General features: G+C 72.3%; 54 protein-coding genes, 1 tRNA gene and 1 pseudogene (2 of these 56 only partly in view). 31 read left to right on the plus strand and 25 right to left on the minus strand.

Annotation, left to right across the window (positions count from 1 at the left end; translation table 11 throughout):
* The 4 genes from HNQ01_RS15690 to HNQ01_RS15705 form a co-directional block, all read right to left on the minus strand.
* The coding region (locus tag HNQ01_RS15690) for a coiled-coil domain-containing protein (RefSeq protein WP_173806363.1) at positions 1-2,389 on the minus strand (2,389 nt) is incomplete at its 3' end.
* A 92-nt stretch (positions 2,390-2,481) separates the two neighbouring features.
* The gene (locus HNQ01_RS15695; RefSeq protein ID WP_173806364.1) at positions 2,482-3,279 is read right to left on the minus strand and encodes an OmpA family protein; all 798 of its coding nucleotides are present in this window, start codon (positions 3,277-3,279) and stop codon (positions 2,482-2,484) included.
* A gap of 117 nt (positions 3,280-3,396) precedes the next feature.
* On the minus strand, positions 3,397-5,316 hold the full coding sequence (locus tag HNQ01_RS15700; protein WP_353621718.1) for a bifunctional chorismate-binding protein/class IV aminotransferase: 1,920 nt from the start codon (positions 5,314-5,316) through the stop codon (positions 3,397-3,399).
* A 165-nt stretch (positions 5,317-5,481) separates the two neighbouring features.
* Positions 5,482-8,349 carry an Rne/Rng family ribonuclease gene (locus HNQ01_RS15705; protein WP_217427576.1) on the minus strand — a complete coding sequence of 956 codons (2,868 nt, stop codon included), beginning with the start codon at positions 8,347-8,349 and terminating at the stop codon, positions 5,482-5,484.
* A 769-nt stretch (positions 8,350-9,118) separates the two neighbouring features.
* On the opposite strand from HNQ01_RS15705, the gene HNQ01_RS15710 reads away from it, so the two are divergent.
* From HNQ01_RS15710 to HNQ01_RS15725, 4 genes are read left to right on the plus strand one after another with little or no spacing between them, the layout of a single operon-like run.
* Positions 9,119-10,102: an RluA family pseudouridine synthase gene (locus HNQ01_RS15710; RefSeq protein ID WP_173806366.1), complete on the plus strand. Its 984-nt coding sequence runs from the start codon at positions 9,119-9,121 to the stop codon at positions 10,100-10,102.
* Positions 10,099-10,773, plus strand: coding sequence for an HAD family hydrolase (locus HNQ01_RS15715; RefSeq protein ID WP_173806367.1), 675 nt, complete (start codon positions 10,099-10,101; stop codon positions 10,771-10,773). Before HNQ01_RS15710 ends, HNQ01_RS15715 begins: the two co-directional genes overlap by 4 nt.
* Complete coding sequence (locus tag HNQ01_RS15720) at positions 10,766-11,143, plus strand: Rieske (2Fe-2S) protein (RefSeq protein ID WP_173806368.1); 378 nt, start codon at positions 10,766-10,768, stop codon at positions 11,141-11,143. Before HNQ01_RS15715 ends, HNQ01_RS15720 begins: the two co-directional genes overlap by 8 nt.
* A complete protein-coding gene (locus tag HNQ01_RS15725; protein ID WP_173806369.1) occupies positions 11,140-12,159 on the plus strand; it encodes a S49 family peptidase in 1,020 nt (339 codons plus the stop codon). Before HNQ01_RS15720 ends, HNQ01_RS15725 begins: the two co-directional genes overlap by 4 nt.
* A gap of 1 nt (position 12,160) precedes the next feature.
* On the opposite strand, the gene lysA is transcribed toward HNQ01_RS15725, so the two are convergent.
* A complete protein-coding gene (lysA, locus tag HNQ01_RS15730) occupies positions 12,161-13,399 on the minus strand; it encodes a diaminopimelate decarboxylase (protein ID WP_173806370.1) in 1,239 nt (412 codons plus the stop codon).
* A gap of 137 nt (positions 13,400-13,536) precedes the next feature.
* Here lysA and HNQ01_RS15735 point away from each other — a divergent pair, with 137 nt between their 5' ends.
* From HNQ01_RS15735 to HNQ01_RS15745, 3 genes are all read left to right on the plus strand, one after another.
* Positions 13,537-14,514 (plus strand): LysR family transcriptional regulator, encoded by a 978-nt coding sequence (locus HNQ01_RS15735; RefSeq protein ID WP_173806371.1) that lies wholly within the window; start codon positions 13,537-13,539, stop codon positions 14,512-14,514.
* Positions 14,515-14,547: 33 nt separating this feature from the next.
* On the plus strand, positions 14,548-15,024 hold the full coding sequence (gene bfr, locus HNQ01_RS15740; RefSeq protein ID WP_173806372.1) for a bacterioferritin: 477 nt from the start codon (positions 14,548-14,550) through the stop codon (positions 15,022-15,024).
* Between the two features lie 83 nt (positions 15,025-15,107).
* Positions 15,108-15,341: a (2Fe-2S)-binding protein gene (locus tag HNQ01_RS15745; protein WP_173806373.1), complete on the plus strand. Its 234-nt coding sequence runs from the start codon at positions 15,108-15,110 to the stop codon at positions 15,339-15,341.
* Here HNQ01_RS15745 and ureG read toward each other — a convergent pair.
* Positions 15,310-15,957 (minus strand): urease accessory protein UreG, encoded by a 648-nt coding sequence (gene ureG / locus HNQ01_RS15750; protein WP_173806374.1) that lies wholly within the window; start codon positions 15,955-15,957, stop codon positions 15,310-15,312. The genes HNQ01_RS15745 and ureG overlap by 32 nt on opposite strands.
* 176 nt (positions 15,958-16,133) lie before the next feature.
* Here ureG and HNQ01_RS15755 point away from each other — a divergent pair.
* Both HNQ01_RS15755 and HNQ01_RS15760 read left to right on the plus strand, forming a co-directional pair.
* Positions 16,134-16,210, plus strand: a tRNA-Met gene (locus HNQ01_RS15755).
* A 181-nt stretch (positions 16,211-16,391) separates the two neighbouring features.
* Complete coding sequence (locus HNQ01_RS15760) at positions 16,392-17,789, plus strand: methyl-accepting chemotaxis protein (protein WP_286180876.1); 1,398 nt, start codon at positions 16,392-16,394, stop codon at positions 17,787-17,789.
* A 17-nt stretch (positions 17,790-17,806) separates the two neighbouring features.
* On the opposite strand, the gene HNQ01_RS15765 is transcribed toward HNQ01_RS15760, so the two are convergent.
* Positions 17,807-18,493 (minus strand): glutathione S-transferase family protein, encoded by a 687-nt coding sequence (locus HNQ01_RS15765; protein WP_173806376.1) that lies wholly within the window; start codon positions 18,491-18,493, stop codon positions 17,807-17,809.
* A gap of 141 nt (positions 18,494-18,634) precedes the next feature.
* Entirely contained in the window at positions 18,635-19,627 is a 993-nt protein-coding gene (locus HNQ01_RS15770) for a LysR family transcriptional regulator (protein ID WP_173806377.1), read from the minus strand.
* A 121-nt stretch (positions 19,628-19,748) separates the two neighbouring features.
* On the opposite strand from HNQ01_RS15770, the gene HNQ01_RS15775 reads away from it, so the two are divergent.
* From HNQ01_RS15775 to HNQ01_RS15810, 8 genes are all read left to right on the plus strand, one after another.
* Positions 19,749-20,114: a DUF2917 domain-containing protein gene (locus HNQ01_RS15775; RefSeq protein WP_173806378.1), complete on the plus strand. Its 366-nt coding sequence runs from the start codon at positions 19,749-19,751 to the stop codon at positions 20,112-20,114.
* A gap of 138 nt (positions 20,115-20,252) precedes the next feature.
* A complete protein-coding gene (locus tag HNQ01_RS15780) occupies positions 20,253-22,586 on the plus strand; it encodes an O-linked N-acetylglucosamine transferase family protein (protein ID WP_173806379.1) in 2,334 nt (777 codons plus the stop codon).
* Between the two features lie 16 nt (positions 22,587-22,602).
* Positions 22,603-23,679 carry a glycosyltransferase family 2 protein gene (locus HNQ01_RS15785; protein WP_173806380.1) on the plus strand — a complete coding sequence of 359 codons (1,077 nt, stop codon included), beginning with the start codon at positions 22,603-22,605 and terminating at the stop codon, positions 23,677-23,679.
* A gap of 101 nt (positions 23,680-23,780) precedes the next feature.
* Positions 23,781-25,292 (plus strand): hypothetical protein, encoded by a 1,512-nt coding sequence (locus HNQ01_RS15790; protein WP_173806381.1) that lies wholly within the window; start codon positions 23,781-23,783, stop codon positions 25,290-25,292.
* Positions 25,293-25,398: 106 nt separating this feature from the next.
* Positions 25,399-26,268 carry a prepilin peptidase gene (locus HNQ01_RS15795; protein ID WP_173806382.1) on the plus strand — a complete coding sequence of 290 codons (870 nt, stop codon included), beginning with the start codon at positions 25,399-25,401 and terminating at the stop codon, positions 26,266-26,268.
* Positions 26,265-26,870 (plus strand): dephospho-CoA kinase, encoded by a 606-nt coding sequence (coaE, locus tag HNQ01_RS15800; RefSeq protein WP_286180879.1) that lies wholly within the window; start codon positions 26,265-26,267, stop codon positions 26,868-26,870. Before HNQ01_RS15795 ends, coaE begins: the two co-directional genes overlap by 4 nt.
* A gap of 49 nt (positions 26,871-26,919) precedes the next feature.
* Positions 26,920-27,675, plus strand: a complete 756-nt coding sequence (zapD, locus tag HNQ01_RS15805; RefSeq protein WP_173806383.1) for a cell division protein ZapD — start codon at positions 26,920-26,922, stop codon at positions 27,673-27,675.
* A 155-nt stretch (positions 27,676-27,830) separates the two neighbouring features.
* Complete coding sequence (locus HNQ01_RS15810; RefSeq protein WP_173806384.1) at positions 27,831-28,049, plus strand: DNA gyrase inhibitor YacG; 219 nt, start codon at positions 27,831-27,833, stop codon at positions 28,047-28,049.
* Positions 28,050-28,076: 27 nt separating this feature from the next.
* Here HNQ01_RS15810 and HNQ01_RS15815 read toward each other — a convergent pair whose 3' ends face one another.
* From HNQ01_RS15815 to argB, 5 genes are read right to left on the minus strand one after another with little or no spacing between them, the layout of a single operon-like run.
* On the minus strand, positions 28,077-28,565 hold the full coding sequence (locus HNQ01_RS15815; RefSeq protein ID WP_173806385.1) for an NUDIX domain-containing protein: 489 nt from the start codon (positions 28,563-28,565) through the stop codon (positions 28,077-28,079).
* Positions 28,558-29,484, minus strand: a complete 927-nt coding sequence (locus tag HNQ01_RS15820) for an ATP-binding protein (protein WP_173806386.1) — start codon at positions 29,482-29,484, stop codon at positions 28,558-28,560. The genes HNQ01_RS15815 and HNQ01_RS15820 overlap by 8 nt, the downstream gene beginning before the upstream one ends.
* Before the next feature lie 13 nt (positions 29,485-29,497).
* Positions 29,498-30,160: a nucleoid occlusion factor SlmA gene (slmA, locus tag HNQ01_RS15825; protein WP_173806387.1), complete on the minus strand. Its 663-nt coding sequence runs from the start codon at positions 30,158-30,160 to the stop codon at positions 29,498-29,500.
* 60 nt (positions 30,161-30,220) lie between these two features.
* Positions 30,221-30,928: an HAD-IA family hydrolase gene (locus tag HNQ01_RS15830; protein WP_173806388.1), complete on the minus strand. Its 708-nt coding sequence runs from the start codon at positions 30,926-30,928 to the stop codon at positions 30,221-30,223.
* A gap of 14 nt (positions 30,929-30,942) precedes the next feature.
* Positions 30,943-31,845 carry an acetylglutamate kinase gene (gene argB / locus HNQ01_RS15835; RefSeq protein ID WP_173806389.1) on the minus strand — a complete coding sequence of 301 codons (903 nt, stop codon included), beginning with the start codon at positions 31,843-31,845 and terminating at the stop codon, positions 30,943-30,945.
* Between the two features lie 181 nt (positions 31,846-32,026).
* Here argB and hppD point away from each other — a divergent pair.
* From hppD to HNQ01_RS15890, 11 genes and pseudogenes are all read left to right on the plus strand, one after another.
* Positions 32,027-33,112 (plus strand): annotated as a pseudogene (hppD, locus tag HNQ01_RS15840) (4-hydroxyphenylpyruvate dioxygenase).
* Positions 33,113-33,203: 91 nt separating this feature from the next.
* Positions 33,204-34,193: a helix-turn-helix domain-containing protein gene (locus HNQ01_RS15845; RefSeq protein ID WP_173806390.1), complete on the plus strand. Its 990-nt coding sequence runs from the start codon at positions 33,204-33,206 to the stop codon at positions 34,191-34,193.
* A 129-nt stretch (positions 34,194-34,322) separates the two neighbouring features.
* Positions 34,323-34,829, plus strand: coding sequence for a hypothetical protein (locus HNQ01_RS15850; protein WP_173806391.1), 507 nt, complete (start codon positions 34,323-34,325; stop codon positions 34,827-34,829).
* 21 nt (positions 34,830-34,850) lie between these two features.
* Entirely contained in the window at positions 34,851-35,279 is a 429-nt protein-coding gene (locus HNQ01_RS15855; protein ID WP_173806392.1) for an ester cyclase, read from the plus strand.
* A 23-nt stretch (positions 35,280-35,302) separates the two neighbouring features.
* Positions 35,303-35,599 carry an antibiotic biosynthesis monooxygenase family protein gene (locus HNQ01_RS15860; RefSeq protein WP_173806393.1) on the plus strand — a complete coding sequence of 99 codons (297 nt, stop codon included), beginning with the start codon at positions 35,303-35,305 and terminating at the stop codon, positions 35,597-35,599.
* Between the two features lie 46 nt (positions 35,600-35,645).
* The gene (locus HNQ01_RS15865) at positions 35,646-36,002 is read left to right on the plus strand and encodes a hypothetical protein (protein WP_173806394.1); all 357 of its coding nucleotides are present in this window, start codon (positions 35,646-35,648) and stop codon (positions 36,000-36,002) included.
* A gap of 94 nt (positions 36,003-36,096) precedes the next feature.
* Positions 36,097-36,384: a hypothetical protein gene (locus HNQ01_RS15870; RefSeq protein WP_173806395.1), complete on the plus strand. Its 288-nt coding sequence runs from the start codon at positions 36,097-36,099 to the stop codon at positions 36,382-36,384.
* A complete protein-coding gene (locus HNQ01_RS15875) occupies positions 36,381-37,793 on the plus strand; it encodes a TolC family protein (RefSeq protein ID WP_173806396.1) in 1,413 nt (470 codons plus the stop codon). The genes HNQ01_RS15870 and HNQ01_RS15875 overlap by 4 nt, the downstream gene beginning before the upstream one ends.
* A 29-nt stretch (positions 37,794-37,822) precedes the next feature.
* Complete coding sequence (locus tag HNQ01_RS15880; protein ID WP_173806397.1) at positions 37,823-39,199, plus strand: multicopper oxidase family protein; 1,377 nt, start codon at positions 37,823-37,825, stop codon at positions 39,197-39,199.
* Entirely contained in the window at positions 39,186-39,698 is a 513-nt protein-coding gene (locus HNQ01_RS15885) for a cupredoxin domain-containing protein (protein ID WP_173806398.1), read from the plus strand. Before HNQ01_RS15880 ends, HNQ01_RS15885 begins: the two co-directional genes overlap by 14 nt.
* Positions 39,699-39,728: 30 nt before the next feature.
* Positions 39,729-40,019, plus strand: a complete 291-nt coding sequence (locus HNQ01_RS15890) for a copper-binding protein (protein WP_173806399.1) — start codon at positions 39,729-39,731, stop codon at positions 40,017-40,019.
* Between the two features lie 145 nt (positions 40,020-40,164).
* On the opposite strand, the gene HNQ01_RS15895 is transcribed toward HNQ01_RS15890, so the two are convergent.
* From HNQ01_RS15895 to HNQ01_RS15950, 12 genes are all read right to left on the minus strand, one after another.
* The gene (locus tag HNQ01_RS15895; RefSeq protein WP_434801518.1) at positions 40,165-41,856 is read right to left on the minus strand and encodes a cation acetate symporter; all 1,692 of its coding nucleotides are present in this window, start codon (positions 41,854-41,856) and stop codon (positions 40,165-40,167) included.
* A complete protein-coding gene (locus HNQ01_RS15900; protein ID WP_173806400.1) occupies positions 41,853-42,179 on the minus strand; it encodes a DUF485 domain-containing protein in 327 nt (108 codons plus the stop codon). Before HNQ01_RS15900 ends, HNQ01_RS15895 begins: the two co-directional genes overlap by 4 nt.
* Positions 42,180-42,436: 257 nt before the next feature.
* Complete coding sequence (locus HNQ01_RS15905) at positions 42,437-43,951, minus strand: carboxypeptidase M32 (protein ID WP_173806401.1); 1,515 nt, start codon at positions 43,949-43,951, stop codon at positions 42,437-42,439.
* A 64-nt stretch (positions 43,952-44,015) separates the two neighbouring features.
* Positions 44,016-46,007, minus strand: a complete 1,992-nt coding sequence (locus tag HNQ01_RS15910; RefSeq protein WP_353621719.1) for a sensor histidine kinase — start codon at positions 46,005-46,007, stop codon at positions 44,016-44,018.
* Positions 46,004-47,425 carry a sigma-54-dependent transcriptional regulator gene (locus HNQ01_RS15915; protein ID WP_173806403.1) on the minus strand — a complete coding sequence of 474 codons (1,422 nt, stop codon included), beginning with the start codon at positions 47,423-47,425 and terminating at the stop codon, positions 46,004-46,006. Before HNQ01_RS15915 ends, HNQ01_RS15910 begins: the two co-directional genes overlap by 4 nt.
* A 59-nt stretch (positions 47,426-47,484) precedes the next feature.
* Entirely contained in the window at positions 47,485-48,411 is a 927-nt protein-coding gene (locus tag HNQ01_RS15920) for a formate dehydrogenase accessory sulfurtransferase FdhD (RefSeq protein ID WP_173806404.1), read from the minus strand.
* 33 nt (positions 48,412-48,444) lie between these two features.
* Positions 48,445-48,834: a hypothetical protein gene (locus HNQ01_RS15925; RefSeq protein ID WP_353621720.1), complete on the minus strand. Its 390-nt coding sequence runs from the start codon at positions 48,832-48,834 to the stop codon at positions 48,445-48,447.
* Positions 48,831-49,970 (minus strand): formate dehydrogenase subunit gamma, encoded by a 1,140-nt coding sequence (locus HNQ01_RS15930; protein WP_173806405.1) that lies wholly within the window; start codon positions 49,968-49,970, stop codon positions 48,831-48,833. The genes HNQ01_RS15925 and HNQ01_RS15930 overlap by 4 nt, the downstream gene beginning before the upstream one ends.
* A gap of 25 nt (positions 49,971-49,995) precedes the next feature.
* Positions 49,996-50,355, minus strand: a complete 360-nt coding sequence (locus HNQ01_RS15935; protein ID WP_173806406.1) for a hypothetical protein — start codon at positions 50,353-50,355, stop codon at positions 49,996-49,998.
* On the minus strand, positions 50,352-50,957 hold the full coding sequence (gene fdh3B, locus HNQ01_RS15940) for a formate dehydrogenase FDH3 subunit beta (protein WP_173806407.1): 606 nt from the start codon (positions 50,955-50,957) through the stop codon (positions 50,352-50,354). Before fdh3B ends, HNQ01_RS15935 begins: the two co-directional genes overlap by 4 nt.
* A gap of 9 nt (positions 50,958-50,966) precedes the next feature.
* Positions 50,967-53,978, minus strand: coding sequence for a formate dehydrogenase subunit alpha (locus HNQ01_RS15945; RefSeq protein WP_173806408.1), 3,012 nt, complete (start codon positions 53,976-53,978; stop codon positions 50,967-50,969).
* Positions 53,979-53,997: 19 nt separating this feature from the next.
* Positions 53,998-54,210 (minus strand): formate dehydrogenase, encoded by a 213-nt coding sequence (locus tag HNQ01_RS15950; RefSeq protein WP_173806409.1) that lies wholly within the window; start codon positions 54,208-54,210, stop codon positions 53,998-54,000.
* Positions 54,211-54,629: 419 nt separating this feature from the next.
* Here HNQ01_RS15950 and HNQ01_RS15955 point away from each other — a divergent pair, with 419 nt between their 5' ends.
* Positions 54,630-55,163 carry a DUF3305 domain-containing protein gene (locus HNQ01_RS15955; protein ID WP_173806410.1) on the plus strand — a complete coding sequence of 178 codons (534 nt, stop codon included), beginning with the start codon at positions 54,630-54,632 and terminating at the stop codon, positions 55,161-55,163.
* A protein-coding gene (locus HNQ01_RS15960; protein WP_286180884.1) for a DUF3306 domain-containing protein crosses the window boundary here: on the plus strand, positions 55,160-55,787 show its 5' portion. Its footprint extends 8 nt past the window's final position; only the first 628 of its 636 coding nucleotides appear in the window; its start codon is at positions 55,160-55,162; the stop codon falls past the right edge of the window. Before HNQ01_RS15955 ends, HNQ01_RS15960 begins: the two co-directional genes overlap by 4 nt.
* Positions 55,695-55,787: the start of a 4Fe-4S dicluster domain-containing protein gene (locus HNQ01_RS15965; RefSeq protein WP_286180894.1), read on the plus strand. Its footprint extends 2,100 nt past the window's final position; only the first 93 of its 2,193 coding nucleotides appear in the window; it begins with the start codon at positions 55,695-55,697; its stop codon lies beyond the right edge, outside the window. The genes HNQ01_RS15960 and HNQ01_RS15965 overlap by 101 nt, the downstream gene beginning before the upstream one ends.

Raw genomic sequence — 55,787 nt, forward strand, 5'->3', positions numbered from 1 at the left:
CGTCGAGGCGCGACTGCAGATCATCGCGCTCACCGACCAGCGCATCGCGGGCCTGCGTCAGCGCAGTGATCGACTGCGAGCGCTCGTCCGCCAGCGCATTGATCCGCGCCAGCTCGGCTTCCAGATCGGCGCGTGCCTGCTCGGTCTGCGCTGCCGTGGCGGTCACGCCGTCGAGGCGCGACTGCAGATCATCGCGCTCACCGACCAGCGCATCGCGGGCCTGCGTCAGCGCAGTGATCGACTGCGAGCGCTCGTCCGCCAGCGTGCTGGTCCGCGCCAGCTCGGCTTCCAGTGCAGCACGCGCCTGCTCGGTCTGCGCTGCCGTGGCGGTCATGCCGTCGAGACGCGACTGCACTTCGCCCAGCTCGTCGCTGTGCCGCTGGGATGCAAGCAGCGCGGCGGCGGCCGCCGAAGCCGCCGCGGCCATCGCACCCTGGCGCTCGCCGGAGAGCGTTTCCTCGGTGGAGCTCAGGCGCGACTGCAGATCATCACGCTCACCGACCAGCGCATCGCGGGCCTGCGTCAGCGCGGTGATCGACTGCGAGCGCTCGTCCGCCAGCACGCTGATCCGCGCCAGCTCGGCTTCCAGTGCAGCACGCGCCTGCTCGGTCTGCGCTGCCGTGGCGGTCATGCCGTCAAGGCGCGACTGCAGATCGTCGCGCTCTCCGACCAGCGCATCGCGGGCCTGCGTCAGCGCAGTGATCGACTGCGAGCGCTCGTCCGCCAGCGCGTTGATCCGCGCCAGCTCGGCTTCCAGTGCAGCACGCGCCTGCTCGGTCTGCGCTGCCGTGGCGGTCATGCCGTCGAGGCGCGACTGCACTTCGCCCAGCTCGTCGCTGTGCCGCTGGGATGCGAGCAGCGCGGCAGCAGCAGCCGAAGCCGCCGCGGCCATCGCGCCCTGGCGCTCGCCGGAGAGCGTTTCCTCGGTGGAGCTCAGGCGCGACTGCAGATCGTCGCGCTCGCCGACCAGCGCGTCGCGGGCCTGCGTCAGCGCGGCGATCGACTGCGAGCGCTCGTCCGCCAGCGCCTTGATCCGCGCCAGCTCGGCTTCCAGATCGGCGCGCGCCTGCTCGGTCTGCGCTGCCGTGGCGGTCATGCCGTCGAGACGCGACTGCACTTCGCCCAGCTCGTCGCTGTGCTGCTGCGACGCGAGCAGCGCGGCGGCAGCCGCCGAAGCCGCCGCGGCCATCGCTCCCTGGCGCTCGCCAGAGAGCGTTTCCTCGGTGGAGCTCAGGCGCGACTGCAGATCGTCGCGCTCACCGGCCAGCGCATCGCGGGCCTGCGTCAGCGCAGCGATCGACTGCGAGCGCTCGTCCGCCAGCGCGCTGATCCGCGCCAGCTCGGCTTCCAGATCGGCGCGCGCCTGCTCGGTCTGCGCTGCCGTGGCAATACTGGCGTCGAGGCGCGACTGCAGATCGTCGCGCTCACCGACCAGCGCATCGCGGGCCTGCGTCAGCGCGGCGATCGACTGCGAGCGCTCGTCCGCCAGTGCGTTGATCCGCGCCAGCTCGGCTTCCAGTGCAGCACGCGCCTGCTCGGTCTGCGCTGCCGTGGCGGTCATGCCGTCGAGACGCGACTGCACTTCGCCCAGCTCGTCGCTGTGCCGCTGGGATGCAAGCAGCGCGGCGGCAGCCGCCGATGCCGCCGCGGCCATCGCACCCTGGCGCTCGCCGGAGAGCGTTTCCTCGGTGGAGCTCAGGCGCGACTGCAGATCGTCACGCTCACCGGCCAGCGCATCGCGTGCCTGCGTCAGCGCGGCGATCGACTGCGCACGCTCGTCCGCCAGTGCGCTGATCCGTGCCAGCTCGGCTTCCAGATCGGCGGCACGGGTCTGCAACGCCGCCCGGTCGGTCTCGAGCGCGCTGATCGATTCCCCTTGCCGGGTGTTGAGCGCCTGGGACTCGGCCAGATCGCCGCGGGTCTGCAGCAAGGTGCCGTAGGCCTCGCGGGCCAGGGCGGCGTACTCGGCCCGCTCGGCCTCGCGCAGGCTGCCGAGCTCCTGGTGCTGCGCCTGCAGCGCGCGGTGCTCGTCGTCGAGCTGCGCGTGGCGGGCACCCAGCGCGGACAGCGTCGCCTGGTGCTCGTCGCGCATCTGGCGCGTCGTCGCCAGCTCGGCCTGCTCGCTCTCCAGCCGCGAGGCCAGCTGCGCCCGCTGGGCCGCGCTGTCCTCGGTCTCGGCGCGCAGCGCGTCGCGCTCGGCCTGCAGCGTCGCCAGCGAGGTCGACAGGGTGTCGGCACGGAGCTGCTCGTCGGCATGCCGGGCCTGCAGCTCCGCCATGCGCTGCTCGTGCGCGCGCTGCCGGCAGGGTTTCCACAGCGCAAGGCCCAGACCGACGCCGGCCAGGCAGGCCAGCAGGAGGTACAGCCACAGTTGGCTCAGCAGATACATGATGGCGGTCTCCGCTCAGACGAAGAAGGAGGGACGAAAGGAACGGCTTCAGGCCGCACGAGGACGGGCCGCAGCCCGCCCGGCAGCCCCGGTCACGGAGCCTTGTCGTGCGCCAGATGGAACTCAATGCGCCGGTTGCGCTCGTGGGCCTCGGGGCTGTCGCCCGGATCCAGCGGCCTCGTCTCGCCGAAGCCCTGCGCCTGCAGCCGCGAGCGCGGCACGCCCGAATGCACCAGCGCCTCGACCACCGTCTCGGCACGGCGCTGCGACAGCCGCTGGTTGAAGTCGGCGCCGCCCTGGGTGTCGGTGTGACCCTCGATGCGGATGTGCGCCTGCGGGCAGCGCGTCGCGAGCTGGTGCAGTTCGCGCAGCACCGGCTCGCTGGCCGGATCGAGCTCGGCCGACGCGACGCGGAAGCGGATCTGCTGGCGCTCGACCACCCGGGCCATCGCGACCTGGCAGTCCTCGACGCTCAGCGGCGCCGAGGCACGGGCCGCGGGCGCGGCAGGCAGGTCGGCGGCAGCGGAGGCCCGCGGCGCCGGCACGGCCGGCAGTTCGATCGACGGCGCGGTCTGCGCATCCTCGATCCGCGCGAAGACGCCCGGCACGCCCATCATCGGCAGCAGCAGCGTGTTGGCTGCCGCACCGGCCGCCGCCCGCTGCGCCAGCGAAGGCGCCTCGCCCACCAGCCGGCCGACCTCGTCGTCGATCTTCAGCCGGGCCCAGGGAAAACCGGCCGCCTCGAGCAGCCGGGCCGCATCGGCCTCGGTGCGGGTGCGCACCTCGTCCGCCTTGGACTGGCCGGTGCCGACCAGCGTCCAGGCCAGCAGGCCCAGCCCCGCCAGTCCGAGCAGCGTGCACAACGGACAGTTCAGCCATCGCCGGGTCATCGCACGGATCCCTTCATGTCTGCAGGATGCTGCGTGCCGACCCCGGTGACTCACCGGCCGGGCCAGGCACTGATCACGACCGTGATCAGTGGTACTTTAGCGTTTATCGTGCAATATTTAACAGTCCGTCGGTATGGTCGACGGCTCGACCCCGGACCTGATCCGTCGCACGGGCACCACACCGCGCAGCGCGTTGCACAGCGCCAGCGCCTCGGCACGCGCGAGGTCGGCGGGGTGCAGCACCCGTTCCTGCAGCGCCCAGGCCGGATCGGCCATCAGCGCCGCGCGCATCACGCCGGGCAGCGCGCCGGCGGCCACCGGCGGCGTCCACCAGCGGCCGTCGAGGCGCAGCAGCAGCGTGCTGCGCGCGCCCTCGGTCAGCTCGCCGCGCGCATTGACGAAGGCGCGATCGAAGGCGCCCAGCGCCTCGGCCTCGCGGATCGCCGCGTCGTAGGTGGCGCGCAGCGAGGTCTTGTGCGCCAGCAGCGCCGCCTCGGCCGCCGGCAATGCCGGGCCGGGCGGCAGCAGGCCGAGCGGCCCGTCGGGCAGCGGCGCCAGCACGCCGTGGCGGATCTGCCAGCCGCCGTCGCGCGACAGGTCCAGCCGCAGCCGATGCACGAGCTCGCCCGCCAGCGAGCGGGCCTGCGCCAGCACCGCCGCCTGCAGCGCCTCCGGGTCGAAGGCGAAGCCCAGCGCCTGAGCGCTGGCGCCCAGCCGCGCCAGATGCGCCGCCAGGCGCAGCGGCTGGCCCGCCTCGACGCGGATCGTCTCGAACAGCGTGAAGCCCGGATCGGGCCGGGTGGCGAAGCGCGACTTCAGCCGCCACTCGGCCGCCTCGTCCTCGGCCACCGAATCGAGCACGATGCCGCCGCCCACGCCCAGCCGGACCGGGCGCAGGCCGGCCTCGGCAGGCGCTCCCAGCTCCAGCGTGCGGATCGCCACCGACAGCGCGAAGTCGCCCAGCCGCCGGTCGCTGCCCGGCGCGGGCGCCTCGACCCAGCCGATCGCGCCGGTGTAGAGCCCGCGCGGCGAGGATTCGAGCGACTCGATCAGCTGCATCGTGCGGTGCTTGGGCGCGCCGGTGATCGAGCCGCAGGGAAAGAGCGCGCGCAGCACCGCCGGCAGATCGACGCCGGGCGCCGGCTCGGCCTCGACGGTGGAGGTCATCTGGAAGACGGTGCGGTAGGGCTCGACCCGGAACAGCGCCGGCACCTTCACGCTGCCGGTGCGGGCGATGCGGCCGAGATCGTTGCGCAGCAGGTCCACGATCATCAGGTTCTCGGCGCGGTTCTTGATGTCGGCGGCCAGCCAGGCGGCGGCGGCGGCATCGGCCTGCGCATCGTCGGGGCGGCGCGCGGCGGTGCCCTTCATCGGCCGCGCCTCCAGCCGGCCCGCCTCGTGGCGCACGAAGAGCTCGGGCGAGCATGACAGCACCCAGCGATCGCCGGGCAGCGCCAGCAGCGCGCCGAAGGGCACCGGCTGCAGCGCACGCAGCCGCCGGTACAGCGCCAGCGGCGTGCCGACGGCCTGGCCGCGCAGGCGCAGCGTGTGGTTGACCTGGTAGGTCTCGCCGGCGCGGATCAGCGCGTGGATGCGCGCGATCGCGGCGGCATAGGTATCCGCATCGTCGTCGGGCTGCGGCGCCAGCACCGCGGCCGGCGCGGGCTCGGCGCGGCCCTCGGCCTCGGCCAGCCAGGCGGTCACGCCCTCGGCGTCGAGCCGCTGCAGCCGCGAGAACATCAGCAGCCGCAGCGCGCCCGGCGCCTGCTCGCTCCAGCCGCCGGGCGTGCCGGCGCCGGCCAGCCGCACGCCCCATTCGTAGTCGGCCAGCAGCAGCGCGTGCGCCCCGGCGGCGATCTGCGCCTGCGCACCGGCCCAGACCGCCTCGAGCGTGGCCGGATCGTCGCAGCGCCACTCGCCGAGCCAGCCGCTCAGCAGCCGGCTGCGCGCCGCGCCTGCGGGCGCATCAGCCTCGTCGAGCAGCGCGAAGACGGCGGAATGGTCGGAAGACGGGACAGGATCGGCAGGCAGGAACACGGTCGTGTACTGGAAACGGGACAGGCAACGGGACGGGCGGGCGCAGCGGCACAGGCACGCCACGGACTCACGCACGCATCATGCCCGGCCAAGAAAAACGCCGCCGGGCGCAAGCCGGGCGGCGTCAGGACGGAGACGTCCCCGAAGGGACGTCGGCTCGGCGGATCAGCCGCGCGCCACTTCGGTCTCGAAGGGCAGCTGCAGCGAGGCCAGGTCGCGGCGGGTCTCGACCAGGATCAGCGGACCCTCGTCGACCAGCACAACCGGACGCGGCTCGCGCGGCACATGGACCGGCTTCGGTTCGGCGGCGATCGCCTCCTGGACCACGCGGACCTTGTCCGGATCGGAGTTGATCCATTCCAGGCCGGCCTCGCGGGCCACCTCGGCCAGCGCATCGATCTGCAGCACATAAGGCTGCGGCGCGACCTCGACCGCCACCGGCGCGGCCGCCGGCGACACGACCTCGGCCACGGCCGGCGCCACCGGCTCGACCACCGGCGCGGCCTCGACCGGCGCCTCGGCGACCGCGGTCAGCGGTGCGGACTCGGCCACGACCGGCTCGAGCGCGGCGACAGGCGCCTCGGCCTGCGGCACCGCCGCGGCTTCGGCCGTCCCGGCGCCCTCGACGGCAGCGTCCGCGCCCTCGTCGCGGCGACCGCCACGACGGCGGCGACGGCGGCCGTCCTCGCGGGCGGCTCCGTCCTCGCGGGCCTCGTCGGCGACCGCCGGAGCGGCATCGACACCCGCAGCCTCGTCCGGGGCGGCGACGTTCAGGCCTTCGGCGCCCGTGTCCTCGCCGGCACCGGCCTCGAGCGGACGCTCGTCGCGGTCACGGCGATTGCGGCCACCGCGGCGGCGGCGGCGGTTCTCGCGGTCACCCGCGCCGGCCTCGTCGGACTCGAAGGCCTGCGGCTGGGTGTCGGCAAAGGCCGGCGCCTGCAGCGCAGCCTCGTCGGCCGGCACCGCGACCTCGGGCGCCGGGCGGCGCTCGCCACGCGGCGGACGGTCGCCGCGCGGCGGGCGATCGCCCTGGCGCTCGGCGCGCTCGCCGCGGTCGGCACGTTCACCGCGCTCGCCACGTTCGCCGCGTTCGCCATTGCGGCCACCGCGACGCTCGCCGTTGCGGCCGCCACGACGCTCGCCGCGTTCGCCACGGGCCTCGCCGGCCACCACAGCGGCCGGCTGCGCCGCCGTTTCCGCCGCCTCGGGCTGGGCGACGGCAGCCGCCGCCGGCTGGGCCGCGGCCGACACCGGCACCGGGGCCGGCGCGATGCCGAACAGGCGCTTCATCCAGCCGAAGAAGCCGGTGGCCGGTGCCGGCGCGGGCGCCGGCGGCACGACCGGAGCGGGTGCAGCGACCGGCGCGGCGACCACCGGAGCCGGTGCGACCGGGGCCTCGGCCACCGGCTCGGGCTTCGGTGCGGCGACAGGCGCGGGCTGGTCGGGCAGCACGCCCTTGATCACCGGCTCCTGCTTCGGCTTGGCCTGCTGCTTCTCGCGGCGGGTGAAACCGACCTCCTCCGGCGGCTCCTCGATCATCGAGTAGCTGGCCTTCAGGTTCTCCAGGCGCGCATCGTCATGGCGCAGGCGCTCGAGCTTGTAGTTCGGCGTGTCGAGGTGCTTGTTGGGCACCAGCAGCACGGTGACGCGCTGCTTGAGCTCGATCTTGGTGATCTCGGTGCGCTTCTCGTTGAGCAGGAAGCTGGCGACCTCGACCGGCACCTGGACGTGCACGGCGGCCGTGCCCTCCTTCATCGACTCCTCCTGGATGATGCGCAGCGTCTGCAGCGCGGAGGACTCGGTGTCGCGGATGTGGCCGGTGCCGTTGCAGCGCGGGCAGGTGATGTGGCTGCCTTCGCTCAGCGCCGGGCGCAGGCGCTGGCGGCTCATCTCCAGCAGGCCGAACTTCGAGATCGACGAGAACTGCACGCGGGCGCGGTCATGGCGCAGCGCGTCGCGCAGGCGCTGCTCGACCTCGCGGCGGTTCTTCGACTCCTCCATGTCGATGAAGTCGACCACCAGCAGGCCGCCCAGGTCGCGCAGGCGGGCCTGGCGGGCGATCTCGTCGGCGGCCTCGAGGTTGGTGCGGGTCGCGGTCTCCTCGATGTCGCCGCCGCGGGTGGCGCGCGCCGAGTTGACGTCGATCGACACCAGCGCCTCGGTGTGGTCGATCACGATCGCGCCGCCCGAGGGCAGGTGCACCGTGCGGCTGAAGGCCGTCTCGATCTGGTGCTCGATCTGGAAGCGGCTGAACAGCGGCGCGTCGTCGCGGTAGCGCTTCACGCGGCTGGCCGTCTCGGGCATGACGTGCAGCATGAACTGCCGCGCCTGCTCGTAGATGTCGTCGGTGTCGATCAGGATCTCGCCGATGTCGGCGGTGAAGTAGTCGCGGATCGCGCGGATCACCAGCGACGACTCCTGATAGATCAGGAAGGCGCCCCGCCCGCCCTTGGCCGCGTCGTCGATCGCGGTCCAGAGCTTGAGCATGTAGTTCAGGTCCCACTGCAGCTCGGCGGCGGAACGGCCGATGCCGGCGGTGCGGGCGATCAGCGACATGCCCTTCGGGTACTCGAGCTGCTCGAGGTTCTCCTTCAGCTCCTCGCGGTCCTCGCCCTCGATGCGACGGCTGACGCCGCCGCCGCGCGGGTTGTTGGGCATCAGCACGAGGTAGCGGCCGGCCAGGCTCACGAAGGTGGTCAGCGCCGCGCCCTTGTTGCCGCGCTCTTCCTTCTCGACCTGGACCAGCAGCTCCTGGCCTTCCTTGATCACGTCCTGGATGCGCGCCGAGCGGACCTCGACGCCGTCCTTGAAGTACTGGCGCGAGATTTCCTTGAACGGCAGGAAGCCGTGGCGGTCCTCGCCGTAGTCGACGAAGCAGGCCTCCAGCGAGGGCTCGACGCGGGTGACGACGGCCTTGTAGATGTTGCCCTTGCGCTGCTCGCGCCCTTCGATCTCGGTCTCGAAGTCGATCAGCTTCTGGCCGTCAACGATCGCCAGGCGCCGCTCTTCCGGCTGCGTGGCATTGATCAGCATGCGTTTCACGTTTTCTCCTCATGCTCGCTTCATCATCAAGAGACGCACGAGTCCGCGTGAAAGGAGCCGGGAAGGAATCGCCCTGGACTGCGCGGCAGGCACCGGTCTTGCGACGGGTGGATCAGCTGCGCGGCGTTGGCGCGTGCGTGGACGGGAGGGATGCCGGGTCGGGTCGCAGCAGGCCGGCGCCGTGATGCCGGGCGGACCGGCAGGGCACGGGGCCGCCATCCGACGCGTCCGCGACAGCGGACGGCTCCGGCCGCGGACGCTGCACGCCGGCGGTCGGGTCGGGAAACGGCAAGCGGCACTTCTGCTTCATGCGACGGCGGCGTCCGTTCGTCGGACGCAGGCGGCAGCGGCGACAGGCCGGACGGACGCGTCGTCATGCGAGAGTTCTGACGACCCGCGCCGGCCATCGCTGCTGCTGCCGGAAAAACCTTGTGTCGGGGCTCTTTCAGCGTGGTCTCTGGCGCCCGCCGCGCCGGCCCGCGCACTCACCTTGGGAATGCGCACCACCGACGAAACAGGCACTGCATCAGCGTTGCGTTCGTGCCGGGCATGCAGCATGCCGCGAGACGACCGCGACCACCTTGCGCCGGAGGCTGCTTCTCAGTGCCCGGTAAACTCAGGCAAATCAAACACTTACAGCGCCAACGTGGTCCAACGCATTATAGGGGCAAAGCCCGGCCGGCCCGACTCTGGAAAAGACCCGGCAAAAGGCCCGGCCAGGGCGTCTTCTGGAACCGCCTCCAGCCCAGGCACCGCGACGGTGCGCCATCTCGTCGTCGACGAGGGCAGCGCCGGCCAGCGGCTCGACAACTTCCTGCTGCGCGAGCTCAAGGGCGCGCCGAAGACGCTCGTCTACCGGATCATCCGCAGCGGCGAGGTGCGCATCAACAAGGGCCGGGCGAGCGCGGAGTCGCGGCTGCAGGTGGGCGACCAGGTGCGGGTGCCGCCGCTGCGCCTGAGCGAGCCCGACGCGCAGGCCGCGGCGGCGGTGCCGGCGCGCGAGTTCCCGGTGCTGTTCGAGGACGATCACCTGCTGGTGGTCGACAAGCCGGCGGGCGTGGCGGTGCACGGCGGTTCGGGCGTGAGCTTCGGCGTCATCGAGCAGCTGCGCCGTGCGCGGCCCGAGGCGAAGTTCCTTGAACTCGTGCACCGGCTCGACAAGGAGACCTCCGGCCTGCTGCTGATCGCCAAGAAGCGCAGCGCGCTGACCGCGCTGCAGGACCAGTTCCGCCAGCGCGAGACCGGCAAGACCTACTCGGCGCTGGTCATCGGCGCCTGGCCGGCGGCGCGCAAGGTCGTCGACGTGGCGCTGCACAAGTACCTCGACGCCGCCGGCGAGCGCCGGGTGCGCGCGGTCGGCGCCGACCATGCCGACGGGCGGCGCTCGATTTCGCTGGTGCGCATCGTGAAGTCCTGGGCCGGCTACACGCTGCTGGACGTGACGATCAAGACCGGGCGCACGCACCAGATCCGCGTGCACCTGCAGAACGAGGGCCACCCGATCGTCGGCGACGACAAGTACGGCGACTTCGCGCTGAACAAGGCGCTGGCGCGCGGCGAGGCGGTGCCGGGCCTGCGCTTCGAGCGCATGTTCCTGCACGCGCGCCGGCTCGCCTTCGACCACCCGGCCAGCGGCGAGCGCATCGAGCTCGCCGCACCGCTGCCTCAGGACTGTGTCACGCTGCTGTCCCGGCTGCCGCCGCTGACCGCGGCCCCTTCCACCGACACCCCCGCCACGCCATGAGCTCCTCCACCCTGCGCCCCCGCCGCTATGACCTGATCGTCTTCGACTGGGACGGCACGCTGTTCGACTCGACCGCGCTGATCGTGCGTGCGATCCAGGCCGCCTGCCGCGACCTGGGCGCGCCGGTGCCCAGCGACGAGGCCGCCGCCCATGTGATCGGCCTGGGCCTGCATGACGCGCTGCAGCATGCGGTGCCGGGCCTGTCGCCCGAGCTCTATCCGGAGCTCGGCCGGCGCTATCGCCAGCACTATTTCGCCAGCCACGACCAGGTCACGCTGTTCGCGGGCGTGCCGGAGCTGCTGGCCAGCCTGCGCGAGCGCAACCACTGGCTGGCGGTGGCCACCGGCAAGAACCGCCACGGCCTGGACGAGGCGCTGCGCATCAGCGGCCTGGCCGACCGCTTCGACGCCACCCGCACCGCCGACGAGACCCGCTCCAAGCCGCATCCGCAGATGCTGCAGGAGCTGATGCGCGAGTTCGGCACCGATCCGGAGCGCACGCTGATGATCGGCGACACCACGCACGACCTGCAGCTCGCCGCCAACGCCGGCACCGACGCGGTGGCCGTGGCCTACGGCGCGCACCCGCCCGAGCAGCTCGGCGACCTGCGGCCGCTGACGATCGCGCATTCGGTGGCCGAGCTGCACGACTGGCTGGCCCGCCATGGCTGAGGCGCCCGCCCCGCTGCCGCTGTGCGCCTCCGACGCGCTGGTCGAGCGCGGCCTGGCGCATGTCTTCGATCTGCTGGAACACGGCCGGCCGGCGCGCGGCTTCGTGCTGCGCTTCGATGGCCGCGTGGTCGCCTACCTGAACCAGTGCGCGCATGTGCCGGCCGAGATGGACTGGCAGCCCGGCCATTTCCTCGATGACGAGCAGCGCTGGATCCTGTGCTCGATCCATGGCGCGGCCTACGAGCCGGCCAGCGGCCTGTGCGTGGGCGGGCCGTGCCGGGGCCGCCGCCTCAGGCCCATCCGCGTCGAGGAGCGCGACGGGCAGGTGTATTGGTATCCTTCGGACACACTGAAGCCCGCCTGTCCATGACGCCCCCGAACGACGACGCCTCCGCCCCGTCCGACCCGACGGTCCCGAACCCCGACAGCACCGCCGCCGCGGCGCCACCGCCTCCGATCGGTCGCGGCAGCTTCGACCATGTGATGGAGCAGTTCGCGCGCGACTACCTGCGCGACCGCCGCAGCAGCCGGCGCTGGAACCTGTTCTTCCGCTTCGGCTGGCTGGCGCTGGGCGTGTTCGCCGCATGGAGCGTCTACCGCGACAACCACAGCAGCAGCACGCCGACCGGCCCGCACACCGCGCTGGTCGAGCTGCGCGGCGAGATCGCCGCCGAGGGCCAGGCCAGCGCCGAGGTGCTGCTGTCGGGCCTGAAGAGCGCCTTCGAGGACGCCGGCGCGCAGGGCGTGATCCTGCGCATCAACTCGCCCGGCGGCAGCCCGGTGCAGTCGGGCATCGTCTTCGACGAGCTGCGCCGGCTGAAGGAGAAGCACCACAAGAAGGTCTACGCGGTCGTCGAGGAGAGTGCCGCCTCCGGCGCCTACTACATCGCCGCGGCCGCCGACGAGATCTACGTCGACAAGGCCTCGATCGTCGGCTCGATCGGCGTGCTGATGGACGGCTTCGGCTTCGACAAGGTGATGCAGAAGGTCGGCGTCGAGCGCCGGCTGCTGACCGCCGGCGAGAACAAGGGCATGCTCGACCCCTACTCGCCGCTGAGCGAGAAGCAGCGCGGCTACGCGCAGGCCATGCTCGACCAGATCCACCGCCAGTTCATCGACAGCGTGCGCACCGGCCGCGGCAAGCGCCTGAAGGAGACGCCGGAGACCTTCTCGGGCCTGTTCTGGAACGGCGAGGAGGCGGTGAAGATGGGCCTGGCCGACGGCCTGGGCAACCTCGACTACGTGGCCCGAGAGGTCATCAAGGCCGAGGAAGTCATCGACTACACGCCCAAGGAGAACGTCGCCGAGCGGCTGGCCAAGCGCTTCGGCGCGGCCCTCGGCGAGGGCGCGGTGCGCGCCCTGGGCCGGCTGCCGGCGCTGCGCTGACTCAGCAGTCTTCCAGCGCCAGCAGCTCGGCCACCGTCTGGCGGCGGCGGATCAGCCGGGCCCGGCCGGCGTCGACCAGCACCTCGGGGATCAGCGGGCGGCTGTTGTAGTTGCTCGACATCGACGCGCCGTAGGCGCCGCCGTTGTGGAACACCATCAGGTCGCCGACCTGCACCGCCGGCAGCTCGCGGGTCAGCACCACGCCGCCCTCGCCCTGCGTGAAGACGTCGCCCGACTCGCACAGCGGGCCGGCGACGACGCAGGGCAGGCGGGGCGCGTCCGCCGGCGCGTCCAGCACGCTGATCGCGTGATGGCTGCCGTACATCGACGGCCGCATCAGGTCGTTGAAGCCGGCGTCCACCAGCACGAAGCGGTTCGCGCCCATCGCCTTGGTCGCGCGCACCTCGGCCAGCAGCAGGCCGGACTCGGCCACCAGGTAGCGGCCCGGCTCCAGCTCGAGGTGGACCGGGTGGCCCAGGTGCGCGGCGATGCGCTGGCGCGCCGCGTCCCACAGGCCGAAATAGTGCGCGGTGTCGATGCGCGGCTCGCCGTCGCGGTAGGGCACCGACAGGCCGCCGCCGGCCGAGATCGCCTCCAGGTCCGCACCGCTGCGGGTCACCAGATCGACCATCGCCTCGCAGACCTGCTCGAGGTGGCCGTAGTCCACGCCCGAGCCGATGTGCATGTGCAGGCCCACCAGGCGCAGGCCGTGCGTGCGGATCGCCGCCAGCGCCAGCGGCAGGTCGGCATGCCAGATGCCGTGCTTGCTGTGCTCGCCGCCGGTGTTGGTCTTGTTGCTGTGGCCGTGGCCGAAGCCAGGGTTGATGCGCAGCCAGACCGGGTGGCCCGCGGCCACCGCGCCGAGCTGGTGCAGCATGTCGACCGAGCCGGCGTTGACCGGCACCCCCAGCTCCACCACCCGCGCCAGCGTCGCGCGGTCGAACAGGTCGGCGGTGAAGACGATCTCCGAGGGCTGGCCCGGCGTGCAGCCCGGCTGGAAGCCGGCGCGCAGCGCGCGCTCGATCTCGCCCAGCGAGACCGCGTCCACCTTCACGCCCTGCTCGCGCATCAGGCGCAGCACATGGGTGTTGGAATTGGCCTTCTGCGCGAAGCGCACGGTGTCGAAGGCGCGCAGATCGTCGATGCGGCGGCGGATCATCGCCGCGTCGTAGACCCACACCGGGGTGCCGTGGTCTTGGGCGATCTGGCGCAGCAGCGCCGGGGACAGGTCAGTGCTCATCGGAATCGCGCGCCAGGCGCGCAAGGGCATCGGGATGCGCGATGCTGAGGCGGCCGACCGATTCAATCCAGTGCTTTCTTGTCAGTCAGCCATTCATTTCGGATATGAGCCGGCCACGGCGCTATGCTGGATGGCATATGCCCGCACAGCTCAGCCACCGCCTGATCGAGGTCTTCGACGCAGTGATGCGCACCGGCCACCTGACGCGCGCGGCCGAGCGCCTGCACACCTCCCAGCCCACCGTCAGCCGCGACATCGCGCGGCTGGAGCAGGTGCTGGGCATGGAGCTGTTCGAGCGGGTGCGCGGGCGGCTGCGACCGACCGCACGCGCGCTGGCGCTGCACCAGGAGGTGGCGCGCTCCTTCATCGGCCTGGAGCGCATCGAGGCCAGCGCGCTGTCGCTGCGCGACTTCGCGGAAGGCCGGCTGGAGCTGGCCTGCCTGCCGGCGCTGGCCGAGGCGCTGCTGCCGGCGGCGACGCGGCACTTCCTGGCGCGGCAGCCGCAGGCCGGCCTGTCGGTGACGCCGCTGGAGTCGCCCTGGCTGGAGCAGGCGCTGTCCGACCAGCGCCATGACCTCGGCCTGGTCGAGCGCCGCGACGCGCCGGCGCAGACCACCGTGGAGCCGCTGCTGAGCGTCGACGAGGTCGTCGTGCTGCCGGCCGGCCACCGCCTGCTGGCGCACCGGCGCCTCGCGCCCGCCGACCTGGCCGGCGAGACCTTCATCAGCTTCGCGCCGACCGACCCCTACCGGCAGCAGGTCGACGCGATGTTCGCCGCCCAGGGCGTGCCGCGCCGCCTCGCGCTCGACACCGGCAGCGCCGCGGCGGTCTGCGCGCTGGTGCGCCAGGGGCTGGGCGTGGCGATCGTCAACCCCTTGAGCGCGCTCGACCGCGCCGGCCCCGACCTGCACCTGCGGCCGCTGACGCTGTCCATTCCCTTCCAGGTCGGCCTGGTGCGACCGGCGCTGCGCAGCGCGCATCCGCTGCTGGACGCCTGCCGCGAAGCGCTGCAGCAGGCCTGTGCGGAGCAGCTCGAACGGCTGGCAGCGCTGCACGCACTGGAGGAACACCCGCGCAAATCGCCGGGACAGGCGGCGCACCGCGCCGCAGAATGAGCCCCCTTCCCTTCGACCCCTGCAGGAGACCCCATGAAAGGCGACGCCAAGGTCATCGAATACCTCAACGCCCAGCTGCGCAACGAGCTGACCGCGATCAACCAGTACTTCCTGCATGCCCGCATGCTGAAGAACTGGGGCCTGGCCAGGATGGCCAAGCATGAGTATGAAGAGTCGATCGAGGAGATGAAGCACGCCGACAAGCTGATCGAGCGCATCCTGATGCTCGAGGGCCTGCCGAACCTGCAGGATCTGGGCAAGCTCTACATCGGCGAGAACGCCGCCGAGGTGCTCGAGTGCGACCTGAAGATCGAGACGGGCTCGCACCCGCTGCTCAAGGAGGCCATCGCCCACTGCGAGAGCGTGCGCGACTATGTCTCGCGCGACGTGCTGCTCGGGATTCTCGACGACACCGAGGAGCACATCGACCACATCGAGACCGAGCTGGGCCTGATCCAGCAGATGGGCCTGCAGAACTGGCTGCAGACCCAGGCCGGCGGCGCCAGCTGAGCGGGCCCGGCCATCCCCCCGGACTCCGTGGGGGATGGCACGCATTGATTGAGAAACGTTCTCATTGGCAGTAGCATGCAGGCATGATCATCTGCCTGTGCCAACGCGTCTCCGACCGCGACATCCGCGCCGCGGTCCAGTCCGGAACCCTGAGCTTCGACCTGCTGCAGGACGAGACCGGCGTGTCGACCCGCTGCGGTCGCTGCCGGGACTGTGCGCGCCAGATCTTCGACGGCGCCCTGACCGAACAGGGCGCCAGATGCACCTCAACGGTGCACGCAGCGATCAACTCACCAGCAGCCCTCGGCGCTCGATGAAGTCGATGACCTCCGACAGGCCCTCGCGGGTCTTGAGGTTGGTCATCACGAAGGGCCTGGTCGGCCGCATGCGCACCGTGTCGGAGCGCATGATGTCCAGGTCAGCACCGACATGGGGCGCCAGGTCGGTCTTGTTGATCACGAACAGGTCGCTCTTCGTGATGCCCGGGCCGCCCTTGCGCGGGATCTTCTCGCCCGCGGCCACGTCGATCACGTAGATCGTCAGGTCCGAGAGTTCCGGACTGAAGGTCGCGGCCAGGTTGTCGCCGCCCGACTCGATGAACACGATGTCGGCGTCGGGAAACTTCTCCAGCATCCGATCGACCGCCTCGAGGTTGATCGAGGCGTCCTCGCGGATCGCGGTGTGCGGGCAGCCGCCCGTCTCGACGCCCATGATGCGCTCCGGATCCAGCGCGCCGGCCACCGTCAGCAGGCGCTGGTCTTCCTTCGTGTAGATGTCGTTGGTGACGACGACGAGGTCCCAGCGCTCGCGCATCGTCTTGCACAGCATCTCGACCAGCGTGGTCTTGCCGGAGCCGACCGGCCCGCCGACGCCGACCCGCAGCGGCGGGAGCTTCTTGGTGCGACCGGGAATGGAATGGAGGGAGCTGCTCATGGTGGGGAGGCGATGAAGATCTTGGAAAGTCCGGAATCAGGTCGATCCGGCGGCCGCCGGACCGGCAGCCTCATGCAAGACATGGGCCCTGTCCGCCAGCCCGACCGGCCTCATGAAAAAAATTCTCCCGAAACACTTGCGCGACGTTCAAGTCCTCGTCATAATTCAAGTCTGTCGGCGCTTTAGCTCAGTCGGTTAGAGCGATGGAATCATAATCCACAGGTCCGCGGTTCGAGTCCGTGAAGCGCCACCAAACAAGAAGCCCCTGATGCGAAAGCATCAGGGGCTTTTCATTTTCACACTCTGCCGAACAAAAAGCCGTACCGGGTATCTCTGTTGTCGGGATCGTCAGGCGCCCTGCCTGACTAGAGTCAGGCGTGTTCTTCCGACAGCCCTGTCCGTCCATGCCCACGCTGCACCCGAATGACCGCCCGATGCTGATCGCGACCGCCGTCGTGATGGCCGGAGCCCTGATCTACGCCACGATCCATGACTCGCTGCCGCTGGTGCTGGGCATCGGCGGCGTGCTGATGGCGCTGGCCGTCGGCGCGGCGCTGGCTTCGCAGGGCCGGCTGGGCAGCCGCACGGCGCTGCCGGCGCTGGGCATGGCGATGGTCGCGCTGCTGATCCATGCGGCCCGCGGCCAGACCGAGGCGCACTTCGCCGTCTTCGCCTTCCTGGCCGTCACGATGGTCTATCGGCACTGGCTGCCGATCGTGGTCGGCGCCGCTGCCATCGCGGTGCATCACCTGAGCTTCAACTACATGCAGGAGTGGGGCTGGGGGCCGGTGTGCTTCACCGCGCCCGGCCTGGGCATCGTGATCGAGCATGCGCTGTTCGTCGTGGCCGAGGCGGGCATCCTGATCCTGCTGGCGCAGCGCGCGCGTGCCGACTTCCGCACCGCCGAGCGCCTGGTCGAGATCACCGAGATGCTGCTCGACCAGAGCGGCCACATCGATCTGGCGGTGGCGCACCGGGCCCCGGCCGGCGACCCCACGACCGCCCGGCTGATCGAGGCCCTGCAGCGCATCGAGCAGTCGATCCGCCAGGTGCGCAGCAGCGCGGTCCAGGTCGACTCGGCCTCGCGCGAGATCGCCAGCGGCAACACCGACCTGTCGGTGCGCACCGAGAAGACCGCCAGCCACCTGCAGAACACCGCCAGCTCCATGGAACAGCTCACCGGCACGGTGCAGCACACCGCGACCGCCGCGCGCGAGGCCAGCACGCTGGCGCGCTCCGCCGCCGAGGTCGCCTCGCGCGGCGGTCAGGTGGTCACCGAGGTCGTCTCCACGATGCAGGAGATCGAGGCCAGCTCGCGCAAGATCGCCGACATCATCGGCGTCATCAACGGCATCGCCTTCCAGACCAACATCCTGGCGCTGAATGCGGCGGTCGAGGCCGCGCGCGCCGGCGAGCAGGGCCGCGGCTTCGCGGTGGTCGCCGGCGAGGTGCGCAGCCTGGCGCAGCGCAGCGCCACCGCCGCCACCGAGATCCGCCAGCTCATCGGCAGCAGCGTCGACAAGGTCGGCGACGGCACCCGGCTGGTCAGCCAGGCCGGCCGCACGATGGACGAGATCGTCGCCAGCGTGCAGCGCGTCAGCCAGATGATCGAGCAGATCAGCGCCGCCGCCGACGAGCAGAGCAGCGGCATCGGCATGATGCACGGCGCGGTGCACGAGCTCGACGGCATGACGCAGCAGAACGCCGCGCTGGTCGAGGAAAGCGCGGCGGCCGCCACCAGCCTGAGCCAGGAGGCACGCCAGCTGCTCGACGCGGTCGAGGTCTTCCGCCTGGCCGACGAGGCGCGCTCAAGCCGGCTGATGCCGGCCTGAGCGGCCCGCCGCTGCCGTCAGCGCCCGCTGCGGTAGGGCTCCTCGAAGTCGAGGAAGTCCTGCTCGGCCAGCGCGTCGGCCACCCAGGCCGCCACGCCGGGCGCCGCCCACAGCCGCTCGATCCAGGCCGCCACCGGCGCGCTGACCGGCAGACCGTAGGTGAGGATGCGTCCGGCCACCGGCGCGAAATAGGCGTCGGGAATCGAGAAGGCGCCGAACAGGAAGGGACCGCCGCTCAGCGCCAGCGCCTGTTCCCACAGCGCGATCAGCCGGGCCAGGTCGGCGCGCACATCCGCCCGCTCGGCCATCAGCCGCGCGCCGACCTCCGGCAGACGAGCCTCGAGGCTCTGCGGGCAGTGCGAACGCAGCGCGCCGAAGCCCGAGTGCATCTCCGCACACATCGCGCGCGCCAGCGCCCGTCGGCGGGCATCGTGCGGCCACAGCGCCTTCTCCGGGTGGCGCTCGGCCAGGAATTCGGCGATCGCCAGCGTGTCCCAGACCGCCAGGCCGTCGTCATCGACCAGCACCGGCACCTTGCCGGTGGGCGAGACGCCCTGCAGCGCCGTCTTGAAGGCCGAGCCGGCGTCGAAGCTGTCGAAGCGCACCATCACCTCCTCGAAGTCGATGCCGCACTGCCTCATCAGCACCCACGGGCGCATCGACCAGGACGAATAGTTCTTGTTGCCGATGTAGAGCTTCATCATCACCTCCAGGTCCGGGGCGTCCGGGAAGGACGCGTGCCTGCATCCTAGTCGGGAGCGCCGGCGGCATGCATGAGGAAGCCGCATCGTCGCGATGCATGCCGGACATCCGTGCCGCCACCTCCGGGCAGGCCGCGCGGCCGGTCAGTCGGGCAGCACCTCGGCCTCGGGATCGGCGATGTCGCCGACGGCGCGGCGCGTCAGCGCCGCCTGCGCCAGCACCCAGTCGCAGAAGGCCTGGACCTCCGGCCGGCGCACGGCTCGCGCGCCTCCCAGCGGCACCAGCCAGTAGCACGGCGAGGCCCACAGTCGCCCCTGCACGCCGAAGGGCTCGACCAGATCGCCGCGCTCGACGACATCGTGGACCATCGCCAGCCGCGCCAGCGCCACGCCCTGGCCCGCCAGCGCCGCCTGCACCTGCTGGTGCGTGTAGTTGACGCTGATCCAGCGCCGCGGCGCGAGCTGCCCCAGGCCCTGCGCGGCCAGCCACACCGGCCAGCAGGTCGCCAGCGAGCCCGGCAGGCCGTCGTCCATCTCCAGCAGCGTGTGGTCGGTCAGGTCGGCGGGCCGGCGCAGCGGCGGCGCGCTGCCGCGTTCGATCGCGTCGGCCAGGCGCGCGCCGATCACCGGCGTCAGCAGCTCGCCGAACAGCCGGACCGCGCCGTCGGGCGCCTTGCTGGCATCGCAGTGGCGCAGCGCGACATCGAGCTCGGCATCATCGGTCTCGATCATCCGGTCGGTCGCGGCGATGCGGATGTCGGCCAGCGGGTGATCGCGCTCGAAGTCGGGCAGGCGCGGCATCAGCCACAGCGAGGCGAAGGACGGGAAGGTGGTGACGCTGACCATCGCGCGGCTGCGGCTCAGGCGGATCTGGCGCACGCTGGCATCGATGCGCGCCAGCGCCGGCTCGACCGCGCGCAGCAGCGTCTGGCCCGCGCCGGTCAGCTCGACGCGGCGGGTCGCGCGCAGGAACAGCGGCGCGCCCAGCTCCTCCTCCAGGCCCTTGATCTGGCGGCTGATCGCCGGCTGCGTCAGGTTCAGCTCCTCGGCCGCGGCGCTGAAGCTCAGCAGGCGCGCCACCGCCTCGAAGGTGCGCAGGCAGTCGAGCGGCAGCGGGCGGCGGGGCAGTCGATTCATGACGCCATGTTATCAATCGATGCCTTCGATTTCATCCCGCGACCCGCCTCGAGACCGGACACTGTCGCCACTGTCAACCCGAGAAGGTCCCGATGCGGGACCGGCCGCCTGGGAGAACGAGATGGAAATCGAGCATGTCGCCGCCGCCTGCCGGGCCCGCGTCAGCCGCGACGGCTGGCTGGCCGTGGCCGACGCCCCGGTGTGGATCACCCGCGATGGCGATCCGCACGACCATGTGCTGCAGCCCGGCGACCTGCTGCCGCTGCACGAGGGCGACCGGCTGGTCATCGAGCCGTGGCAGGCCGACCGGGCCGCCCGGCTGACCTTCGTCAGCAGCCGCGCCGAGGCCCCGCTCGACCCGCTGCAGGCGCTGGCGGTGCTGGCCGAGCTGCTGGCCGCCGGCCTCGAGCAGGCCGCCCGCGCGGCACGCAAGATGGCCGACCGGGTCCGGCCTTATCCGGTGATGCGTCACGGACGGGCTCCCTAGACTCGGGCGCACCCTCCACCCCGCGCCGCCCGCGCGGCCCGGCCCATGGATGCTCTCGGTCCCCTGCCCGCGCTGCTGCCCGTCCGCCGCACGCCGTCGTCGGACGCTTCGCCCGACGAACGCCACCCTCCCGGCTCGATGCCTGAGCCCCCCGTCCGGCGCCATCTGCCGCAGCAGGCGCTGCTCGACGCGCTGGACGCCCGCGACACGCCGCCCGGCCGTGCGCCCGGCCCTTCGGCCGCGCCCGCCCGACCGGTCGACGCACTGCCGGTGCCGGCCGCCGTGCTGCTGCAGTCCCGCCCGGATCCGGCGCTGCCGACCTACGGCCGGCCTCAGCGGCCGGGCGCGCGTGCGCCGGGCGCGCCGCCCGAACCCCGTTCAGGCACCGGCTCCGGCCCGCGCCCGGACGACCCTGCACCCGGCGAGGCGCCGCCTTCGGCCCCGATGCCCTGGAGCGATCCGGGCGAACCGACGCTCCGCCCCGCCCCGCAGGCCCTGCTGGCCGACCGGCTGGCACGGCTGATCGTGCAGGACGCGCCCGCCCGCCTGCCACGGCGCCCCGAGCCGGCACCGCCGGACACCCCGCCCCCGATCCCGCACGCGCCGGCAGCGGCCGCGCTGCCGCTGCCGGCCGGGCTCGGCCGCATGCTCGCCCGCCTGGAACATGCGTTCGGCCATGCCCATGCCGCGCTGCAGCAGGCCCGGCAGGCACTCGTCCGCGATCCGCAGCACCGCGAGGCGGCGGTCGAGCTGGCCGGCTGGCTGACCGAGGCCGGCCATCCGGGCGAGGCGCTCGCCCTGCTCGACGCGACGGATCCGTCACCCGCGCCCCGGGCGCCACGCTGGCACCTGGCCCGGGCCGCCGCCTGGCAGCGCCTGCAGCGGCCGCAGGAAGCCGCTCGCGAGGCCTCGGCCGCGCTGGCGCTGGCCGGCGCCGACCCGTCGTCCCGCCACGAGGCGCTGCACCAGCTCGGCCAGGCCCTGGCCCGCCAGGGCGAGCACCTCGAGGCAGCCTGGTGCCACCGCACGCGACGCGACGAGAACCCGCGCGACGCCGGGGCCGCGCTGGCCGCGGCCGCCTCGGCCGCCGCAGAGGCCGACTGGCCGGCGCTGGCCCAGGACCAGGCGCGGCTGGAGCAGGCGCTGGCCCAGCCGCTGCCGCTGCAGCCGGACCTGCGCACGCTGCCCGATCCGGCGCTGCTGGCGGCCTTCACCGACGACCCGGCCCGGCTGCGCCAGGCCGCCGAGCAGGCGGTGCGCGCCCGGCTCGGCCAGCACGTCGAACGGGCGCGCGCGCGTCGACGCGCCGCCCGGCCGGCCGGAGCACGGCTGCGCCTGGGCGTGCTGATCGGCACCCCGCCGGAACGCGAGGCGCCGCCCTGGCCGATCGTCGAGATGCTGCTCGCGCTCGATCCGGCCCGCTTCGAGCTCTTTGCCTATGTCGACCGCCCCGACACCGGCGAGGCCCCGCTGCAGCGCCTGCGCGAGCGCGCCGGGCGCTGGCACGACTGTCTCGAGCAGGACGAGCAGGAGCTGGCGCTGACGATCGGCGCCGACGCGCTCGACCTGCTGGCGGTGCTCGACGCCCGAGCCGACGCCCGCCGGCTGCCGACGCTGGCCCGCCATCCCGCGCCGCTGCAGATCGCCTGGGCCGACGGCGCCGGCAGCACCGGCGCCGCCTTCATCGACTACCTCGTCGGCGATCCGGAGCGCACGCCGCTGGACCGCGCGGCCGACCATGTCGAGGCGATCGCGCAGATGCCGCGGCGCCATCGCCCGTCGGCCCCGCCCTCGCCGCCCCCGGTCCCGCCCGACGAGCCGATCGTGCCGCCGGGCCGTGCCGACTGCGGCCTGCCCGAGCGGGCGATGGTCTATGCCTGCTTCGCGCGGCCTGGCGCGATCCTGCCCGAGCAGTTCGCCGCCTGGTGCCGCATCCTGGCCGACACCGACGGCGCGGTGCTGTGGCTGCGCGGCGCCGCCCCGGCGGTGCGCCGGCGGCTGCAGGACGCGGCCGCCTCGCGCGGCATCGACCCGCGCCGCCTGGTCTTCGCGCCCGAGCTCGACGCCGCGCGCCATGCCGCGCGGCTGCCGCTGGCCGATCTGGTGCTCGACACCTTTCCCGACAGCGGCGAGCGCCGCTGCCTCGAGGCGCTGCAGCGCGGCGTGCCGGTGCTGACCCGGCGCGGGCGCAGCACCGGCTCGCGCCGGGCGGCCGCGCTGCTGCAGGCCGTCGGCCTGCCCGAGCTGGTCTGCGACGGGCCGGAGCGGCTGCACATCGAGGCGGTGCGGCTCGGCCGCGATGCCGCCCGGCGTGCGGCGCTGCGCGAGCAGCTGCACCAGCGCCTGCAGGCCGATCCGCTGCACGACCCCGCCGGCCTGGCGCGCGACTTCGCCGCGCTGGTGCGCCGGATGATCGACCGGCTCGACGCCGGTCTGCCCCCGATGCCGCTGGCCGCGCTGCCAGCCCCCTGAACCGACCGGACCCGCCATGCGACCGAAACCCGCCCGCCTCTACCGCATCGCCCTGGTGATGATCGTCCGCGACGAGGCCGCCGGCCTGAAGCGCACGCTCGACAGCGTGCGCCGCCACGTCGACCGGATGGTCGTGCTCGACACCGGCTCGAGCGACCGCACCCGCGAGATCGCCCGCGCCGCCGGCGCCCGGGTCGCCGACTTCGCCTGGTGCGACGACTTCGCCGCGGCGCGCAACGCCGCGCTCGACCTGGCCGGCGCCGACTGGCATCTGGTGCTCGACGGCGACGAGTGGCTCGACGACGGCGCGCCGGTGCTGGCGGCGCTGCGCACCTGCAAGCCCGACTTCGTCGGCGCGCTGCGCATCGACAGCCGCCATGCGCTCGAGGGCGGCGAGCCCGGCGGCGAGGCTCTCGCCTCGAGCTGGATCAGCCGGCTGCTGCCCGGCACGGTGCGCTACCGCGGCCGGGTCCACGAGCAGCCGCAGCACGCCCTGCCGGTGCGCCGGCTGCCGGTGACGATCGGCCACAGCGGCTACCTGCCCGAGGCGCTGGCGCGCAAGGCCGACCGCAACGCGCGGCTGCTGCAGCGCGAGATCGCCGACCGGCCCGACGACGCCTACCTCTGGTACCAGCTCGGCAAGGACCATGACGTGCACGGCCGTGCGGCCGCCGCGCTCGACTGCTTCGCGCGCGCCGAGGCGCTGCAGCCCTGCGGCCCGGAGGCGCCGGGCTGGACCCACGACCTCAGCGTGCGCCGGCTGCACGCGCTGAAATGCGCCGGCCGCCATGCCGAGGGCATCGAGCAGGCCTCGGCGCAGATGGCGCTGTGGGCCGACTCGCCCGACTTCTTCTTCGCGCTCGGCGACCTGATGCTCGACTGGGCCGCACGCGAGCCGCGCCGCGCCGGCGAGCTGCTGCCGATGATCGAGGGCGCCTGGACGCGCTGCCTGGAGATCGGCGAGCGCCCGGAGCTCGACGGCGCGGTGCACGGCCGCGGCGGCGAGCTGGCCCGGCACAACCTGGAGCTGCTGCACTCGCTGCGCGTCGAGCTCTCGCGCCCCGAGGAATTAGCCCCGTCTTGTCCGGGCTGATCGGGCGGATGGCGCGGGCCCGGGCTGCCTAGACTGGCCGGGAAATGAAACTTTCCCGGCGCTGCGCCCCCCGGCCGCGCCGCCAGCCCCGCCCTCCGACCATGACCCTGCCGGACATCCACCTCTGCATCGTCCAGCCCGCCGGCCACGAGCAGGCGCTCGGCCTGCTCGACCCGGCACGCTACTTCCGCTACCACTTCCGGCGCCTGGGCGCACGGGTCAGCCTGTCGAAGAACCGGCTGCGCCATGACGCGGTCAACTTCGTCTTCGGCGCGCACCTGGGCTTCGACGCGGCGCAGTGCGAGCGCCATCCCTGCGTGCTGGTGAACCTGGTGCAGTTCGGCGCCGACGGCCAGGCGCCCTCGCCGGACTATCTGGCGCTGCTGGAGCGCGCGGCGGTGGTCGACGGCGACCCGACCAGCCTGCCGGCCTATGCCGCGCAGCCCGACCGGGTGCCGCTGGTGCCCTTCGTGCACGCGCCCTACCTGGCCGACGAGTTCGGCGAGATGCCGATGCCGATCGACGGCCGGCCGATCGAGCTGCTGCACCTGGGCGAGTTCAGCGCCGCCGCGCAGGCCTTCGTCGCCCGCATCGAGGACTGCGGCGTGCCGGTCAGCCTGCTCGACCAGCCGCTGTACGGCGTCGAACGCGACGCCTTCATCCGCCAGGCGCGCGCGGTGCTGCTGTGCGACGCACACGGCAGCGGCCATGTCGATCCGGTGCTGCTGGCGCACTGCCTGAGCCTGGGCACGCCGGTCGTGCTGCAGCGCACCGACGCGACGCGCGTTCCCGGCTACATCGAGCAGGCCGTCAGCTGGGTCGACGAGACCACGCTGGGCGAGTTCTTCTCGCGCGAGTTCGGCACCCCCGGCTGGATCGAGCGCACCCGCCAGCAGCATGCGCACTTCGAGCAGCTCGACCCGGCGCAGGCGATGGCCGACATCCTGGTGCACGCCTGCGGCGTCGGCCTGGCGCATCTGCACCGGCGCGACCCGCGGCCGTGGCGGCCGAGCCGGCTGCACCTGGGCGCCGGCACCGGCTACCGCAGCGGCTGGCTCAACATCGATGCCTGCGCGCGCAGCGAGCCCGATCTGGTGCTCGATCCGGCGCAGCCGCTGACGCTGCCGCTGTCGACCGTCTCGACGCTGTGCGGCCCGCTGCGCCTGGAGGCCGGCCAGTGCGACGAGATCCTGCTGCCGGCGGCGCTGGCCCGCGGCGCCGACCTGCCCACGCTGCTGACCAACTGCCTGGCGCTGCTGCGCGAGGACGGCGTGCTGCTGATCGAGCATGACGCCGGCGCCCGCGCCGACATCTGGAGCGCCTGCGCCGACCGCTTCTGGCAGCTCGGCTGGTTCGAGCACCGTCTGGAGATCCTGTCCGACGCGGACGAGGCGCCGCCGGGCCTGCTGCGCCTGCGCAAGGTCGCCACCACGCCGCGCGAGCGCACGCTGGCCCGGCGCATGACCAGCGACTGCCACCTGCCCGAGGACGCGGTGCCGCCGCAGGAGCAGCTGCTGCCGGCCGGCACCTCGGTGCCGCTGCAGGCGCTGGTCGGCGCAGCCGCCGGCCCCGGCATCGACCGCGAGCTCGCCGAGGTGCTCGACGCGGCCTGAACCGGCCGCGCGAACCCGCCCGCCACGCCACACGGATGTCGCAGAATGGGCATCCCTGAGGCTGATCCGTCGCCCCGGCCCGCCGCCGGGGCGCTCCTGTTTCCCGATGAATCCTGTGACCCTGGAATGGCTGCTGTCGCCGGGCGCGCTTGCGCTGTTCGGCCTGTGCATCGGCAGCTTCCTGAACGTGGTGGCGCACCGGCTGCCGATCATGATGGAGCGCCAGTGGCGCCGCGAGAGCGCCGAGATCCTCGGCGTCGATGCGGTGCCGGCGCCCGGCGACGACGGCCGCCCGCTCGGCCTGGCGCGCCCGCGCTCGCGCTGTCCGGCCTGCGGCCATGTGCTGCGCTGGCACGAGAACCTTCCGCTGCTGGGCTGGCTGCGCCTGGGCGGGCGCTGCTCGGCCTGCCGCGCGCCGATCTCGCCGCGCTATCCGCTGGTCGAGCTGGGCTGCGCGCTGCTGTTCGCCGCCATCGGCCTGCGCTTCGGCGCCGAGCCGCAGACCGTGCTGTGGTGCGGCTTCGCCGCGACGCTGCTGGCGGCCTCGCTGATCGACTGGGACACCACGCTGCTGCCCGACAGCATGACGCAGCCGCTGGCCTGGGCCGGCCTGCTCGGCGCGCTGCTGGGCTGGCTGCCGCTGTCGCCCGGGCAGGCACTGTGGGGCGCCATCGGCGGCTACATGAGCCTGTGGAGCATCTCGCAGCTGTTCCGGCTGGTGACCGGCAAGGAAGGCATGGGCGCGGGCGACTTCAAGCTGCTGGCGGCGCTGGGCGCCTGGCTGGGGCCGGCGATGCTGCTGCCGATCGTGCTGGGCGCCTCGGTGATCGGCGCGATCGTCGGCATCGCCATGAAGATGGCCGCGACGCTGCGCGAGGGCCGCTACGTGCCCTTCGGCCCCTTCCTGGCCGGCGGCGGCCTGGCGGTCATGCTCGCCGGCAGCGAGCGGGTGCTGCGCTGGATGGGCTGGGCATGAGCATGGACACGCGGCGCATCGGCCTGACCGGCGGCATCGGCAGCGGCAAGAGCACCGTCGCCGCCCTGCTGCGCGCGCTGGGCGCGCACATCGTCGACACCGACGCGATCGCGCACCGGCTGACCGCGCCGGGCGGCCGGGCGATCGCGGCCATCGCCGCCGCCTTCGGGCCGGAGTTCATCGATGCCCGGGGCGCGATGGACCGTGCCCGCATGCGCGAGCGCGTCTTCGCCGACCCGGCCGAGCGCCAGCGGCTCGAGGCCATCCTGCACCCGCTGATCGCCGAGGACACCGAGGCCGAGGCCGCCGCCGCGCCGCCCGGCGCGCCGGTGGTCTTCGACGTGCCGCTGCTGGTCGAGTCGGGCCGGCGCTGGCGCGAGCGGGTCGACCGCATCCTGGTCGTCGACTGCACGCCCGCCACGCAGATCGCGCGGGTGGTCGCCCGCAGCGGCTGGACGCCCGAGGCGGTCGAGCGCGTCATCGCGCAGCAGGCCACGCGCGAGCAGCGCCGTGCGGTCGCCGATGCGGTGATCCTCAACGACGGACTCGACCGCGACCAGCTCGCCCGCGCGGTCGAACATGTCTGGAAAAGCTGGCTGTGAAACAATCGAAACCATTCGTCCGGCCGACCGGATCGGGGAGAACTGGGCCTTGATCTACTACGAATATCCCTTCAACGAGAGCGTGCGCACGATGCTGCGGCTCGAGCGCCTCTTCACCCGCCTGGCCCTGCTGGTGCCGCGCGAGACCGCGACCGACCACCACTACGCGCTGGCGACGCTGTTCGAGATCATGGACGTGACCTCGCGCACCGACTTCAAGGCCGAGCTGCTGCAGGAGCTCGCCCGCCAGCGCCAGATCTTCGAGGGCTACCGCGGCAATCCGTCGATCTCGGAGGCGGCGCTGAACCTGGCGGTCGACCGCATCGTCGGCTCGCACGACCGGCTGGCCGCGACCGCCGGCCGCCCGGAGCAGGCGCTGGCCGGCAACGAGTGGCTGATGGCGGTGCGCAGCCGCATCCACATTCCCGGCGGCACCTGCGAGTTCGATCTGCCCGGCTACTTCGCCTGGCAGCAGGAGCCGACGCAGAAGCGCCGCGGCGATCTGCTGCGCTGGGTCGGCGTGCTCGACCCGCTCGCCGAGGCGCTCGAGGTCAACCTCGGCCTGCTGCGCGAGTCCGGCATCAAGCAGATGGCGCCCTTCCGCAACGGCCTGTTCCAGCTCAACCTCGGCGGCAGCCGGCCGCTGCAGCTCGCGCGCCTGGAGATCGACCCGGGCTCGCAGCTGGTGCCCGAGATCAGCGGCAACCGGGTGCTGCTGGCGATCCGGCTGACCCGCGCCGACGCCGAGGGCCGGCTGCGGGCGATGAACGACAGCCTGCAGCTGCCGCTGACGCTGTGCGCCTGAGGTCCGCCTGAGCTGCACCTGAATCCTGAGACAAGCCCACCCTCCCGTCATGCCCGCGAAGGCGGGCACCCACGCAGGAGCAGGTCGATTCTGTGGCCGGCGTGGGTCCTCGCCTTCGCGAGGATGACGACGGTGGGAGACTAGACTCGCGGGCGATGACGACGACTTCTTCCTCCGCCCCCGCCGCGCCGGCCTCGCCGCGCCAGGTGCCCTGCCCGGCCTGCGGCACGCCCGCGCCCTTCGCGAAGGACCTGAACCCGTACCGGCCCTTCTGCAGCCTGCGCTGCCGCGAACATGACCTGGGCGCCTGGGCCAGCGGCGACTACCGCGTCGGCGCGGTCGAGCCGCCCGACGACTTCGACGCCGGCGTCTGACGACGGCGCCGGGCGCGGCCGGGCGGTTCAGCCCGCCGGCGTCTCGCGGTGCGTCGGCCCGGCGTGGCCGCGCTCCTCGGCGAACCAGCGCAGCACCGGGATCGTGCCCGGCAGCACCGGCTCCACCTCGACCGGCAGCGTCTGCCAGGCCATGGCCTGCGCCTCGCGCATCTCGAACTCGCCCGTCCAGTCGAAGACCTTGCAGAAGTTCAGCCGCACCCGCGCGTGCGGATAGTCCATCACCAGCTCGCGCCACGGGTGGACCGCGCCGATGGTGATGCCGATCTCCTCGATCAGCTCGCGGCGCAGCGCCTGCTCGACCGTCTCGCCGGGCTCGAGCTTGCCGCCGGGGAACTCCCAGAAGCCGGCGTAGACCTTGCCCGCCGGGCGCGAGGTCAGCAGGAAACGGCCCTCGCGGCCGTCGGCGTCGCGCTCGACCAGCACGCCCACCGCGACCTCGACCGGCACCCGCTCGGGCAGGTTCTCCGCACCGGCGACGACGATCGGCTCAGACATGGTCCAGCCCCTGCGGGCCGTCGCCCTGGATCGGCGCGGGCGCGGCGGCCGGCGCCTCGGCCCGGCCGGCAAAGTCGCGGGCGAACTGCCAGGCCACCCGGCCCGAGCGCGAGCCGCGCTCCAGCGCCCAGACCAGCGCGGGCTGGCGCGCCGCCTCGATCGTGGCCTCGTCGATGCCGAAATGGCGCAGCCACTGGCCGACGATGGCCAGGTACTCGCGCTGGCTGAACGGATAGAAGCTGATCCACAGCCCGAAGCGCTCGGACAGCGAGATCTTCTCCTCGATCGCCTCGCCGGGATGCAGCTCGCCGTTGTCGTCGTGGCGCGCGCCCAGGTTGTCCTTCATCTGCTCGGGCAGCAGGTGGCGGCGGTTGCTGGTGGCGCAGATCAGCACATTGTCGGAGGCCTGCGCGATGGTGCCGTCCAGGATGGACTTCAGCGCCTTGTAGCCCGACTCGCCCTCGTCGAAGCTGAGGTCGTCGCAGTAGATGATGAAGCGCTCGGGCCGCTCGCCCACCAGGGCCACCAGGTCGGGCAGATCGGTCAGGTCGTCCTTGTCGACCTCGATCAGGCGCAGGCCGCGGTCGGCGAACTCGTTCAGGCAGGCCTTGATCAGCGAGCTCTTGCCCGTGCCGCGCGCGCCGGTCAGCAGCACATTGTTGGCCGGGCGGCCGGCGACGAACTGCGCGGTGTTGCGCACCAGGCGCTCCTTCTGGCCGTCGACCTCCTTCAGGTCGGCCAGACGCAGCGGCGCGACATGGCGCACCGGCTCGAGCACGCCGCCGCCCGTGCCGCGTCGACGGTAGCGGAAGGCGATCGAGGCCGACCAGTCGGGCGCGGCCGGCGGCTGCGGCAGCACCGCCTCGAGCCGGGCCAGCAGCGCCTCGGCGCGGGCGATCAGGGTGGAGAAGTCGCTCATCGTTCGGCAGGGCTCAGTGGATCATCATCTGCAGCGCCAGATCGATCTGCTCGACCGGGCTGCGGCGGAAATCGGTGCGGGCGAAGCGCTGCAGCCGCCCGATGCAGAAGCTGGTCAGCGCCGAGGCCTGCGCGGCCGCCTCGACGGTCGGCTCGACCGAGCCGCGCGCGTCGGCCGCACGGCGCATCAGCTGGCGCAGCTGCGACTCGATGCGGTCGAAGAACTGGTTCATGCGCTGCGTCAGCCGCGGGTCCTCGAGCACCAGCGCGTCGCCCACCATCACCCGGGTCATGCCGGGATTGCGCTCGGCGAACTGCAGCAGCACGACCACGCTGCGCGCGGCCTGCACGCGGGGATCGTCCTCGCGCTCGCAGATCTGGTTGACCAGTCCGAAGATGCTGCTCTCGACGAACTCGATCAGGCCCTCGAACATCTGCGCCTTGCTGGCGAAGTGGCGGTAGAGCGCGGCCTCGCTGACCTCGAGCCGCGCGGCCAGCGCGGCGGTGGTGATGCGCTCGGCGCCCGGGCGCTCGAGCATCTGCGCCAGCGTGCGCAGGATCTGCAGGCGGCGCTCGCCTGGCTTGGGCCGGCGGCGGGGCGCCGGCTCGGCGACCGCAGCGACGGCGGTCTCGGGGTCAGGCGCGCAGGCGGCCGGGGCGTCGGAGGTATCGGGCATCGGGAACGGGGCAGCAGGCTCGCTGAAACAGGGCGACAGGGCGCCGGTTCCCGGCCCTCTTCACCATGCGGAGCGGGCCAGCGCCTGAAGGCTGCGGATTCTGGCACACACGTAGGCCGGCCGCCGGCAGCGGCGCGGACGCGCCGGCAGCCCGGCCGACACCGGTGCGGACGGGGCGGCGGCGCGCATCCAGCGCTGCATCCACACCGTCTTCATGCCCACCCGGCACGCCGACTTCTGGTGCGCCAGCGTGTCCTCGACCAGGATGCAGCGCGAGGGCGGCACCTTCAGCGTCACCGCGATGCGGCGCAGCATGCGCGCGTCGGGCTTGGGCCGCAGGTCGCCGAACATCGTCATGCGCTCGATCGGGATCACGCCGTGGAAGAGCCGCGTCATGCCGAGCGCCGCCAGCACCCGCTCGGCGTAGGCGCGCGGCGCGTTGGTCAGGATGAAGCGCCGGCCCGGCAGGCGCTCGAGCGCCGCCAGGTCGTGCGCGCTGGCGCGCAGCCGGTGCTCCAGGCCGGGCAGCCGGTGCGTGTCGTGCAGGAAATGCGCGGCGCGCACGCCGTGGTGGCGCATCAGCCCCAGCAGCGTCGCGCCGTAGCGGTCCCAGTAGTGGCGGCGCAGCGCCTCGGCCTCGGGGCGGGCCAGCGCCAGCTCGCGCTCGATGTAGACGGTCATCGCCTCGGCGATCGGCCCGAAGGCCGCGCCGCTGGCGTCATGCAGCGTGTCGTCGAGGTCGAAGAGCCAGACCGGCGCGCGCTTCATCGCAGCCGTCCCGCTCAGTGCGAGCGGATCATCGTGCCGAAGGCCTGATCGGTCAGGATCTCCAGCAGCAGCACGTGCGGCACGCGGCCGTCGATGATGTGCACCGCGTTGACGCCGCACTTGGCCGCGTCGATCGCGCCAGCGATCTTGGGCAGCATGCCGCCCGAGATCGTGCCGTCCTCGACCAGCTCGTCGATGCGGCGCGAGGTCAGCTCGGTCAGCAGCTCGCCCTGCTTGTCGAGCACGCCCTTGATGTTGGTCAGCATCATCAGCTTCTCGGCCTTGAGGATCTCGGCCAGCTTGGACGCCACCAGGTCGGCGTTGATGTTGTAGCTCTCGTTGTCCTTGCCGAATCCGATCGGACTGACCACCGGAATGAACTGGTCGTCCTGCAGCGCCTTGACGATGCTGGGGTCGATCGACTCGATCTCGCCGACCTGGCCGACGTCGTGCTCGATGCTGGGGTCGTTCAGGTCGAGCAGCTTGAGCTTGCGGGCGCGGATCATCGCGCCGTCGCGGCCGGTCAGGCCCACCGCCTTGCCGCCGGCGGCGTTGATCAGGCCGACGATGTCCTGCTGCACCTCGCCGGCCAGCACCCATTCGACGACGTCCATCGTCTCGGCATCGGTCACGCGCATGCCCTGGATGAACTGGCCCTTCTTGCCGATCTTGGTCAGCGCCGCGTCGATCTGCGGGCCGCCGCCGTGCACGACGATCGGGTTGATGCCCACGAGCTTGAGCAGCACCACGTCCTCGGCGAAGGCCTGCTGCAGCGCCGGGTCGGTCATCGCGTTGCCGCCGTACTTGATGACCATGGTCTTGCCATGGAACTTGCGGATGTAGGGCAGCGCCTGGGCGAGGATCTCGGCCTTGTCGCGGGCAGCGATGTGCGACAGGTCGACGGGCGTGTGGCTCATGGGGTCTCCGGAGATCAGGGATAAGGGATCAGGACAACGGGCAGCCGCCGATTCTAGGAGCCCGCCCCAGTGCGCGGTATCCCGCTGCCGCAACCCGCCTGTCGCGCGCACACTCGGGCTTCAGGACCGTGCCCGCCCCGGCACGGACTTTTCACGATCACGCCGCACGCCTCACACCGCCATGTCCGACCCGTCCGACAACCTCATGAGCCTGATGGGCTTCGAGTTCGTCGAGTTCGCCGCGCCGGTCGCCGGCGTGCTGGAGCCGCTGTTCGAGCGCCTCGGCTTCACGCTCGTGGCCCGCCACCGCTCGAAGGACGTCGTCCTGTACCGCCAGGGCGGCATCAACTTCATCGTCAACCGCGAGCCCAAGAGCCTGGCCGCCTACTTCGCCGCCGAGCACGGCCCGAGCGCCTGCGGGCTGGCCTTCCGCGTCCGGGACTCGCACCGCGCCTACGCCCGCGCGCTGGAACTCGGCGCGCAGCCGCTCGACATCCCGACCGGCCCGATGGAGCTGCGCCTGCCGGCGATCAAGGGCATCGGCGGCGCGCCGCTGTACCTGATCGACCGCTTCGAGGACGGCCGCTCGATCTACGACATCGACTTCGAGTTCCTCGACGGCGTCGAGCGCCGCCCGCCGGGCCACGGCCTGCACACCATCGACCACCTGACGCACAACGTCTACCGCGGCCGCATGGCCTACTGGGCCGGCTTCTACGAGCGGCTGTTCGGCTTCCGCGAGATCCGCTACTTCGACATCCAGGGCGAGTACACCGGCCTGGCCTCGAAGGCGATGACCGCGCCCGACGGCCTGATCCGCATCCCGCTCAACGAGGAGGCGCGCCAGGGCGGCGGCCAGATCGAGGAGTTCCTGATGCAGTTCAACGGCGAGGGCATCCAGCACGTCGCGCTGCGCTGAGACGACCTGATCGCGGCGGTCGATGCGCTGCAGCTCGCCGGCGTGCCGCTGCTGACGGCGCCCAACGACATCTACTACGCGATGCTCGACGAGCGCCTGCCCGGCCACGGCGAGCCGGTCGAGGCGCTGCGCACGCGCGGCATCCTGCTCGACGGCTCGACCGCCGGCGGCGAGCCGCGCCTGCTGCTGCAGATCTTCAGCCAGCCGCTGCTCGGCCCGGTCTTCTTCGAGTTCATCCAGCGCAAGCGCGACGAGGGCTTCGGCGAGGGCAACTTCAAGGCGCTGTTCGAGTCGATGAAGCGCGATCAGGTGCGGCGCGGCGCCGTCGGTGGTGCGCCCGGGCGGTGAATCCCTCTTGTTCGTGCCGCTCGTTCGTGAAAAAGTCCACCCAAACAGCCACCGGAATTGATGCCGGACAAGTCTGTTCCCGGGAGGACTCATGCGCTACCGCCTCGTCGACGACGCCGACCTGCCCCGCTGCCTTGACCTGTTCGATCGCAACGGCCGCTGCCTCGTCTCGGCGCCGGTGCGCGAGCACCTGCCGCGGCTGTGGGCCGACTGGCTGGCGCAGGACCAGCGCTTCCCGAAGCCGTTCGCGCTCTGGGAAGACCTGCGCGGGCCGCACGGGCCGCGCCTGGAGGCCATCGGCCTGAGCCGCTTCGTGCACGACGAGGTGCACGACCTGCTGCTGCGCGAGCCGCAACCCTACCTGCTCGACCGGCTCTGCCGCCTGGCGCTCGACGGCCACCGGCCCTTCCTCGACCAGCGCGAGGTCGCGCGCGCCAACGCCGGCGCCGGCCTGAGCCTGGTGATGCCGCTGTACCTGCAGCGCGAGCACGACCTGGGCCACCCGGACAGCCTGCGGCTGCGCCCCATCGGGCCGGCGGCGTGGTACTTCTGCCACGCCGGCTACAACGTGCGGCGCATCCACGGCGAGGTGTACGGCCGCCCGGCCGCCGACTACATGGCCGCCGGGGGGTTCCGCACCGTGCAGGCCTTCGCCGCGCCGGCCGGCACCCCGTCCGACAGCGAGCCGCACCAGCACGTCATCGACCGCGGCGACCTGCCGCCGGGCGCGATCAACGCCATGTCGCTGTGGGTCATGCACCCGCAGCCGCCGGCGCTCGGTCTGTCGCCGTCGCTGCAGACGGTGGCAACCTACGCGCTGCAGGGCGACACCGACCGCGCCATCGCCGCACGGCTGGGCATCTCGGCCGACGCGGTCAAGCAGGCCTGGCGCGCCATCCTGCGCACCGTGTCAGCCCACATGCCCGAGCTGTGCACCGACACCAGCGGCGCCACCGCGCCCGACGCCCCCCCGGTGCGCGGCGCCGAGCACCGGCGCACCGTCGTCGAGTACCTGCGCCAGCACATGGAGGAGCTGCGCCCCTGGACGCCGGCCGACGCGCCGCCCCGGCGGCGGCGCTGACGCCAGCGGCGGCGGGCGCCAGCGCCTCCCATTTTTGGGGACTTTTGCACGCATTCCCGACATGGACAATTGGTCTTGTCCGAGGCCCCGGGACCGCGCCCTTCCTCCGCCCCTCCCCAGGAGAACCCCATGTCCAGGACTCGCCGCGCCCTGTGCGCCCTGGCGGGGCTCGTCGCCGGCCTCGCGCTGGCGCCGACCGCCACCACGGCCGCCACCATCGACGCCCGCATCTGCTACGGCGCCCACTACACCCACGTCGAGGTGCTGCAGCCGGCGCCGAACCACACCATCATCTCGGCCAGCGCCTACGGCACCGGCTACGTCACGCGCGACGAGGCCTCGCCGCTGAAGGGCGCCTACGGCACCTGCGTGCTGTTCAACGAGGTCATCGACGGCAAGCCCAACGGCGAGCTGCGCTGCGTGCGCACCGACGCCGACGGCGACAAGTTCCTCGTCACCGGCAAGGTCAAGGCCTACGACGCCCGCGGCGGCATGACCGGCGCGTACACGGTCACCGGCCTGACCGGCAAGTGGGTCGGTGCCAGCGGCGGCGGCAACTTCGTCGAAGGCCCCGGCTCGGGCAAGGACAACCAGCACTACTTCGTCTGCTTCGACGGCGAAGTGCGCATGCGCTGACCCACCCCCAGGAGACCGCCCATGGACACCCCCGACCCGGTCGCGCTGGCGCGCGCCTACTTCGACGCCTGGAACCGCCACGACATCGACGCCGCCGTCGCCACCTTCGCGCCCGAGGGCACCTACCGCGACCCGACCACGCCGGGGCCGCTCGACCGCGCGCAGATCCCCGGCTACATGGCGGCGCTGTTCGACGGTTTCGCCGATTTCAGCCTCGCTTACCGGGGACCGTTCCCGGTCAGACCGAACGAGGTGCATGTGCCGTGGGTGCTGACGGCCACCCACACCGGCACGTTCGCTGGACTGCCCCCGACGCAGCGCCAGATCACGCTCGAAGGCATCGACCTGATGGAGAGCGACCCGCAGGGGCTGCTGCGCGTGGTCGGCCTGTTCGACTCGGCGACGCTGCTGCGCGGACTCGGCCTGAATCTGGTGCCGCAACCGACCTGAGCAGACAGAGAAAGGAGCCCGCCATGTACACCCGCATGATCACCGTGCCGGTCGCGAAGGACCAGATCGACGAGGTCGTCCGCATCTGGCGCGACGAGGCCATCCCGGCGGCGCGGCTGCAGCCCGGCTTCGTCGAGGCCCGGCTGCTGATCGACCGCCAGACCGCCCGGGGCGTCTCGATGCTGACCTGGCAGAGTGCCGCGCACGCCAACGCCACCGGCCCGGGCAGCGAGTACCTGCAGCAGGTGTTCGCCCGCTTCGCGGCGTACTTCACCGGACCGCCGCTGGTGGAGCATCTGGAGGTGGCCGCCCAGGGATGAGCGTCCTGCCGCGGCGGCGGCGCGACCCGCCCCTATACTGCGGGTCATGGTCCGCCCCTCCCGCCCCTGGCTGCACTGGCTGCTCTGGCTGGTGATCGCGCTGCTGCCGCTGCGCGGCTGGGCGATGGCGCAGATGGCGGTGGCCGAACTGGCCCCGGTGCTCGCCCAGGGCGAAGCCGACCAGGCCCCCCATGCCTGCCACGAGACGGCGGCCTCGCCGCAGGCCGACACCGCCCTCCACGCCGGCTGCACGCTGTGCGAGGTCTGCCATGCCGGCCTGGCGCCGGCGGTCACCCTGACGCTGCCGCTGCCCGAGCTGCCGCACGCCCCGCCCGCCGCGACCGAGCCGACGGGGCCGCCCGAGGCGCCGCCGTCGGCGCTGTTCCGCCCTCCCCGCCGCTGATCTCCCGAGCCGTCGCTTCCGCCGGTCGCGGCGTGTGCCTGCACGCGCGCGCCGGCTCCGGATGTCCGCATCCGTCCCGACCCGAGAGATCGTCATGTTCCCTGTCCTGTCCGTGTCCGCCGCGGGTGCGCTGCTCGCGCTCGCGTCGGCGTGGCCGCCGGCCTTCGCAGCCGCGCCGGCCGACCCCGACACCCCCGTGCGCCCGCTGGTCCACCGCTCGACGCTGGCCGCGCGGGCCGCATCCGCGCCGGCCGAGACCGCCCCCGGCGACTGGCGCGCCGCCAACGAGCGCGTGCGCGCCGTCGGCGGCTGGCGCACCTACCTGAGGGAAGCGAATGCGCCCGAGCCGGCGGCCTCCGGCGCCAGCGGAGGTACGCGATGAAGCGCCCGCATCGGATCGCACCGGCCCTGCTGGCCGCCGCCGCGCTGGCCGGCTGCGCCACCTCCTCGCCGGATGCGGCGATCGCGCCGGTGCAGCGGCAGCTGCGCAGCGTGGCCAGCGCCGACGTGGCGCGCTGGCCCGACGCGCAGGCGCCCGCCGCCGAGACACGCGCGCGCATCGACGCGCTGCTGGGCGCGCCGCTGTCGCAGGACGGCGCCGTCGAGCTGGCGCTGCTCCACCACCGCGGCGTGCAGGCCGACCTCGCCGACCTGGGCCTGACGCAGGCCGAGCTCGCCCAGGTCACCCGCCTGCCCAACCCGGGCCTGTCCTACAAGCGCACCACCAGCGGCGACGAGATCGAGCGCGAGGTCGGGCTGCACATCGGCCTGGGCCGGCTGCTGCTGATGCCGCTGGCGCGCACGATGGCCGAGCAGCAGCTCGCTCGCCAGCAGGTGCAGACGACGATCACGCTCGTCGGGCGCATCGCCGACGTGCGCCGCGCCTGGGTCGAGGCGGTCGCTGCCGAGGAAAGCCTGACCTATCTGCGCCAGGTCCACGAAGCCGCCGAGGCCGGCGCCGAGCTGGCGCGGCGCATGGCGCAGGCCGGCAACTTCAACCGCCTGACGCTGGCGCGCGAGCAGTCCTTCGAGGCCGACGCGCTGCTGAACCTGGCCCGCGGCGAGCGCGCCCGCGACGCCGCGCGCGAGCGCCTGGTGCGCGCGCTCGGCCTGTGGGGCGATCAAGCCGAGCGGCTTGCCCTGCCCGAGCGGCTGCCCGACCTGCCCGTGCAGCCGACCGATCAGACCGACATCGAGGCCCGCGCGCTGGCGCAGCGCCTGGACGTGCAGGCCGCACGCACCGCCACCGAGCAGACCGCGCGCAGCCTGGGCCTGGTGCGCGTGACCCGCTTCGTCGACGCGATCGACCTGGGCCTGACCCGCTCGAAGACCAGCGACGGCCAGCGCAGCCGCGCCTGGGAGGTCGGGCTGGAGCTGCCGCTCTTCGACTGGGGCGACGCCCGGGTCGCGCGGGCCGAGGCGATCTACACCGCCAGCGTGCACCGCACCGCCGAGATCGCGATCGACGCCCGCTCCGAGGCCCGCTCGGCCTGGCGCCACTGGCGCCACACCTGGGACATCGCGCGCCATGCGCAGACCGTGCTGGTGCCGCTGCGCCAGCGCATCAGCGAGGAGAACCTGCTGCGCTACAACGGCATGCTGATCGGGGTGTTCGAGCTGCTGGCCGACGCGCGTGACCAGGTCGGCGCCGTGCGCACCGCGATCGACGCCCGGCGCGAGTTCTGGCTCGCCGACGCCGACCTGCAGCAGGCCCTGCTCGGCCGCCCCCGGCTCGATGCCGGCAGCAGCCCGGCCGCCGCCTCCACCGCCGCCGATGCCGGCGGCCACTGAGCGCACCCACCCGACACGGATCCTCCGCCATGATTTCCCGACGTTCCCTCTTCTCTGCCGGGGCCGCGGTCGCTGCCGCCTCGGTCAGCCGCGTGGCGATGGCCGCGCTGCCCGAGCCGGTCCTGCAGACCTCGGCCGCCACCGCGCCGCCGCTGCAGCCCGCGACCGGCCGCCCCTACCGCCCGGTCGTGACGCTCAACGGCTGGAGCCTGCCCTGGCGCATGAACAACGGCGTCAAGGAGTTCCACCTGGTGGCCGAGCCGGTGGTGCGCGAGATGTCGCCCGGCTTCAACGCCAACCTCTGGGGCTACAACGGCCAGTCGCCCGGCCCGACGATCGAGGTGGTCGAGGGCGACCGCGTGCGCATCTTCGTCACCAACCGCCTGCCCGAGCACCACGCAGTGCACTGGCACGGCCAGCGCCTGCCCAACGGCATGGACGGCGTCTCGGGCCTGACCCAGCCCTCGATCCCGCCGGGCAAGACCTTCGTCTACGAGTTCGAGGCCCGCCGCCCCGGCACCTTCATGTACCACCCGCACGCCGACGAGATGGTGCAGATGGCGATGGGCATGTACGGGATGTGGATCACGCACCCGAAGGCGAAGCACCCGCTGATCGCCGACGTCGACCGCGACTTCTGCTTCCTGCTGAACGCCTTCGACATCGAGCCCGGCAGCGCCACGCCCAAGGTGATGACCATGCTCGACTTCAACCTCTGGGCCTGGAACAGCCGCGTCTTCCCCGGCATCGACACGCTGAACGTGCGCCAGGGCGACCGGGTGCGCATCCGCGTCGGCAACCTGACGATGACGAACCACCCGATCCACCTGCACGGCCACGAGTTCGAGGTCACCGGCACCGACGGCGGGCCGGTGCCGAAGTCGGCGCGCTGGCCCGAGGTGACGACCGACGTGGCGGTCGGCCAGATGCGCCAGGTGGAGTTCATCGCCAGCGAGGAAGGCGACTGGGCCTTCCACTGCCACAAGAGCCACCACACGATGAACGCGATGGGCCACAACGTGCCGACGATGATCGGCGTCGACCACAGCGGCCTGGCGCGCAAGATCACCAAGCTGATCCCCGGCTACATGGCCATGGGCGAGCGCGGCATGGCCGACATGGGCGAGATGGAGATGCCGCTGCCCGACAACACCGCGCCGATGATGACCGGCCAGGGGCCGTTCGGCGGCGTCGAGATGGGCGGCATGTTCAGCATCCTCAAGGTCCGCCGCGACCAGAAGCCCGGCGACTACCAGGACCCCGGCTGGTTCCGCCACCCGGCCGGCACGATCGCGCACGAATGGACCGGCGCCCCGCTGGCCGAGCCGACGCGCGCGCCCGCGCCGGCCGGCGACGCCACGATGAACGTCCGCAAGCCCGAAGGAGGCCACCATGGACATCACTGATCGACGCGCCGCCTGGATCCTGGCGGGCGCCCTGCTGGGCCTGGCCCCGGCCCTGCCCGCCGTCGCCCACGGCGACCCGGCGCATGCCGCAGCGGGGCCGGTGCGCAAGGAGCAGAAGGACTGGGGCATCGCCGCCGAAGGCCGCCAGGCCCGGCGCACGATCACCGTCTCGATGGGCGACGACATGCGCTTCCGGCCCGACCGGATCGAGGTGCGCGAGGGCGAGACGGTGCGGCTGCGCATCCGCAACACCGGCCGCGCGATGCACGAGTTCGTGCTGGGCACGCCCGGGGAGCTGGCCGCGCACGCCGAGCTGATGAAGAAGTTCCCCGACATGCAGCACGACGAGCCCTACATGGCGCATGTGCCGCCGGGCCGCACCGGCGAGATCGTCTGGACCTTCAACCGCGCGGGCGACTTCCGCTTCGCCTGCCTGATCGCCGGGCATTTCGACGCCGGCATGGTGGGCGACCTGCACGTCATCCCCACGGCCCGCTGACCCGTTCCATCCCTGCAAGGAGAGTCTCACATGAACCGCTGGATCGCTTCCGTCACCCTCGCCGCCTCGGCCCTGCTGGCCGCCGCGCCCGCGCTGGCGCAGAGCACCGACGCCGAGGTGATGAAGATCGACAGGCCGCAGCAGAAGCTCACGCTCAAGCACGGCGAGATCAGGAACCTCGACATGCCCCCGATGACGATGGTCTTCCGCGTCCAGGACCCCGCCATGCTCGACGCCGTGAAGGTCGGCGACAAGGTGAAGTTCGACGCCGACAAGGTGGGCGGGCAGTACACGGTGACGAAGCTGGCGCCGGTGCGCTGAACACCGGATCCCGGGCTTCTGCCGCCCCCAAAAAAAGACGCCTCCGGCCCGCAGGACGCCGGAGGCGTTTGAAGGCGTCCTCGGTCAAGGGACGCTGGAGACTGTGGTCACACAGTACAGAAAACGGTCATCCGCACGCGGGTGATCAGTGGTTCGAGGCCGAGGCGGCGCCGTAGCCGGTCTGGGCACGCACGAACTGGTCGTCGAAGGCGGCGATCTCCTTCTTGGCGGCCACGCTCTGGTCGAGCTTGGACACGATGAAGCAGACCAGGAAGGCCACCGGCATCGAGAACAGCGCCGGCTGCTCGTACGGGAACAGCGGAGCCGGATTGCCCAGCACCGTCACCCACACCGACTTCGACAGCACGACCAGCGTGACCGCCAGCGCCAGGCCGAGGTAGCCGCCGGCCAGCGCGCCGCGGGTGGTCAGGCCCTTCCAGTACATCGACAGGATCAGCACGGGGAAGTTGCTCGACGCGGCGATGCCGAAGGCCAGACCGACCATGAAGGCGACGTTCTGCTTCTCGAACGCGATGCCCAGCACCACGGCGACCACACCCAGCGCGATCGTCGCGAAGCGCGAGACGCGCATCTCGTCGGCTTCGGTGGCCTGACCCTTCTTGATGACGCGGGCGTACAGGTCATGCGAGATCGACGAGGCACCGGCCAGCGCCAGGCCCGACACCACCGCCAGGATGGTCGCGAAGGCCACCGCCGCCAGGAAGCCCAGCAGCAGGTTGCCGCCGACCGCCTTGGCCAGGTGCATCGCCACCATGTTGCCGCCGCCGACCAGCTTGCCGCCGATCTTGCCGCCTTCGAAGAACTCGGGGTTCTGGCCGACGATCAGGATCGCCGCCAGGCCCATCAGGAAGATGACGTTGAAGAAGTAGGCGATGAAGCCCGAGGCGTACAGCACCGACTTGCGCGCTTCCTTGGCGTTGGTCACGGTGAAGAAGCGCATCAGGATGTGCGGCAGGCCGGCCGTGCCGAACATCAGGCCCAGCGCCAGCGACACCGCGGTGACCGGGTCCGGAATCAGCTTGCCCGGCTTCATCATGCCCCAGCCGGCCTTGTGCACGGCGGTGGCCTTCTCGACGACGGTGGTGTAGCTGAAGCCGAACTGGCTCATCGCCAGCAGCATCACCAGCGTGCCGCCGGCCAGCAGCATGCAGGCCTTGATGATCTGCACCCAGGTGGTCGCGAGCATGCCGCCCTTGATCACGTAGACCATCATCAGCGCGCCGACGACGACGACCGCGACGTTGTAGTCCAGGCCGAACAGCAGCTTGATCAGCTGGCCCGCGCCCACCATCTGCGCGATCAGGTAGAAGCACACCACGGTCAGCGAGCCGATCGCCGCCATCGTGCGCACCTTGCCCTGGTCGAGGCGGTAGGAGGTGATGTCCGCGAAGGTGAAGCGGCCCAGGTTGCGCAGGCGCTCGGCCATCAGGAACAGGATGATCGGCCAGCCGGCGAAGAAGCACAGCGCGTAGATGTAGCCGTCCAGGCCCGAGCCGTAGACCAGCGCGGTCAGGCCCAGCAGCGTCGCGGCCGACATGTAGTCGCCGGCGATGGCCAGGCCGTTCTGGAAGCCGGTGATGCCGCCGCCGGCGGTGTAGAAGTCCGCCGCCGACTTGGTGCGGCTCGACGCCCAGTAGGTCACGCCCATCGTGAAGCCCACGAAGACGACGAACATGCCGATGGCGTGCAGGTTCAGCGGCTGCTTCTCGGTCGCGCCGATCGGGTCGCCGGCGGCCATCACCGCGCCCGACACCAGCAGGCCCAGCAGGAGCGCGCCCAGGCGCTTCAGGGAAGAGAGATTGGAGCGGTCCGTCACTTGCTGCCTCCGCGGGTGGATTCCTCGATCAGTTCGCGCGTCAGGTCGTCGAACTCGCCGTTGGCGCGACGCACGTAGACCGCGGTCAGCGCCCAGAACAGCGCGAACAGCGACAGGATCGCCACCGGGCCGAACGTGATCACCGAAGCCTCGCCGCCGAGGCGCTCGGCCATCAGCGCCGGATTGAAGGCGACGAGCAGGATGAAGCCGTAGAACAGGCCGAGCACGACGATCGACAGCAGCCAGGCGAAGCTGCTGCGCCGTCGGACCAGTTCCTCGAACTTGGGATTGCGCTGGATGCGCTGGTAGACATCGGAAGACATGGGCAGGGCCGACCGCGTCCGTTGCCGGGCGGTGTCCGAAGGGTTGGGATGAGGGGGATCGCGGCGGATGATAGGTGGCGGGGCTGCAAGGATTCGTCACAATCCCGGCAACGCCACACATCAAGGGAAAACACCTATCACACCAGCATCTGCCGCCAAGATCGCCGATTCCACCGCGATGTCAGCCCTTCGTCAGAAATGCGTCAGATCCACGTCAGATCCGCGCCCGCCCGCCGGATACCCCGGCGAGCACCCGGTCAGCGCCCCAGGTAGCGCCGCTCCAGATGGACGCGGAAATGCGCCGGGTTCAGCGTCTCGCCGCTGGCACGCCGGGTGAGATCGGGCGTCGTCCAGCGCGCGCCCTGGCGCCAGACGTGGTCGTGCAGCCAGTCGAAGACCGGCGCGAGGTCGCCGGCGGCGATGCGCGCGTCCAGGTCGGGCGTCTGGCGGCGCATCGTCGCGAACCACTGCGCCGCGTACATCGCGCCCAGCGTGTAGCAGGGAAAGTAGCCGAACAGGCCGGCCGGCCAGTGCACGTCCTGCATCGGACCGTCGCGGAAGTCGCCGCGGGTGTCGCGGCCCAGCCAGAGCATCATCTGCTCGTCCCACAGCGCCGGGATGTCGTCGATGTCGATCGCGCCCTCGATCAGCGCGCGCTCGATCTCGAAGCGCAGGATGACGTGCGCCGGATAGGTCACCTCGTCGGCATCGACGCGGATCAGGCCGGGCTCGACGCGCGTGACCAGGCGCGCCAGGTTCTCCTCGGTGAAGGCCGGCTGCGCGCCGAAGTGCTCGACCAGCAGCGGCACCAGCTGCGCGACGAAGCCGGGGTGCGCCCCGAGCTGCATCTCGAAGGACAGGCTCTGGCTCTCGTGCAGGCCGTAGGAGCGCGCGCGCGCCAGCGGCTGCCCCAGCCACTCGCGCGGCAGGTTCTGCTCGTAGCGGGCGTGTCCGGTCTCGTGGACCGTGCCCATCAGGCTCTGCATCAGGTCGTCGAGGCGGTAGCGGGTGGTCAGGCGCACGTCCTCGGGCACGCCGCCGGAGAAGGGATGCGTGCTCTCGTCGAGCCGGCCGCCCTCGAAGTCGAAGTCGAGCCGGCGCATCACCGCCAGGCTCAGCGCCTTCTGCTGCGCCAGCGGAAAAGGCCCGATCGGCCGGATCACCGGCGGCTCGGCCTGCTGGCGCTCGCGCACCTCGCGGATCAGCCCGGGCAGCCAGGCGCGCAGATCGCCGAAGACGCGCTCGACCTCGGCGCCGGTCATGCCCGGCTCGTAGCGGTCGAGCAGCGCGTCGTAGGGCGCGAGACCGGTGGCCTCGGCCAGATGCCGCGCCTCCTCGCGGGCGACCTGCACCACCGGACGCAGGTTCTCGACGAAGCCGGCCCAGTCGTTGGCCGGACGCTGCGTGCGCCAGGCGTGCTCGCAGCGTGCGGTGGCCAGCGCGCGGCGCTCGACCAGCGCGGAGGGCAGCGCGTTGGCGGCGAGCCAGTCGCGGCGCATCTCGCGCAGGTTGGCGCGCTGGTCGTCCGAGAGCGGCTCGTCCTCGGCGCGCGCCAGCAGATCGCGCAGCGCCGGGTCGGTGCGCTGGGCGTGCATCAGCGTCTCGAGCTCGGCCATCGCGGCCGCGCGGGCCTCGTTGCCTTTGGGCGGCATGTTGGCAGCCTGGTCCCAGCCGGCGATGGCACCGAGGTGCTCGAGGCGGTGCAGGCGCTGGAAGCGGGATTCGAGATCGGCGTAGGCCGGCGCGTCGGCGCCATGGATGGAGCGGCTCATCAGTCGGTTCCCCTGCAAAAGGGTCATGGTATCCGAGCGATCCCGGGCGGATGGCCGCCGCCTCTCAGGCCTCGGCGGCCGGCAGATCGATGGTGAACACCGCGCCGCGGGCGGCGCCCTGCCCCTCGGGCCGGTTGGCGGCGCGCAGCTCGCCGCCGTAGCGCTCGAGCAGGCCGCGGCTGATCCACAGGCCCAGGCCGTTGCCGTCGCGCCGGGTGGTGAAGAAGGGCTGGAACAGCGTCGCGCGCACCGCCTCGCTCAGGCCGGGGCCGGAGTCGCTCACCTCCAGCAGCACCCGGCCGGCCTCGTGGCGCACCGCGATGTCCAGCTCGCGCGCCGGTCCGGCCTCGCCCTGCTCCTGCATCGCCTGGGTGGCGTTGACGATCAGGTTGATCAGCACCTGCTGCAGCTCCTGGCGGTTGATCATGACCGGCGGGGTCGCGCCGGGCGGCGCCCGCAGCACCAGCCGCACCTGCGCCCGCTCGAGCAGATGGCGCACCAGCACCAGGCTGGCCTGCAGCACCTCGGCCGGATCGAGCGCCTCGGCATAGCCGGCGTACTCGTTCGGCCGGGCCTGCTGCAGCAGCTGCGCGACGATCAGGCGCATGCGCTCGACCTGGCCGTCGATCAGCCGGATCTCGTCGCGGGCAGGCGCGGCGGCCTCGCCCAGCGTCATCTGCAGCAGGTCGAGATTGCCCTGGATCACCGCGATCGGATTGTTGATCTCGTGCGCGATGCTGGCCGCGAGCTGGCCGATCGTGGCCAGGCGCTCGCTGCGCACCAGCTGCTGCTGCGCGGCCTGCAGCGCCGCGGTGCGCTCGGCCACCTTGGCGTCGAGTTCCTCGCCCCAGCGCTGCAGCGCGCGGGTCTTGTCGTCGACCGTGTCGAGCAGATGGTCGAGCGTGGCGCCGAGCCGGTCGATCTCGCCGTCGGCCTGCAGCGGCCCGACCCGCGCCGCCTGGCCGGACTCGACCCGCTGCATCGTCTCGGTCATGCGCTCCAGGGGCCGGAAGATGCGCGCGGCCGAGCGCAGCGACCACCAGGCCGCCAGCAGCATCACCACGAAGAACAGCAGCCCGATGCCGGCCAGCACCGCGTACTTCACCACCACGAAGGGCCGCTCGAGAAAGCCGACATACAGCATGCCGACCCGCCGGCCGCTGGCATCGGCCAGCGGCAGATAGCCCGAGACATACCAGTCCTTGACGACGAAGGCGCGCCCCAGCCAGGTCTCGCCGCGCCCGAGCACCGCCTCGCGCACCGCCGCCGACACCCGGGTGCCGACCGCACGCTCGGCCTGCGGGTCGCCGAAGAGCCGCACATTGGTGCTGATGCGCACATCGTCGAGGAAGAGCGTCGCGGTGCCCTGGCTGCCGAAGGCCAGCGCGCCGTCCGGATAGACGATCCGGTTGATGTGGTCGATGACGCCCAGATTGCGGTTGAGCAGCACGCCGCCCTGCAGCCAGCCGATCGTGGCACCGGCGGCGTTCTCGATGCGCGCCTGCGCGATCAGCACCAGGCCGCGCGATTCGGTGACCCGGTCGCTCGGGACCGCACCGTCGGAGTCGACCAGGCGGATGTGCGCCCGCTCGGCCAGGCCCGGTGCCAGCGCCTCGAGCTGCGCCGCCTCCATCACCGCCACCACCGCCTCGGCAGCGGCGGCGCCCGAGGCGGCACCGGCCGCGGCCTCGGGGGCCTGCGGCGGCAGCATGCGCAGGAAATCGAGCCGGTGCCGGACCCGCTCGCGCGCCAGCAGCGCGGCCAGCGCCGTCTCGCGCCCGGCCGGCGGCGCCAGCGCCAGCGTGCGCACCAGCTGATGCGAGCTGGCCACCGCCTGCGTGCCGCTGCCGACCTCCGCCTGCACCCGGTCGAAATAGCCCTGCGCGACCGCCAGGTCGGCGCGCACCCGGCCCGAGAGCAGCAGGTCGATGGCCTGGTTGCCCCACAGCAGCAGGATCAGCCCGAGCAGCGGCAGCACGCCCAGCAGCGGCACCAGCGTCAGCGCCAGCAGCCGGGTGCGGATCGAGCCGGCGCCGGCCGCGCGCACGGTCGTCACTGCGCCTCGGCGGCCCATTCGGCGACGCGCCGCTCCAGCGTGCGCCGCGAGATGCCCAGCAGCTGCGCCGCCCGGCCCTTGTCGCCCTGCACCGAGGCCAGCACGCCCAGGATGTGGCGCCGCTCCAGCGTCTGCAGGTCGGTCGGCCCGCCGGCGGCGCCCGGCGCATGGCCCTCGGCCGGCTCCGGGCCCGAGGCGGCCGGCGCCGGATAGAGCGCGGTCACGTTGATGCGCCCGAGGATCAGCGAGCGCTCGACGAAGTTGCGCAGCTCGCGCACATTGCCCGGCCAGTCGTACTGCTGCAGATAGCGCAGCTCGTCGGCATCGAGCCGCAGCGGCGCGGCGCCGAGCTGCGGCGCCAGCAGCGCGACGAAATGCTCGAACAGCAGGCCGAGATCGCCGCGGTGCTCGCGCAGCGGCGGCAGCGCGATCTCCACCACCTGCAGCCGGTAGTACAGATCCTTGCGGAAGCGCCCGGCGGCCACCTCGGCGGCCAGGTCGCGCTCGCTGGCGGCCACCAGCCGCACGTCGACCGGAATCTTCTGCCGGCTGCCGGCCGGGCGCACCTGGCGCTCCTCGATCACCCGCAGCAGGCTGGCCTGCACCGGCAGCGGCAGCTCGGAAATCTCGTCGAGAAAGAGCGTGCCGCCCTGGGCGTAGTGGAAGAGGCCGTCGCGGGCCTGGTCGGCGCCGGGAATGGCATCGGCGAAGGCGCCGGGCGCATGGCCGAACAGCTCGCTCTCCAGCGCCTCGGCCGACAGGCCGGTGCAGTGCAGCCGCACGAAGGGCGCGCCGGACCGGGCGCTGCCGCGGTGCAGGGTCTGCGCGGCCAGCTCCTTGCCGGTGCCGGACTCGCCGCGCAGCAGCACCGGCGCATTCACCGGCGCGACCCGCGCCAGCGCATCGATCAGCGCGCGCATCGCCGGCGAGCGGCCGACGAACTCGGGCAGCTCGCGCGGCTGCTGGGCCAGGCGGTGGCGCAGCAGCCAGTTCTCGCGTGCCAGGCGCGAGCGGTTCATGCCCTGCTGCACCGCGTTGAGGATCTGCGCGACCCGGAAGGGCTTGAGCAGGAAGTCGGAAGCGCCAGCGCGCAGCGCCTCGATCGCGGTGTCGAGATCGGCGAACGCGGTGATCAGGATCACCTCGCCGGCATGGCCCTGCGCGCGCAGCTCGCGCAGCCAGGCCAGGCCGCTCAGGCCGGGCAGCGTGATGTCCAGGATGACCAGGTCATAGCGGTGCGCGGCCACCAGGTCGCGCCCGGCCTCGGCGCTGTCGACCGCATCGACGCGGCCGAAGCGTGGCGCCAGCGCGCGCGACAGGAAATGGCGCATGCCCTGCTCGTCATCGACGATCAGCGCCGCCGCATGGGGCCAGGCCGGTTCGGCAGCGGGAGACAGGGGATCGGCGGAATCGGACATGGGGCAGACAGCGGGCAGCGCGTGGGCCGCCGCACTGTAGCGCAGGCCCGCGCCCCGGATCAGCCGGCAACGACCCGCACCGGCGTGCGCTGCGGCTCCGGCTCGGAGTCGAAGCGGTCGAAGCCGGTGTAGCAGAGGAAGTGGCGGTTGGCGGCGCGGCCGAACAGCGTCATGCCCAGGCGGGTGGCCAGGTCGTGGCCCATCTGGGTCACGCCGTTGCGCGAGACGATGATCGGCACGCCCATGTGCGCCGACTTCATCACCATCTCGCTGGTCAGCCGGCCGGTGGTGTAGAAGACCTTGTCGCCGCCGTCGATGCCGTGCAGCGCCATCCAGCCCGAGATGGTGTCGATCGCGTTGTGGCGGCCGACGTCCTCGACGAACATCAGCCGCTCGCGCCCGTCGGCCGAGAACAGCGCGCAGCCGTGCACCGAGCCGGCGCGGCGGTGGATGCTGTCGGTCTGGCGCATCGTCTCGAGCATCGCCACCAGCGCGCCCTGGCGCAGGCGCGCCTGCTCGGGCGCCGGCAGCCGGATGCCGTCGACCTGCGCCATCAGGTCGCCGAAGACGGTGCCCTGGCCGCAGCCGGTGGTGACCACCCGGCGGCCGGTACGCGCGTCCAGGTCGGCGATGCCGGCGCGGGTGCGCACCGCCGCCGCGCCGACCTCCCAGTCGACGGTGATCGACTCGATCTCGTCGGGCGAGGCGATCAGGCGCTGGTTGCACAGCCAGCCCAGCACCAGCAGCTCCGGCATCGCGCCCAGCGTCATCAGCGTGACCAGCTCGCGACGGTCGACGAAGACGGTCAGCGCCTGCTCGGCCGGAATCGCGATCGTGCGGCGCACGCCGTGTTCGTCCATCACCTCGATCTCGCGCAGCAGCGGCAGTCGCGCGTCGGTCATGCGCGGCGCGACCGGAACCGGGGGCGAGGAAACGGCCGGCAGCCCCCCGGCGGGATCAGGCAGCGCGTGCGGCAGGGCGGGCATGGCAGCGGACTCCGGACGGCGAACGACGCGGGGTCAGGGCTTGCTGGCCGCGGCGGCCGGAACAGCCGGAGCGGCCACCACCGCCACCGGCACGGCCGGCGCCGAGGTGGCTGCCGCCGGCGCGGGCACGAAGGCGCCCGGATCGGTGCAGGGCGGCGTCTCGGTGGCCGGGCGGACTTCCTTGCCGGCGCTCTTGGCGCGGGCGCGGTAGTCCGCGGCGACCTTGTCCATCGCCAGGCAGAGCTTGTAGGCGGCGACCTTGTCGCCGTGCGCGCTGCGGGCCTTGGTCTCCTCGGCCTTGGCCTTGGCTTCGTCGGACAGCGGCGGCAGCTTGGCCAGGACCGGCGCGGCCAGCACCGAGAGCATCAGCGGCAGGGCGGCCCGGGCCGCCAGGGAAACCGCGAAGGAAGGGATGCGCTTCATGCGGAGGAACTCGTCTGGGGTGAGCGGGAGGCGGCGGAGCTGGCGACCGGCTTCGAGCGCACGGCCGGGATCCTGCCCGCCTTGATGTCGTCGTACCAGAGCTCGTGGTGCTCGCGCGCCCAGCCCTCGTCGACGTAGCCGGTCTTCATCGCGGCATAGGCGCCCTTCATGCCGATGGTGCCCATGTAGATGTGGCCGAGCAGGATGGCCATCATCACGATCGCGGCGACCGCGTGGACCATGTTGGCGACCTGCATCTCGCCGCGCAGCTCGCCCCAGCCGGGCAGCAGCCGGTCGAGCACCAGCCCGGAGGCCACGACGATCACGCCGGGCACCGTCACGCCCCACCAGAACATGCCCTTCTCGCCGGCGTTGAAGCGGTGCGAAGGCACCTCCTGGTCGCCGAACATGCCGCCGGCCTTCGACAGCCAGACGAAGTCGGCGCGGTTGGCGATGTTGTCGCGCACGAAGACCAGGATCACCACCAGCAGCGAGACCGCGAACAGCGGGCCGGCGAAGTTGTGCACGTTCTTCAGCACGAAGGTCAGCAGCCCGAACAGCGTGTGCCCGACGAGCGGCAGCAGGAAGAACTTGCCGAAGGCCATCACGAGGCCCGACAGCGCCAGCGCGACGAAGGCCGCGGCATTGACCCAGTGCGCCGCGCGCTCCAGCGGGGTGAAGCGCTCGATCATGCGGCCGGTGTCGGGCTGGTGGCCGCCCAGCGCGCCCTTGCGCCAGTAGAACAGGCCGATGGCCAGGCCGACGATCAGCAGCAGCGAGCCGCCGTAGGGCAGGATCCACTGGTTGCGCACCTGGCGCCAGGCCTCGCCGGCGGTGGTCAGGCGCGAGCCGGGGTACTGCACCTGCGACTGGATCAGCACGCCCTTCTCGGCGCCGGGCAGCGAGCTGTAGCCGGCCTGCTGGCCGGAGTCGCGCACGCCGCGCCAGAACGGCGCGTTGTTGCCGGGCTGGGCGCGGGCACGCTCGGCCTGGGTGTCGTCCGGGCGCGGCGCGGGAACGGCATCGGCCGCGGCCGATGCCGCAGCGGCGGGTGCAGCCGGCTCGGCGGCCAGCGCGGCCGGCTGCGCCAGCAGCGCCGCGGCCGCCAGCAGCAGGGAGGAAATCAGGCGGGACATGGCGGGGCTCCTCGCGGCGTCGGCCTCAGGGCTGGCTGGCGGCCGAGGCGGCGGGCGCCGCCGCCACCGGTGCGGCCGCCAGTGCCGGCAGCGACGCATTGCCGGCGGCGCCAGGCCCGGACACGCCGGTGCGGGCGTACTCGTTCTGGCGCTGGCCGCGCTGGCGGATCTGCTCCTGCCACGCGGCCTGGTCGCCCCCCTGCCAGCCGCTGGCGCCGAAGCCGCCCGGCTTGCCGCTCCAGGGCTCGGCGTCCGGCCCCTTGGCATGCAGTTCCTGGCGGCGCTCGCTGCAGCCACCCAGCATCAGGCCGCAGCCCAGGCCCAGGCCGGCCAGCAGCACCGCGCCCAGCGCGCGGCGCGCCGCGGGATGGCGACGCGCGCTCACGACTTCACCTCCGCCTTGGGCTGGCCGTAGGCGGTGCCCCAGCCCCAGACCTCGCTGCCCTTGCCGCGCTGGATCACGCGGGTGCGGAAGATGTCGGCCACCACGTCGCCGTCGCCGCCCAGCAGCGCCTTGGTCGAGCACATCTCGGCGCAGGCGGGCAGCTTGCCCTCGCTCAGGCGGTTGCGGCCGTACTTCTCGTTCTCGGCGGCCGAGCCGTTCTCCTCGGGGCCGCCGGCGCAGAAGGTGCACTTGTCCATCTTGCCGCGCAGGCCGAAGGTGCCGTTGCTCGGGAACTGCGGCGCGCCGAACGGGCAGGCGTAGCTGCAGTAGCCGCAGCCGATGCAGACGTCCTTGTCGTGCAGCACCACGCCTTCCTCGGTGCGGTAGAAGCAGTCGACCGGGCAGACCGCCATGCACGGCGCGTCCGAGCAGTGCATGCAGGCCACCGAGATCGACTTCTCGCCGGGCAGGCCGTCGTTGAGGGTGACGACGCGGCGACGGTTCACGCCCCAGGGCACGTCATGCTCGGCCTTGCAGGCGGTGACGCAGCCGTTGCACTCGATGCAGCGCTCCGAGTCGCAGATGAATTTCATTCGGGCCATGGGTGCTCCTCAGGCTGCCTTCTCGATCTGGCAGACCGTCGTCTTGGTTTCCTGCATCATCGTCACGCTGTCGTAGCCGTAGGTGGTGGCGGTGTTGATCGCCTCGCCGCGCACCACCGGCATCGCGCCCTCGGGGTAGTACGGCGCCATGTCGATGCCGCCCCAGCGGCCCGAGAAGTGGAAAGGCATCCAGACGGTGCCCGCATCCACCCGCTCCGTCACCAGCGCCTTGACGCGCAGGCCCTTGAAGTCCGGCACCGCGGCCATCGGCGGCGTCTTCACCCAGACCCAGTCGCCGTTGCGGATGCCGCGGTCGTTGGCCGCCTTCGGGTTGATCTCGACGAACATCTCCTGCTGCAGCTCGGCCAGCCAGGGGTTGGAGCGCGTCTCCTCGCCGCCGCCCTCGTACTCGACCAGGCGACCGCTGGACATGATCAGCGGGAAGCTCTTGCCCACGTCGCGGTTCTTCTCCTGCACCGACCTGTAGAGCGTGGGCAGGCGCCAGAAGGCCTTCTTGTCGTCGTGCGTCGGGTACTTGTCGATCAGGTCCGGACGGGTCGAGAACAGCGGCTCGCGGTGCTGCGGAATCGGATCGGGGAAGTTCCAGACCACCGCGCGCGCCCGGGCATTGCCGAAGGGGTGGCAGCCGTGCACCTTCATCGCGACGCGGATGATGCCGCCCGACGGATCGGTCTTCCAGTTCTTGCCTTCGGCCGCGGCCTTCTCGGTCTCGGTCAGGTCATCCCACCAGCCGAGCTTCTTCAGCAGCAGGTGGTCGAACTCGGGATAGCCGGTGGTGAGGTCCGCGCCCAGCGAATGCGAGCCGTCGCCGGCGAGCAGCGACTGGCCGTCGCGCTCGACGCCGAAGTTGGCGCGGAAGTTGCCGCCGCCGTCCATGACGTGCCGGCTGGTGTCGTAGAGGTTGGGCGAACCGGGGTGCTTCATCTCCGGCGTGCCGAAGCACGGCCAGGGCAGGCCGAAGTAGTCGCCGTCCAGCGAGTAGCCGCTTTCCTTGTCGATGCCGCCCTTGGCCTTGAGCGTGCGCACGTCGAAGACATGCATGTTGCGCATGTGCGCCTTCAGCCGCTCCGGGCTGTGGCCGGTGTAGCCGATGGTCCAGACCGAGCGGTTGATCTCGCGCAGGATGGACTCGGTCTCGGGCTCGAGCATGCCGCCCTTGCCCGGCACCATCTTGTAGTTCTGCACCAGCTCCTTGCCGAAGCCGAGCTTGTCGGCGAGCTGCACCATGATCATGTGATCGGTGCGCGACTCCCACAGCGGCTCGATGACCTTCTCGCGCCACTGCACCGAGCGGTTCGACGCGGTGCACGAGCCCGAGGTCTCGAACTGCGTGCACGCCGGCAGCAGATAGACCGCGCGGTTCGGGTTCAGGTCGTCCTTGTTCATCGGCGGCATCGCCGCCATCGCCGCGGTGGCGCTCGGGAAGGGATCGATCACGACCAGCAGGTCGAGCCTGTCCATCGCCTTCTTCATCTCGAGACCGCGGGTCTGCGAGTTCGGCGCATGGCCCCAGAAGATCAGGCCGCGCAGATTGCTGTCCTGATCGATCAGCTCGTTCTTCTCGAGCACGCCGTCGATCCAGCGCGAGACCGTCATGCCGGACTTGGTCATCATGCCCGGCGCGTACTGCTTCTTGATCCACTCGAGGTCGACGCCCCAGACCTTGGCGAAGTGCTTCCACGCGCCCTCGGCCAGGCCGTAGTAGCCCGGCAGCGAGTCCGGGTTGGGACCGACGTCGGTGGCGCCCTGCACGTTGTCGTGGCCGCGGAAGATGTTGGTGCCGCCGCCCGACTTGCCGACGTTGCCCAGCGCCAGCTGCAGCAGGCACGACGCGCGCACGATCGCGTTGCCGATGGTGTGCTGCGTCTGGCCCATGCACCAGACGATGGTGCCGGGGCGGTTGTCGGCCAGGATCTTCGCGACCTTGTAGCAGGTGGCCTCGTCGACGCCGCAGGCCTCCTGCACCTTGTCCGGCGTCCACTTCGTCAGACACTCCTCGCGGACCTTGTCCATGCCCCAGACGCGGTCCTCGATGTACTTCCTGTCTTCCCAGCCGTTCTTGAAGATGTGGTGCATCACCCCGAACAGGAAGGGAATGTCCGAGCCCGAGCGGATGCGCACGTACTCGTCCGCCTTGGCCGCGGTGCGGGTGAAGCGCGGGTCGACCACGATCATCTTGCAGCCGCGCTCCTTGGCGTGGAGCATGTGCAGCATCGACACCGGGTGCGCTTCCGCCGCGTTCGACCCGATGTAGATCGCCGCCCGGGCGTTCTGCATGTCGTTGTACGAGTTCGTCATCGCGCCGTAGCCCCAGGTGTTGGCGACGCCGGCGACGGTGGTCGAGTGGCAGATGCGGGCCTGGTGGTCGGTGTTGTTCGAGCCCCAGAAGCTGATCCACTTGCGCAGCAGGTAGGCCTGCTCGTTGTTGTGCTTGCTCGAGCCCACGACGAACAGCGAGTCCGGGCCGCTCTGCTTCTTCAGCTCGAGCATGCGCGCGCTGATCTCGCCGAGTGCCTGGTCCCAGGAGATGCGCTGGTACTTGCCGTCGACCAGCTTCATCGGGTACTTGAGGCGGTATTCGCCGTGGCCGTGCTCGCGCAGCGCCGCGCCCTTGGCGCAGTGCGCGCCCATGTTGATCGGCGAGTCGAACACCGGCTCCTGGCGCACCCAGACGCCGTTCTCGACCACCGCGTCGACCGCGCAGCCCACCGAGCAGTGGCCGCAGACGGTGCGCCTGACCTCGACCTTGCCGGTGCCGGTCAGCGTGGCGGCGCGCGCGCCTTCGGCCGCGTCGGCGCGCCTGACCAGCGTCAGCTGCGAGGCGGCCAGACCGGCGCCCACGCCCAGGCCGGAGCGGCGCAGGAAGCTGCGGCGGTCCAGCGTCGGGATCGAGCGCTGCAGGCCGCGCGCCAGGCTGGAGACGAGGGTGGAGGCCGCAGGGGCGGCACTCCGGCCGGCATGCGGGGTGGCGTTCGGCGCCGGGCGACGGGTCAGCAGCATGGGAATCGGTCTCCGGGGCTCAGACGCGGGCGGTCCGGTAGTAGCGCTGCACATGCTCCGACAGCTGGTAGCCGCCGCCGCTCGGGGGCGCCGGCTCGGCAGGTGCGGCCGGCGCGGCCACCGGGCGGGACGTGCCCGGCAGCACGGCCGCCACGGCGGCCAGCGCGCCAGCGGTGCCGGCAGCGGCGAAGACTCGGCGGCGGGTCGGCGCGGGGCGGTCGGAAGTGCTCATCACGGAACTCCGGACAGGTCGGATGGAGAGGAAGGAGGGAGTCAGGCAGGCGGAAACCGGCGCGACCCGAGGGTCGGCCCGGCCTGCGAGCGGGAGATTGAACCGTATTGGGCTGAGCCTATGCAAGCGCGGCAATAAGGGTTGTCACGCACCTCGTCCCAGGGGAATCGCGACAGATTGTCGCGGCCGTCGCGACAATCTGTCGCTGGAGTTTCACGGCCGGGCGTGCGGCTCTGGGACCGGCCCCGGAAAACCGGCTGCGCAGAATGTCGCCCGACGGCGGGCAATTCGTCGCGGAGCCGCTCCGGCAGGGTTCGAAAAACGTCGCGGCCCGCTGTCGCCGAATCGATACAAACCCTTGATCGGCGGCAGGACCGGGTGCCCGGCGCTAGACTGCCCGCCTTTGCCGACCCGCCGCCATGAACCAGCCCACCGACGACAGCCTGACCGCGCCGACCGAGATCCGGGTCGCGGTGGTGATCGAGCGCCATGCGCGCCCGAGCGCCTGGGAGGAATGGAGATTCTCGCTGGCCGAGGTGCTGATCGACGAGGGCCAGTGGGGAAACCAGCCCCGCTGCCTGCGCGACGACGGCCAGCGCGCGAGTTTCCTGTACCCGGGTTTCCCGGTGCGCCTGCACCGCGACGAGGGCGAGGGTTATTACCTGAACCTGAGTTCGGGCGCGCCGGTCTGGTTCGTGATGTGGCGCATCGATGACGAGAATGCGTCGCAGGCGGCGCCGGAAACCGTCACGCTGTCCTACAACGAGGCCGGGCGGCTGCTCGACGCGCAGGAGCGGGTCGACAACCTGCCGCTGCCCGAGACCGTGCGCGCCTGGCTGCAGGCCTGGACCGACGCCAACTACCGGCCCGAGCCGAAGAAGCGCCGCCGGCCGGCCTCCTTCGTCGATCCGTCGCGGCGCGGTCCGCGCGACGACGCGCCGGAGTGCGCATGAGCACCGGCGACGGCTTCTTCTCGCGCTGGTCGCAGCGCAAGGCGCAGGTGCGCCAGGGCGAGACGCCGCCCGAGCCGGTCCACGCGGTCGTGCCTGTGCCGGCACCTGCGCAGCCGCCCGCGCCGACGACCGCCGCGCCCGTCCCGGCCCCGGCCGAGCCCGCGCTGCCGCCGCCGACGCTCGACGAGGTCGCGCGCCTGCCCGACGGCGCGGAGGTCGCGCGCTTCGTCGCCCGCGGCGTCGATCCGTCGGTGAAGAACGCCGCGCTGAAGAAGCTCTTCGCCGATCCGCACTTCAACGTCATGGACGGCCTGGACATCTACATCGACGACTACGGCCGGCCCGACCCGCTGCCGGCGGCGATGCTGCGCCAGATGGCGCAGTCGCGCTTCCTGGGCCTGTTCGACGACGAGACCCGGCCGGACGAAGCCCGGCCCGCCGCGTCCCCTTCCTTGCCACCCGCCCCTCTTGCCGACGCCACGCCCGGCGCCCTGCCCGATGAAGACCCTGATCTGCGACTGCAACCGAACGATGCCGCTGGACACGGCGGCGATCGCCCGCGCGCTGGCGACGACGCCGGGCGCCCGCTCCGAGGGCCTGGAGACGACGCACAGCCTGCTGTGC

The sequence above is a fragment of the Sphaerotilus uruguayifluvii genome, assembly GCF_013294065.1.
GTDB classification, from domain to species: Bacteria; Pseudomonadota; Gammaproteobacteria; order Burkholderiales; family Burkholderiaceae_C; genus Sphaerotilus; species Sphaerotilus uruguayifluvii.

Coding starts and splice junctions, on each gene's coding strand:
- HNQ01_RS15695 (WP_173806364.1), bottom strand. CDS start 3,279: ATGACCCGGCGATGGCTGAACTGTCCGTTGTGCACGCTGCTCGGACTG.
- HNQ01_RS15705 (WP_217427576.1), bottom strand. CDS start 8,349: ATGCTGATCAATGCCACGCAGCCGGAAGAGCGGCGCCTGGCGATCGTT.
- HNQ01_RS15715 (WP_173806367.1), top strand. CDS start 10,099: ATGAGCTCCTCCACCCTGCGCCCCCGCCGCTATGACCTGATCGTCTTC.
- HNQ01_RS15720 (WP_173806368.1), top strand. CDS start 10,766: ATGGCTGAGGCGCCCGCCCCGCTGCCGCTGTGCGCCTCCGACGCGCTG.
- HNQ01_RS15725 (WP_173806369.1), top strand. CDS start 11,140: ATGACGCCCCCGAACGACGACGCCTCCGCCCCGTCCGACCCGACGGTC.
- lysA (WP_173806370.1), bottom strand. CDS start 13,399: ATGAGCACTGACCTGTCCCCGGCGCTGCTGCGCCAGATCGCCCAAGAC.
- HNQ01_RS15735 (WP_173806371.1), top strand. CDS start 13,537: ATGCCCGCACAGCTCAGCCACCGCCTGATCGAGGTCTTCGACGCAGTG.
- bfr (WP_173806372.1), top strand. CDS start 14,548: ATGAAAGGCGACGCCAAGGTCATCGAATACCTCAACGCCCAGCTGCGC.
- HNQ01_RS15745 (WP_173806373.1), top strand. CDS start 15,108: ATGATCATCTGCCTGTGCCAACGCGTCTCCGACCGCGACATCCGCGCC.
- ureG (WP_173806374.1), bottom strand. CDS start 15,957: ATGAGCAGCTCCCTCCATTCCATTCCCGGTCGCACCAAGAAGCTCCCG.
- HNQ01_RS15760 (WP_286180876.1), top strand. CDS start 16,392: ATGCTGATCGCGACCGCCGTCGTGATGGCCGGAGCCCTGATCTACGCC.
- HNQ01_RS15765 (WP_173806376.1), bottom strand. CDS start 18,493: ATGATGAAGCTCTACATCGGCAACAAGAACTATTCGTCCTGGTCGATG.
- HNQ01_RS15770 (WP_173806377.1), bottom strand. CDS start 19,627: ATGAATCGACTGCCCCGCCGCCCGCTGCCGCTCGACTGCCTGCGCACC.
- HNQ01_RS15775 (WP_173806378.1), top strand. CDS start 19,749: ATGGAAATCGAGCATGTCGCCGCCGCCTGCCGGGCCCGCGTCAGCCGC.
- HNQ01_RS15780 (WP_173806379.1), top strand. CDS start 20,253: ATGCCTGAGCCCCCCGTCCGGCGCCATCTGCCGCAGCAGGCGCTGCTC.
- HNQ01_RS15785 (WP_173806380.1), top strand. CDS start 22,603: ATGCGACCGAAACCCGCCCGCCTCTACCGCATCGCCCTGGTGATGATC.
- HNQ01_RS15790 (WP_173806381.1), top strand. CDS start 23,781: ATGACCCTGCCGGACATCCACCTCTGCATCGTCCAGCCCGCCGGCCAC.
- HNQ01_RS15795 (WP_173806382.1), top strand. CDS start 25,399: ATGAATCCTGTGACCCTGGAATGGCTGCTGTCGCCGGGCGCGCTTGCG.
- coaE (WP_286180879.1), top strand. CDS start 26,265: ATGAGCATGGACACGCGGCGCATCGGCCTGACCGGCGGCATCGGCAGC.
- HNQ01_RS15810 (WP_173806384.1), top strand. CDS start 27,831: ATGACGACGACTTCTTCCTCCGCCCCCGCCGCGCCGGCCTCGCCGCGC.
- HNQ01_RS15815 (WP_173806385.1), bottom strand. CDS start 28,565: ATGTCTGAGCCGATCGTCGTCGCCGGTGCGGAGAACCTGCCCGAGCGG.
- HNQ01_RS15820 (WP_173806386.1), bottom strand. CDS start 29,484: ATGAGCGACTTCTCCACCCTGATCGCCCGCGCCGAGGCGCTGCTGGCC.
- slmA (WP_173806387.1), bottom strand. CDS start 30,160: ATGCCCGATACCTCCGACGCCCCGGCCGCCTGCGCGCCTGACCCCGAG.
- HNQ01_RS15830 (WP_173806388.1), bottom strand. CDS start 30,928: ATGAAGCGCGCGCCGGTCTGGCTCTTCGACCTCGACGACACGCTGCAT.
- argB (WP_173806389.1), bottom strand. CDS start 31,845: ATGAGCCACACGCCCGTCGACCTGTCGCACATCGCTGCCCGCGACAAG.
- HNQ01_RS15845 (WP_173806390.1), top strand. CDS start 33,204: ATGCGCTACCGCCTCGTCGACGACGCCGACCTGCCCCGCTGCCTTGAC.
- HNQ01_RS15850 (WP_173806391.1), top strand. CDS start 34,323: ATGTCCAGGACTCGCCGCGCCCTGTGCGCCCTGGCGGGGCTCGTCGCC.
- HNQ01_RS15855 (WP_173806392.1), top strand. CDS start 34,851: ATGGACACCCCCGACCCGGTCGCGCTGGCGCGCGCCTACTTCGACGCC.
- HNQ01_RS15860 (WP_173806393.1), top strand. CDS start 35,303: ATGTACACCCGCATGATCACCGTGCCGGTCGCGAAGGACCAGATCGAC.
- HNQ01_RS15865 (WP_173806394.1), top strand. CDS start 35,646: ATGGTCCGCCCCTCCCGCCCCTGGCTGCACTGGCTGCTCTGGCTGGTG.
- HNQ01_RS15870 (WP_173806395.1), top strand. CDS start 36,097: ATGTTCCCTGTCCTGTCCGTGTCCGCCGCGGGTGCGCTGCTCGCGCTC.
- HNQ01_RS15875 (WP_173806396.1), top strand. CDS start 36,381: ATGAAGCGCCCGCATCGGATCGCACCGGCCCTGCTGGCCGCCGCCGCG.
- HNQ01_RS15880 (WP_173806397.1), top strand. CDS start 37,823: ATGATTTCCCGACGTTCCCTCTTCTCTGCCGGGGCCGCGGTCGCTGCC.
- HNQ01_RS15885 (WP_173806398.1), top strand. CDS start 39,186: ATGGACATCACTGATCGACGCGCCGCCTGGATCCTGGCGGGCGCCCTG.
- HNQ01_RS15890 (WP_173806399.1), top strand. CDS start 39,729: ATGAACCGCTGGATCGCTTCCGTCACCCTCGCCGCCTCGGCCCTGCTG.
- HNQ01_RS15900 (WP_173806400.1), bottom strand. CDS start 42,179: ATGTCTTCCGATGTCTACCAGCGCATCCAGCGCAATCCCAAGTTCGAG.
- HNQ01_RS15905 (WP_173806401.1), bottom strand. CDS start 43,951: ATGAGCCGCTCCATCCATGGCGCCGACGCGCCGGCCTACGCCGATCTC.
- HNQ01_RS15915 (WP_173806403.1), bottom strand. CDS start 47,425: ATGTCCGATTCCGCCGATCCCCTGTCTCCCGCTGCCGAACCGGCCTGG.
- HNQ01_RS15920 (WP_173806404.1), bottom strand. CDS start 48,411: ATGCCCGCCCTGCCGCACGCGCTGCCTGATCCCGCCGGGGGGCTGCCG.
- HNQ01_RS15925 (WP_353621720.1), bottom strand. CDS start 48,834: ATGAAGCGCATCCCTTCCTTCGCGGTTTCCCTGGCGGCCCGGGCCGCC.
- HNQ01_RS15930 (WP_173806405.1), bottom strand. CDS start 49,970: ATGTCCCGCCTGATTTCCTCCCTGCTGCTGGCGGCCGCGGCGCTGCTG.
- fdh3B (WP_173806407.1), bottom strand. CDS start 50,957: ATGGCCCGAATGAAATTCATCTGCGACTCGGAGCGCTGCATCGAGTGC.
- HNQ01_RS15945 (WP_173806408.1), bottom strand. CDS start 53,978: ATGCTGCTGACCCGTCGCCCGGCGCCGAACGCCACCCCGCATGCCGGC.
- HNQ01_RS15950 (WP_173806409.1), bottom strand. CDS start 54,210: ATGAGCACTTCCGACCGCCCCGCGCCGACCCGCCGCCGAGTCTTCGCC.
- HNQ01_RS15955 (WP_173806410.1), top strand. CDS start 54,630: ATGAACCAGCCCACCGACGACAGCCTGACCGCGCCGACCGAGATCCGG.